57 protein-coding genes are annotated in these 57,317 nt (G+C 58.0%); 29 read left to right on the forward strand and 28 right to left on the reverse strand.

Annotated features, from left to right (window positions below; all coding sequences use genetic code 11):
• The 15 genes from DHN60_RS15325 to folD all read left to right on the forward strand — a co-directional run.
• On the forward strand, positions 1-343 hold a 343-nt coding region (locus DHN60_RS15325; RefSeq protein WP_159089234.1), incomplete at its 5' end, for an integrase core domain-containing protein.
• 168 nt (positions 344-511) lie between these two features.
• On the forward strand, positions 512-913 hold the full coding sequence (locus tag DHN60_RS15330) for a YbgC/FadM family acyl-CoA thioesterase (protein WP_255415575.1): 402 nt from the start codon (positions 512-514) through the stop codon (positions 911-913).
• Positions 914-1,012: 99 nt separating this feature from the next.
• Positions 1,013-1,708 (forward strand): protein TolQ, encoded by a 696-nt coding sequence (gene tolQ / locus DHN60_RS15335; protein ID WP_108838215.1) that lies wholly within the window; start codon positions 1,013-1,015, stop codon positions 1,706-1,708.
• 3 nt (positions 1,709-1,711) lie between these two features.
• Positions 1,712-2,182, forward strand: coding sequence for a protein TolR (tolR, locus tag DHN60_RS15340; RefSeq protein WP_108838216.1), 471 nt, complete (start codon positions 1,712-1,714; stop codon positions 2,180-2,182).
• Positions 2,183-2,185: 3 nt separating this feature from the next.
• Positions 2,186-3,268 (forward strand): energy transducer TonB, encoded by a 1,083-nt coding sequence (locus tag DHN60_RS15345; protein WP_108838217.1) that lies wholly within the window; start codon positions 2,186-2,188, stop codon positions 3,266-3,268.
• Entirely contained in the window at positions 3,268-4,593 is a 1,326-nt protein-coding gene (gene tolB, locus DHN60_RS15350) for a Tol-Pal system beta propeller repeat protein TolB (RefSeq protein ID WP_234423665.1), read from the forward strand. Before DHN60_RS15345 ends, tolB begins: the two co-directional genes overlap by 1 nt.
• Before the next feature lie 104 nt (positions 4,594-4,697).
• The gene (gene pal, locus DHN60_RS15355; protein ID WP_108838313.1) at positions 4,698-5,207 is read left to right on the forward strand and encodes a peptidoglycan-associated lipoprotein Pal; all 510 of its coding nucleotides are present in this window, start codon (positions 4,698-4,700) and stop codon (positions 5,205-5,207) included.
• Positions 5,208-5,241: 34 nt separating this feature from the next.
• Positions 5,242-6,060 (forward strand): tetratricopeptide repeat protein, encoded by an 819-nt coding sequence (locus DHN60_RS15360; protein WP_108838314.1) that lies wholly within the window; start codon positions 5,242-5,244, stop codon positions 6,058-6,060.
• Positions 6,061-6,063: 3 nt separating this feature from the next.
• On the forward strand, positions 6,064-7,311 hold the full coding sequence (gene tilS, locus DHN60_RS15365) for a tRNA lysidine(34) synthetase TilS (protein WP_108838219.1): 1,248 nt from the start codon (positions 6,064-6,066) through the stop codon (positions 7,309-7,311).
• A 78-nt stretch (positions 7,312-7,389) separates the two neighbouring features.
• Positions 7,390-9,309, forward strand: coding sequence for an ATP-dependent zinc metalloprotease FtsH (ftsH, locus tag DHN60_RS15370; protein WP_108838220.1), 1,920 nt, complete (start codon positions 7,390-7,392; stop codon positions 9,307-9,309).
• Between the two features lie 189 nt (positions 9,310-9,498).
• Positions 9,499-10,098, forward strand: a complete 600-nt coding sequence (locus tag DHN60_RS15375; protein ID WP_108838221.1) for a sulfurase — start codon at positions 9,499-9,501, stop codon at positions 10,096-10,098.
• A 167-nt stretch (positions 10,099-10,265) separates the two neighbouring features.
• Positions 10,266-10,979 carry a Crp/Fnr family transcriptional regulator gene (locus tag DHN60_RS22325; protein WP_159089235.1) on the forward strand — a complete coding sequence of 238 codons (714 nt, stop codon included), beginning with the start codon at positions 10,266-10,268 and terminating at the stop codon, positions 10,977-10,979.
• A 139-nt stretch (positions 10,980-11,118) separates the two neighbouring features.
• Entirely contained in the window at positions 11,119-12,795 is a 1,677-nt protein-coding gene (locus DHN60_RS15385; RefSeq protein ID WP_108838222.1) for a formate--tetrahydrofolate ligase, read from the forward strand.
• Between the two features lie 122 nt (positions 12,796-12,917).
• On the forward strand, positions 12,918-13,394 hold the full coding sequence (locus DHN60_RS15390) for a hypothetical protein (RefSeq protein WP_234423658.1): 477 nt from the start codon (positions 12,918-12,920) through the stop codon (positions 13,392-13,394).
• A gap of 12 nt (positions 13,395-13,406) precedes the next feature.
• Positions 13,407-14,309 carry a bifunctional methylenetetrahydrofolate dehydrogenase/methenyltetrahydrofolate cyclohydrolase FolD gene (folD, locus tag DHN60_RS15395; protein WP_108838316.1) on the forward strand — a complete coding sequence of 301 codons (903 nt, stop codon included), beginning with the start codon at positions 13,407-13,409 and terminating at the stop codon, positions 14,307-14,309.
• A gap of 8 nt (positions 14,310-14,317) precedes the next feature.
• Here the strand turns inward: folD and DHN60_RS15400 are convergent, their stop codons facing one another.
• From DHN60_RS15400 to DHN60_RS15480, 17 genes are all read right to left on the reverse strand, one after another.
• Complete coding sequence (locus tag DHN60_RS15400) at positions 14,318-14,725, reverse strand: PaaI family thioesterase (RefSeq protein ID WP_108838223.1); 408 nt, start codon at positions 14,723-14,725, stop codon at positions 14,318-14,320.
• The gene (pdeM, locus tag DHN60_RS15405) at positions 14,722-15,393 is read right to left on the reverse strand and encodes a ligase-associated DNA damage response endonuclease PdeM (RefSeq protein WP_108838224.1); all 672 of its coding nucleotides are present in this window, start codon (positions 15,391-15,393) and stop codon (positions 14,722-14,724) included. The genes DHN60_RS15400 and pdeM overlap by 4 nt, the downstream gene beginning before the upstream one ends.
• Positions 15,394-15,481: 88 nt before the next feature.
• Positions 15,482-17,920 (reverse strand): ligase-associated DNA damage response DEXH box helicase, encoded by a 2,439-nt coding sequence (locus DHN60_RS15410; RefSeq protein WP_108838225.1) that lies wholly within the window; start codon positions 17,918-17,920, stop codon positions 15,482-15,484.
• 218 nt (positions 17,921-18,138) lie between these two features.
• Entirely contained in the window at positions 18,139-18,927 is a 789-nt protein-coding gene (locus tag DHN60_RS15415) for an NAD(P)-dependent oxidoreductase (RefSeq protein ID WP_108838226.1), read from the reverse strand.
• Positions 18,924-20,231, reverse strand: a complete 1,308-nt coding sequence (locus tag DHN60_RS15420; protein ID WP_108838317.1) for an ATPase — start codon at positions 20,229-20,231, stop codon at positions 18,924-18,926. Before DHN60_RS15420 ends, DHN60_RS15415 begins: the two co-directional genes overlap by 4 nt.
• A gap of 73 nt (positions 20,232-20,304) precedes the next feature.
• Positions 20,305-20,802: a prepilin peptidase gene (locus DHN60_RS15425; protein WP_108838227.1), complete on the reverse strand. Its 498-nt coding sequence runs from the start codon at positions 20,800-20,802 to the stop codon at positions 20,305-20,307.
• A 4-nt stretch (positions 20,803-20,806) separates the two neighbouring features.
• On the reverse strand, positions 20,807-21,661 hold the full coding sequence (locus tag DHN60_RS15430; RefSeq protein ID WP_108838228.1) for a lipopolysaccharide assembly protein LapB: 855 nt from the start codon (positions 21,659-21,661) through the stop codon (positions 20,807-20,809).
• Positions 21,662-21,743: 82 nt separating this feature from the next.
• Entirely contained in the window at positions 21,744-22,310 is a 567-nt protein-coding gene (locus DHN60_RS15435; RefSeq protein ID WP_108838229.1) for a tetratricopeptide repeat protein, read from the reverse strand.
• 108 nt (positions 22,311-22,418) lie between these two features.
• Positions 22,419-23,387, reverse strand: coding sequence for a type II secretion system F family protein (locus DHN60_RS15440; protein WP_108838230.1), 969 nt, complete (start codon positions 23,385-23,387; stop codon positions 22,419-22,421).
• A gap of 12 nt (positions 23,388-23,399) precedes the next feature.
• Positions 23,400-24,365 (reverse strand): type II secretion system F family protein, encoded by a 966-nt coding sequence (locus DHN60_RS15445; RefSeq protein WP_108838231.1) that lies wholly within the window; start codon positions 24,363-24,365, stop codon positions 23,400-23,402.
• 14 nt (positions 24,366-24,379) lie between these two features.
• Positions 24,380-25,807 (reverse strand): CpaF family protein, encoded by a 1,428-nt coding sequence (locus tag DHN60_RS15450; RefSeq protein ID WP_108838232.1) that lies wholly within the window; start codon positions 25,805-25,807, stop codon positions 24,380-24,382.
• A 23-nt stretch (positions 25,808-25,830) separates the two neighbouring features.
• Complete coding sequence (locus DHN60_RS15455) at positions 25,831-27,069, reverse strand: AAA family ATPase (RefSeq protein WP_108838233.1); 1,239 nt, start codon at positions 27,067-27,069, stop codon at positions 25,831-25,833.
• Between the two features lie 238 nt (positions 27,070-27,307).
• A complete protein-coding gene (locus DHN60_RS15460; protein WP_108838234.1) occupies positions 27,308-27,973 on the reverse strand; it encodes an OmpA family protein in 666 nt (221 codons plus the stop codon).
• A 12-nt stretch (positions 27,974-27,985) separates the two neighbouring features.
• Positions 27,986-29,416, reverse strand: coding sequence for a type II and III secretion system protein family protein (locus DHN60_RS15465; RefSeq protein ID WP_108838318.1), 1,431 nt, complete (start codon positions 29,414-29,416; stop codon positions 27,986-27,988).
• A 222-nt stretch (positions 29,417-29,638) separates the two neighbouring features.
• On the reverse strand, positions 29,639-30,496 hold the full coding sequence (gene cpaB, locus DHN60_RS15470) for a Flp pilus assembly protein CpaB (RefSeq protein WP_108838235.1): 858 nt from the start codon (positions 30,494-30,496) through the stop codon (positions 29,639-29,641).
• 275 nt (positions 30,497-30,771) lie between these two features.
• On the reverse strand, positions 30,772-30,948 hold the full coding sequence (locus DHN60_RS22530; RefSeq protein WP_199913689.1) for a hypothetical protein: 177 nt from the start codon (positions 30,946-30,948) through the stop codon (positions 30,772-30,774).
• Between the two features lie 109 nt (positions 30,949-31,057).
• Entirely contained in the window at positions 31,058-31,237 is a 180-nt protein-coding gene (locus tag DHN60_RS15480) for a Flp family type IVb pilin (protein WP_108838237.1), read from the reverse strand.
• A gap of 365 nt (positions 31,238-31,602) precedes the next feature.
• Here DHN60_RS15480 and DHN60_RS15485 point away from each other — a divergent pair, with 365 nt between their 5' ends.
• Positions 31,603-32,412, forward strand: a complete 810-nt coding sequence (locus DHN60_RS15485; protein ID WP_108838238.1) for a lytic transglycosylase domain-containing protein — start codon at positions 31,603-31,605, stop codon at positions 32,410-32,412.
• 99 nt (positions 32,413-32,511) lie between these two features.
• Here DHN60_RS15485 and DHN60_RS22685 read toward each other — a convergent pair whose 3' ends face one another.
• The 6 genes from DHN60_RS22685 to tldD form a co-directional block, all read right to left on the reverse strand.
• Positions 32,512-32,700 carry a GNAT family N-acetyltransferase gene (locus DHN60_RS22685; protein ID WP_306416011.1) on the reverse strand — a complete coding sequence of 63 codons (189 nt, stop codon included), beginning with the start codon at positions 32,698-32,700 and terminating at the stop codon, positions 32,512-32,514.
• 63 nt (positions 32,701-32,763) lie between these two features.
• Complete coding sequence (locus DHN60_RS15495) at positions 32,764-33,390, reverse strand: 3-oxoacid CoA-transferase subunit B (protein WP_108838240.1); 627 nt, start codon at positions 33,388-33,390, stop codon at positions 32,764-32,766.
• Between the two features lie 129 nt (positions 33,391-33,519).
• Positions 33,520-34,233, reverse strand: coding sequence for a CoA transferase subunit A (locus DHN60_RS15500; RefSeq protein WP_108838241.1), 714 nt, complete (start codon positions 34,231-34,233; stop codon positions 33,520-33,522).
• A gap of 133 nt (positions 34,234-34,366) precedes the next feature.
• Positions 34,367-36,958: a type I DNA topoisomerase gene (gene topA, locus DHN60_RS15505; protein WP_108838242.1), complete on the reverse strand. Its 2,592-nt coding sequence runs from the start codon at positions 36,956-36,958 to the stop codon at positions 34,367-34,369.
• Between the two features lie 99 nt (positions 36,959-37,057).
• Positions 37,058-38,206 (reverse strand): DNA-processing protein DprA, encoded by a 1,149-nt coding sequence (gene dprA, locus DHN60_RS15510; RefSeq protein WP_108838243.1) that lies wholly within the window; start codon positions 38,204-38,206, stop codon positions 37,058-37,060.
• A 243-nt stretch (positions 38,207-38,449) separates the two neighbouring features.
• Complete coding sequence (gene tldD / locus DHN60_RS15515) at positions 38,450-39,871, reverse strand: metalloprotease TldD (RefSeq protein ID WP_108838244.1); 1,422 nt, start codon at positions 39,869-39,871, stop codon at positions 38,450-38,452.
• A 189-nt stretch (positions 39,872-40,060) separates the two neighbouring features.
• Between tldD and coxB the strand changes: the two genes are divergently transcribed.
• The 11 genes from coxB (at position 40,061) to DHN60_RS15570 (ending at position 49,874) form a co-directional block, all read left to right on the forward strand.
• Positions 40,061-40,942, forward strand: a complete 882-nt coding sequence (gene coxB, locus DHN60_RS15520) for a cytochrome c oxidase subunit II (RefSeq protein ID WP_108838319.1) — start codon at positions 40,061-40,063, stop codon at positions 40,940-40,942.
• Between the two features lie 57 nt (positions 40,943-40,999).
• Complete coding sequence (locus DHN60_RS15525; protein ID WP_108838245.1) at positions 41,000-41,938, forward strand: heme o synthase; 939 nt, start codon at positions 41,000-41,002, stop codon at positions 41,936-41,938.
• On the forward strand, positions 41,935-42,096 hold the full coding sequence (locus DHN60_RS15530) for a cytochrome C oxidase assembly protein (protein WP_108838320.1): 162 nt from the start codon (positions 41,935-41,937) through the stop codon (positions 42,094-42,096). Before DHN60_RS15525 ends, DHN60_RS15530 begins: the two co-directional genes overlap by 4 nt.
• Positions 42,096-42,671, forward strand: coding sequence for a cytochrome c oxidase assembly protein (locus DHN60_RS15535; RefSeq protein WP_108838246.1), 576 nt, complete (start codon positions 42,096-42,098; stop codon positions 42,669-42,671). The genes DHN60_RS15530 and DHN60_RS15535 overlap by 1 nt, the downstream gene beginning before the upstream one ends.
• A gap of 12 nt (positions 42,672-42,683) precedes the next feature.
• Positions 42,684-43,505 (forward strand): cytochrome c oxidase subunit 3, encoded by an 822-nt coding sequence (locus DHN60_RS15540; protein ID WP_108838247.1) that lies wholly within the window; start codon positions 42,684-42,686, stop codon positions 43,503-43,505.
• Between the two features lie 75 nt (positions 43,506-43,580).
• Positions 43,581-44,261: an SURF1 family protein gene (locus DHN60_RS15545; RefSeq protein ID WP_108838248.1), complete on the forward strand. Its 681-nt coding sequence runs from the start codon at positions 43,581-43,583 to the stop codon at positions 44,259-44,261.
• Positions 44,262-44,266: 5 nt separating this feature from the next.
• Complete coding sequence (gene thrC / locus DHN60_RS15550; RefSeq protein WP_108838249.1) at positions 44,267-45,655, forward strand: threonine synthase; 1,389 nt, start codon at positions 44,267-44,269, stop codon at positions 45,653-45,655.
• A 10-nt stretch (positions 45,656-45,665) separates the two neighbouring features.
• On the forward strand, positions 45,666-46,928 hold the full coding sequence (locus tag DHN60_RS15555; RefSeq protein WP_234423660.1) for a pitrilysin family protein: 1,263 nt from the start codon (positions 45,666-45,668) through the stop codon (positions 46,926-46,928).
• Complete coding sequence (locus DHN60_RS15560) at positions 46,928-47,512, forward strand: GNAT family N-acetyltransferase (protein WP_108838251.1); 585 nt, start codon at positions 46,928-46,930, stop codon at positions 47,510-47,512. Before DHN60_RS15555 ends, DHN60_RS15560 begins: the two co-directional genes overlap by 1 nt.
• A 63-nt stretch (positions 47,513-47,575) precedes the next feature.
• A complete protein-coding gene (locus DHN60_RS15565) occupies positions 47,576-48,406 on the forward strand; it encodes an MBL fold metallo-hydrolase (protein WP_199913690.1) in 831 nt (276 codons plus the stop codon).
• 55 nt (positions 48,407-48,461) lie between these two features.
• Positions 48,462-49,874: an FAD-binding oxidoreductase gene (locus tag DHN60_RS15570; RefSeq protein WP_108838252.1), complete on the forward strand. Its 1,413-nt coding sequence runs from the start codon at positions 48,462-48,464 to the stop codon at positions 49,872-49,874.
• A gap of 287 nt (positions 49,875-50,161) precedes the next feature.
• Here the strand turns inward: DHN60_RS15570 and DHN60_RS15575 are convergent, their stop codons facing one another.
• From DHN60_RS15575 to DHN60_RS15585, 3 genes are all read right to left on the reverse strand, one after another.
• The gene (locus DHN60_RS15575) at positions 50,162-51,070 is read right to left on the reverse strand and encodes a DUF2950 family protein (protein WP_108838253.1); all 909 of its coding nucleotides are present in this window, start codon (positions 51,068-51,070) and stop codon (positions 50,162-50,164) included.
• Positions 51,071-51,074: 4 nt separating this feature from the next.
• Positions 51,075-52,373 carry a DUF3300 domain-containing protein gene (locus tag DHN60_RS15580; RefSeq protein WP_108838254.1) on the reverse strand — a complete coding sequence of 433 codons (1,299 nt, stop codon included), beginning with the start codon at positions 52,371-52,373 and terminating at the stop codon, positions 51,075-51,077.
• A gap of 211 nt (positions 52,374-52,584) precedes the next feature.
• Positions 52,585-53,124, reverse strand: a complete 540-nt coding sequence (locus DHN60_RS15585; RefSeq protein ID WP_108838255.1) for an adenine phosphoribosyltransferase — start codon at positions 53,122-53,124, stop codon at positions 52,585-52,587.
• 71 nt (positions 53,125-53,195) lie between these two features.
• Here DHN60_RS15585 and DHN60_RS15590 point away from each other — a divergent pair, with 71 nt between their 5' ends.
• Entirely contained in the window at positions 53,196-53,900 is a 705-nt protein-coding gene (locus DHN60_RS15590) for a DsbA family protein (protein WP_159089236.1), read from the forward strand.
• A 1-nt stretch (position 53,901) separates the two neighbouring features.
• Here the strand turns inward: DHN60_RS15590 and DHN60_RS15595 are convergent, their stop codons facing one another.
• Positions 53,902-54,774: an S-methyl-5'-thioadenosine phosphorylase gene (locus tag DHN60_RS15595; RefSeq protein ID WP_108838257.1), complete on the reverse strand. Its 873-nt coding sequence runs from the start codon at positions 54,772-54,774 to the stop codon at positions 53,902-53,904.
• Positions 54,775-55,067: 293 nt separating this feature from the next.
• Between DHN60_RS15595 and DHN60_RS15600 the strand changes: the two genes are divergently transcribed.
• Positions 55,068-56,309 carry a dipeptidase gene (locus DHN60_RS15600; RefSeq protein WP_108838322.1) on the forward strand — a complete coding sequence of 414 codons (1,242 nt, stop codon included), beginning with the start codon at positions 55,068-55,070 and terminating at the stop codon, positions 56,307-56,309.
• Between the two features lie 179 nt (positions 56,310-56,488).
• On the opposite strand, the gene DHN60_RS15605 is transcribed toward DHN60_RS15600, so the two are convergent.
• Positions 56,489-57,172: an alpha/beta fold hydrolase gene (locus tag DHN60_RS15605; protein WP_108838258.1), complete on the reverse strand. Its 684-nt coding sequence runs from the start codon at positions 57,170-57,172 to the stop codon at positions 56,489-56,491.
• Positions 57,173-57,317: the final 145 nt, after the last annotated feature.

Here is a 57,317-nt window from a genome sequence, read left to right on the forward strand (position 1 = left end):
CTACGTCTCTGGAGAACTGGCTGAATGGTTGCAGGACAAAGGCATGAAGCACTCTCGCGGCGCTCCATATCATCCTCAAACCCAAGGCAAGATCGAAAGGTGGCATCAGACCCTGAAGAACCGCATCCTGCTAGAAAACTACTTCTTACCGGGTGATCTCGAAGCCCAGATCGAAACCTTCGTCGATCATTACAATCACCAACGCTACCATGAAAGCTTGAACAACGTCACGCCCGCCAACGTCTACTTCGGCAGGGACAAAGCCATTCTACAGGAAAGAGAAAGGATCAAACGAAAGACACTCGAAGCGCGGCGCTTGCATCACGGACAACGCGCCGCATAATGCAACCAACCAGATGAGCCAAACTCTCTCTTAGTTCAAGCCGCCATTGGTTCCAAAAACCCTGACGACGGACAAAGTGTCGCAGTCGGTCACGCAAGCGGACAAACGACCAAGAAATCGCCGGTAACATGTCGCAAACTGCTACCAAGCCAAAAAGAAAGCATATAAGTGACTGATAATCCTAAGCATTTCTTCCCCGTCACCGTCTACTACGAAGACACCGATATGGCTGGTGTGGTCTACTACGCCAACTATCTGCGCTACATCGAGCGGGCCCGTTCTGAGATCGTGGAGCAGATGGGGGTGGATCAGAATGCCATGCGGGCAAAGGATATTGTGTTTGTCGTGATCCGGGTGGAGGCAGACTATTTGTCCTCAGCACGCATGGGTGACCGCTTAGAGGTCATCACCACGCACCGTGCCGCGAGCCCCGTGCGCTGGACCTTTGATCAGGAAGTGCAGCGTGACGGCACGCCGATCTTTCGCGCACATGTCGTTGCCGTAAGCATGACAACAGGCGGAAAACCCGTCCGACTTCCTGCGGAAATCCGCGCAACTCTCAAGAAATAAGGCGCAAATGACGTCGAAGTGATAGCTTTCCCCTTTCTGCTGGGTTACGTTTGCGCGCAATAAGGTCAAAAAACCGACCGCACAAAAAAGAGCAGGCAGATGGAAGCAGAAACCTTGGCCCTGGCACAGGAGATTGATTTCTCACTGTGGGGCTTATTCGCACGTGCCACGATTGTCGTGAAGCTGGTGATGATCATGTTGATCGTCGCCTCGTTCTGGGCGTGGGGCATTATCATTCAAAAACTGATCCTGTATCGCCGCACGCGGGCAGAGGCGGCACACTTTGACCGCGCGTTCTGGTCGGGCGAGCCGCTGGATGGGCTGTTTGAACAGATAGGTCCTGACCCGAACGGGGCGGCAGAAAAGGTATTCGCCAGCGGTATGACCGAATGGCAGCGCTCTCACCGTGATGACGGCGGGCTGATTGCCGGGGCGACCTCGCGGATTGATCGCTCGATGGACGTGGCCATCGCCAAGGAAGCCGAGAGCCTTCAATCGGGTCTGACAGTCTTGGCGACCGTTGGATCATCGGCGCCCTTTATTGGCCTTTTTGGCACGGTGGTTGGGATCATGAACGCCTTTATCGAGATTGCAGAACAGCAAAACACTAACCTTGCTGTCGTCGCCCCCGGTATTGCCGAAGCGCTTCTGGCCACTGGTCTTGGCCTACTGGCCGCGATCCCGGCTGTGATCTTCTACAATAAACTGAGCGCCGACAGCGATCGGATCGTTTCGGGTTACGAGGCTTTTGCAGACGAGTTCGCGACCATTCTCAGCCGCCAGTTGGACAGTTAGGCTATGGGCGCGGGCACCATACAAAAAGACGGCGGATCGGGGCGGCGGCGGCGCGGCAAACGTTCGCTGCCTATGTCAGAGATCAACGTGACCCCCTTTGTGGACGTTATGCTGGTGTTGCTCATCATCTTCATGGTGGCAGCGCCGCTGTTGACAGTCGGCGTGCCGGTTGAATTACCCAAGACCGCCGCCGGTGCACTTCCCGCGGATCAGGAAGAACCGCTGACTGTGACCGTTACAGCAACGGGGGCTGTCCAGATCCAAACAACTGAGGTCGAACGCGAGGCCCTCGTACAGCGCCTGCGTGCCATTGCTGCGGAGCGCGACAGCGATCGCGTGTTCCTGCGCGCAGATGGCGCTGTGCCCTACGCACAGGTGATGGAAGTCATGGGCGCGCTCAATGCGGGCGGGTTTTCCAACATCGGCCTTGTGACGGATATCGGAGGGCCGGCGCTGGACGGCGAGGGGCAATAATCAGTGAACACCGGGCAGGTCATATCCGGGATCGGCCATGTGGGCCTGATCGGGTGGGTGTTGTTTGGCGGTACCTTTCAATCCGAACCCTTGCCCTTTGAAGTGACCGAGGTGTCTGTGATTTCGACGGACGCGTTCGAGGCCCTTCTGGCCTCAGGCCCAGAGCCTGACAGCGCAACTGAAGTGGCGCTGCCTGTGCAGCCGGATGTGGCGCCTGACCCAGTCGAAACACCTGCGCCCGAAGAGGCGGTGGTGACAGAGACACCAACCCCGACTGAACCACCAGAGCCAGAAGCCCTACCCGAACCACCTGCGCCTGATCCCGAACCCGAGATTACAGATGTCTCGCCCGAACAGCCTCAACCACAGGAACAGGCTGCGCTTGTGCCCGAGGTCGCACCCCGGCCCATCCCGCGCCCATCCGAGCGCATCGCGCCCGAGGCTGTAGCCCCGCCACCTGACGATGTAGCCCCCGATGAAGTCGAACAAGAGGCTGTCACCGAAGACGAAGGCGCCGATACGCAAGCCGAAGAACAAGAAGCGACAGCCCCCGAGGAAGCCGCAACCGAGATCGTGACTGAGGCCGAGGAACCATCGGGCGCGCCAGCGACTTCGATCCGTCCGCCTTCTAATCGTCCGAGCGCCCCTGTACGCAGCGCTGAACCCGCGCCCGAAACATCTGCACCCGCTGAGACCGAAGACGCAGTCAACGACGCCCTGCGCGAAGCTTTGGGCGGCGGAGAAGAGCAAATACCGACGGGGCCGCCGCTGACGTCTGGCGAGAAGGACTCGCTACGCGTCGCCGTTTCTAGCTGTTGGAACGTAGGTTCTCTGTCGACCGAGGCACTGGGGACCACTGTGGTGGTAACGGTGGATATGACACCTGACGGCAAGCCGGTGAACAGTTCGATCCGCCTTGCGTCCAGCTCAGGCGGGTCTGCCGGTGCGGCCAAACAGGCGTTTGAAGCTGCGCGGCGCGCGATTATCCGCTGCACCCGCGACGGTTATGGATTACCGGCCGAAAAATACGGTCAATGGAAAGAAATCGAGATGACGTTCAATCCCGAAAGGATGCGTATCAAATGATGTATCGTGTGCTCTGTGCGCTGGTCGGCGTGTGCCTGACCGCCCTTATCCCGACCTTGGCAATCGCCCAAAGCGGTCCCTTGCGGATCGAAATCACCGAAGGGGTGATCGAACCCTTGCCCGTCGCCGTACCCGACCTTGTGGCAGAAACCGCGGGCAGCGCCGAGATGGGCGCGCAACTTTCCCGTGTGATTGCCGCCGATCTGATCGGCACCGGACTGTTTCGCGAATTGCCAAGCAGTGCCTTCATCAGTCAGGTCACAGATTTTGGTGCACCCGTTCAGTATGCCGACTGGAAGGCGATCAATGCACAAGCGCTTGTGACGGGCGCGGTGAGCGTTCAAGGCAATCAGATCAACGTAAAATTCCGCCTCTATGATGTATTCTCCGGCGCAGAACTAGGCTCCGGGTTGCAATTCGCGGGCACGACGGATGGGTGGCGGCGCATCGCACACAAAGTGGCAGACGTCGTCTACTCGCGCATCACCGGCGAGAGCGGCTATTTTGACAGCCGTGTCGTCTATGTCAGCGAAACCGGTCCCAAAGATAACCGTCGCAAGCGGCTTGCAGTCATGGATTATGACGGTGCCAACGTGCAGTACTTGACCGGCAGCGACGACATCGTGCTGGCTCCACGTTTTTCCAAGGCTGGCGACCGGGTGCTTTATACCAGTTATGAAACCGGCTTCCCGCGTATCTATGTGCTCGACGTCGGATCGGTCCAACGACGTGTGCTTGAAAACAACCAAGGCACGATGAGCTTTGCCCCCCGCTTTGCGCCGGATGGTCAAACGGTAGTTTATTCGATCAGTCAGGGCAGCAACACAGATATTCATTCCATGAACATCAACTCGGGCGTGACACAGCGGCTGACCAATACGCCCGCCATTGAAACGGCGCCAAGCTTCAGCCCTGATGGCGCGCGCATTGTGTTTGAAAGCGACCGGTCCGGCTCGCAACAGCTTTATGTGATGTCCGCTAGCGGAGGGCAGGCCACCCGCATCTCCTTTGGCGAGGGGCGTTATGGGACGCCCGTATGGTCGCCGCGTGGCGACTTGATTGCCTTCACCAAGCAGTCCAAAGGCCGGTTCCATATCGGTGTGATGCGTGTTGACGGCAGCGAAGAACGCCTTTTGACAGCGTCCTTCTTGGATGAGGGGCCCACATGGTCGCCCAATGGCCGAGTGATTATGTTCGCCCGCGAAACCCAAGGTGCTGGTGGCCGTTCAACCTTGTACTCTGTGGACATAACGGGACGGAACCTCAGGCCCGTGCGCACCCCCGAAGGCGGTTCCGACCCGTCCTGGGGGCCATTGCAACCCTAAGGGAACACCCTTCATCCGCGCATTTTCATGTGCGCCCGTTCGTGATAAGACTGAACATAATGACCAAGAAATTTGGCGACATAACCCAAGAGAGGCCCGAGCCAATGAAACTGAAATCTTCCTTGCTGATGCTGTGTGCCGCGCTGAGCGTGGCAGCCTGTACAGACCCCAACCGCTTTGGCGGTGGTGATGATGCGCTTGCCACTGGTGCAAACGGCGCCGTCGCAGGCAGTGCGTCTGATCCATCCTCACCTGCTTATTTCAAGCAAGCGATCGGCGATCGGGTGCTGTTTGCCATCGATCAGTCCACGCTGACACCAGAAGGGCGCGCAACGCTCGATGGGCAGGCTGTCTGGTTGTTGCAAAACGCCGACTTCACCGCTGTGATTGAAGGGCATGCCGACGAACAGGGCACGCGGGAATACAACCTCGCCCTTGGTGCACGACGCGCAGATGCCGCCCGTGCCTATCTGGTGACCCAAGGGGTTCAGGCAAGCCGTCTGCAAGTCGTGAGCTACGGCAAAGAACGTCCGATTGAGATTTGCAGTGATGAGACTTGTTACGCCAAGAACCGCCGTGCGGTAACGGTGCTTGCCGGTGGGCTGAGCAGCTAAAACGGAAGCAATGACGAAAGAGGGGTGCGCGGTGATGCGGTGGATTTCAGGTCTGGTTCTGGCCGTGGGGATGTCTTTCCCGCACGGTGCAATGGCACAGGATGATGCCACGCTTGCTGACATTCGGCAGGAACTCACTGTTTTGTATGTCGAGGTACAGCGCCTCAAGCGCGAGCTTTCAACGACGGGCGGGACCGCGCCGAATGTCGGCTCAGGTGACACCTTTGACCGCATCGCAGCCATTGAAAGCGAATTGCAGCGACTGACCGGTAAAAGCGAGGAGCTGGAATTTCGCATTGGTCGCGTGATTGAGGATGGCACCAACCGGATTGGCGATCTGGAGTTTCGTCTGTGCGAGTTGGAAAGTGGCTGTGACATTGGAAGCCTTGGGGACACGCCCTCGCTAGGCGGGGGCGCTGGCGCACCTGTGACAGGGCCGGCACCGACACCGCAACCCGAAACACAACTGGCTGCAAACGAGCAAGCGGATTTCGAGCGGGCGCAAGAGGCGCTTGCTGCGCGTGACTTTCGCTCCGCCGCGGACCAGTTTGCGACCTTTAACGAGACCTACCCCGGCGGCCCCCTCGCAATAGAGGCTACGCTACGACGTGGCGAAGCGCTTGAAGGGTTGGGGGACGTGCGCGAGGGCGCGCGTGCTTATCTTGGCGCTTTTACGATGGACCAAACGGGGCCTATGGCAGCTGAGGCACTGTATCTGCTTGGCAATGCGCTTGGACGGCTTGGTCAGTCCGCTGAGGCGTGCGTGACACTGAGCGAGGTTGGCGTGCGTTTTCCCGGGGCCGCCGCGGTCTCGGAAGCTGAGGCCGCCATGCGCAACCTGAGCTGTTCCTAAAGAATGCTCGGCCCCCTGGTCGCTGGAATCGAGGCCCTTTTTTCAGGTCAGTTGCCAGAACGGATGGGGGTTGCAGTGTCCGGGGGAGGCGATTCTGTCGCACTTCTCGCGGCGCTGGTCGAGTTCACGAAGTCCAACGACATCGAACTACACGTCATCACCGTTGATCATGGCCTGCGCCCTGAAACAAAGCACGAGATTGCACTGGTCACTGACTTGTGTGCCCGATGGGACCTGCCGCACCACGTTGAATTCTGGACCGGTTGGCGGGGTGACGGAAACCTACAGGCTGCAGCGCGGAACGCGCGCTATGGTCTGATTGCAGATTGGGCCTACGGCAACCAGATCACCCATGTGGCGCTTGGGCACACGGCGGATGATCAGGCTGAAACATTTCTAATGCGTCTTGCCCGTGGGGCCGGGGTGGACGGTCTGAGCGCGATGTCTCCACGCCGTGTGCAGGATGGGATCACATGGGTGCGCCCCTTTCTGCGCCTCGAACGCTCTGCCCTGCGCACATTTTTGCGGGCCGCCCAGATCGACTGGTGCGAAGACCCCAGCAATGAGAACCGTGATTTCGAACGTATCCGGGTGCGTGATGCGTTGACGGTTTTGAGTAGCCTTGGGGTGCATGCCAATACTCTGGCGGATGTCGCTCAAAACATGTCGCGCGCGCGTGAGGCATTGGACTGGCAGACATTTTTGGCGGCGCAGGACGCTGCTACGCTTGCGTATGGGGCCATCGCCATCGAACGGGGCAAGTTTCGGATGCTGCCCGAAGAAATTGGTCGCCGCCTGATCGTGCACGCCATTACGTGGATTGCGCAAAGCGCCTACCCGCCGCGCCGCGACGCGGTCGCCCGAGTGTTGGAAGCGGTGTGTGCCGGCAGCGGCGCCACCCTTGAGGGGTGTCAGGTGTTGGTAGAACGCGATGTCATCTGGGTTTTTCGCGAACTGAACGTCTTGCAGGACGTGAGTTGCGAAGTGGGGGACATGTGGGATGATCGCTGGTTGGTCACCGGGCCAGAGGATGATCCCGATATCGAGGTGCGCGCCTTGGGGACCGAGCCGCTTTCTGACATTCCAAACTGGCGCGAATTGGGCCTTCCGCGCTCAGCCCTCGCCGTGACGCCGTCTGTGTGGTATGATGATCGCATGATTGCTGCGCCTGTCGTGCAACACGATCCAGAGTGGGTCGCGGAGCTTGACGGCGGGCAAGATGCCTTTTTTGCCGCACTATTATCGCATTGAACCTCGCGATATCCTCTCTATCTTAAGACCAACGCCGTAGGGAGCGCCCATACGGCAAGATGTATCAGGAGATTTTCCTTGGGAAACGCACGTAATATCGCCTTTTGGGTGGTTTTGTTTTTGCTGATCTTGGCTCTGTTCAACCTGTTTGGTGGGTCGGGCAACACACTTCAAAGCCGTGAAGTCAGCTATTCCGAGTTTGTAAGTGCGGTTGAGGACGGATCTGTCAGCAACGTCACATTGGACGGTGAGCAAGTACGGTTCCGCCGTGGCGCCGAAGACTTCGTCACGATCAAACCCGAAGATGCCGCCGTCACCGACCTGTTGATCGAAAACAGCATACCGGTACGTGCCGAACAGCAACAACAGTCTGGCTTTCAGACATTCCTTGTTTCGCTGTTGCCCTTCCTGCTGCTGATCGGTGTCTGGGTCTATTTCATGAACCGGATGCAGGGTGGCGGCAAAGGTGGCGCCATGGGCTTTGGGAAATCCAAGGCAAAGATGCTGACGGAAAAGCATGGGCGCGTGACGTTTGACGACGTTGCCGGCATTGACGAGGCCAAGGAAGAGCTTGAAGAAATCGTTGAGTTTCTGCGCAACCCGCAGAAATTCTCGCGCCTTGGCGGCAAGATCCCAAAAGGTGCTTTGCTTGTCGGCCCTCCGGGTACTGGTAAGACACTGCTTGCGCGCGCGATTGCGGGCGAGGCGGGCGTGCCTTTCTTCACTATCTCCGGCTCTGACTTTGTAGAAATGTTTGTCGGCGTGGGGGCATCCCGCGTGCGCGACATGTTCGAGCAAGCCAAGAAAAACGCGCCCTGCATCGTGTTCATCGACGAAATTGACGCTGTTGGTCGCCATCGTGGCGCGGGCTATGGCGGCGGCAATGACGAACGTGAGCAGACACTCAACCAATTGCTGGTGGAAATGGACGGTTTTGAGGCCAACGAAGGCGTGATCATCATCGCGGCCACCAACCGTAAGGATGTGTTGGACCCCGCGCTTTTGCGCCCGGGCCGCTTTGACCGTCAGGTGACCGTTGGCAATCCCGACATCAAGGGCCGCGAAAAGATCTTGGGCGTACATGCGCGCAAGACGCCACTCGGACCTGACGTTGATCTGCGCATTATCGCGCGCGGTACCCCCGGGTTCTCGGGGGCGGACCTTGCGAACTTGGTGAACGAAGCAGCATTGATGGCCGCGCGTATTGGGCGTCGTTTCGTAACAATGATCGATTTCGAGAGCGCGAAAGACAAAGTGATGATGGGCCCCGAACGGCGCTCCATGGTCATGACGGCCGCGCAAAAAGAGATGACGGCTTATCACGAGGCGGGTCACGCCTTGGTTGGTATGAAGCTGCCCAAGTGTGATCCGGTCTACAAGGCGACGATCATTCCGCGTGGGGGTGCCTTGGGCATGGTGATGAGCCTGCCCGAAATTGATCGCCTCAACATGTTCAAGGACGAATGCCACCAGCGTCTCGCTATGACGATGGCGGGCAAGGCAGCCGAGATTCACAAGTATGGACCCGACTCCGTTTCGAACGGCCCTGCCGGCGACATCATGCAAGCCAGTGGATTGGCGCGTGCGATGGTGTTGCAATGGGGCATGTCGGACAAGGTAGGTAACATCGACTATTCCGAAGCGGCCCAAGGCTATCAAGGCAACACAGCTGGCTTTTCGGTTTCGGCCAACACCAAGGAAACGGTCGAACAAGAAGTTCAGAAGTTCATTCAGGACGGCTATGACTGGGCGCTGAAGATCATCACTGAGAACGAGGAAGAATTTGAGCGTCTGGCCCAAGGCCTGCTCGAGTACGAAACCCTCACGGGCGAAGAGATCGAGCGTGTGATGCGCGGCGAACCACCCCATAGCCCGGACGATGAAGATGGTGGATCGAAGGTCGAAGAGGAAAAACCGAGCCTGACGGCAATCCCAAAGGCCAAAAAGAAATCTGGCCCCTCTGGTGATGGCGGGATGGAGCCTGAGCCAAGCACCTGAACCGATTGACCAAGACTGAAGAATAGCCCGCCGGTTCCGGCGGGCTTTTTTATTGGGCAATTGCTCAGGCCAAGGCGTAGAAGCACGGCTTTGATGCATCACGGGCTTTGAAGTACTGCTCACAATTTGTCATTGGTGTCTGGCGCACTGATCGACATAGAAATGCGCTCAACATGAAGGAGAGCCAGAATGCCTGCCCTCAAACCGACGTCCTTTTCAGCGCGCATTACGTGGCTTGGTCGCGTCACCGGCCAAGGGGACACGTTGCGCGCAACGCCGTTCGAGACTGTCGAGGCTACGCTAGACGGCTTTCCCGGAGAAACACATGGCGGGCCGACGCGTCCGGCGTGCACACGGGTCAAAACGCAGTACGCGCGCGGCACAGAGATCCGTAACGTCCGCCAGCTCACCATCCTGAGCGCAGAAGAAATGGCAGAAATCGCGGCCAAGATGGAGATGGAGACAATCGATCCGGCGTGGCTGGGTGCCTCGATGATCATTGAGGGCATCCCGGATTTTTCCCACGTCCCGCCGTCATCGCGGCTGATGGCACCCTCCGGTGCCGGCATCACCATCGATATGGAAAACCGCCCCTGTATCTTCCCCGGTCGCGAAATTGAAAAAGAGGCCGAGGGGTTCGGCAAACGCTTCAAACCCGCAGCGACTGGATTGCGCGGCGTAACCGCGTGGATGGAGTACGGAGGGCAGCTTTCGGTGGGCGACACTTTGGTGCTGCATGTCCCCGATCAGCCCCTATGGGCCCATCAGGCGGACATTCAGGCTGGATAGAGCGGTGCACACCACGGTTGCGCCCTTCGCTGGGGCCGACTGTACGGGATGCACAACTCTCGCGCCGCGATTTCCATCGCAGCGATTTACCTGATCAGAATGCTTGCTTTTGCGCGCAGACCTCTGGCAGGTTCCGCGCTATTGAATGTGTCTAAGGATTTCGCGGCATGCTCGATTACTACCAAATCGCCGGATATGGCGGTGTCGCCTTTTATTTGGGTTCCTACGGGCTGCTGCAATTGGGCTTGCTCAAGGGCTCCAGCTATACCTACGCAGCTCTAAACCTGATGGCCGCCGCCCTTGTGCTCGTTTCGCTGTTTCGCGATTGGAATATGTTTTCCGCTATCGTCCAGATCAGTTGGATTACGCTGTCCATCGCCGGGATCGCGCGCGTTTGGTTCCTGACGAACATGCTGCGTTTCAACGCCGAAGAACAAAAGCTCTTGACGAACCACTTTCCGACGTTGCGTCCGATCGAAGCAAAGAAACTGTTGGATACCGGTACCTGGCGGGACGGAGAAATTGGCGAACTGTTGACCCAGCAGGGTATGCCGGTCGACGCACTTACCTATCTGGTAAGCGGCGGAGTGGACGTGGATGTGGGTGGTCAAATCATCGCTCAGGTGGGACCGGGACAGTTTATCGGCGAAATGGCTTGCATGACCAGCGGCCCTGCCAGCGCGTCTGTCCGGCTCAACCAACCCACCCGCTACTTCAGTGCCTCGTCCGATGCATTGCGCCGTCTGGTCAAGCGTAACCCAGACATCTCGCCCCACCTTGATCTGGCTTTTTCGGGCAATATTCGCAGCAAACTGGTGGCGACAAATTCAGTTCTTGAAAAGACGATGAAGGCGCGCGAGTCGGTTCCTGCAGCGGACTGATCGTTTCCGAAACGAAACGATGATGCGCATGCTGGCCGCTCTGTCGCGCTGAAATGTCGGAATCGCACGCATCAGGTATGGGCATGCGCTTGTATGCAGTTCACGACAGACCTGCTCATTTGACTTGCCGAGGATCATCATGGCCTACAAATCTGACATCGAAATTGCGCGCGAAGCGCAAAAGAAACCGATCCAAGAGATCGGGGCCAAGATTGGCATCGAAAGCGCCGACCTGCTGCCCTACGGCCACGACAAGGCCAAGGTCAGCCAGTCCTTTATCAACTCAGTGCAGGACCGCGAAGACGGCAAGCTGATCCTCGTGACAGCCATCAACCCGACCCCGGCCGGCGAGGGTAAGACCACGACGACAGTGGGTCTGGGCGACGGTCTGAACCGCATCGGCAAGAAGGCGATGGTGTGTATCCGCGAAGCCTCGCTGGGCCCAAACTTCGGGATGAAAGGCGGCGCCGCCGGTGGTGGTTACGCCCAGATCGTGCCGATGGAAGAGATGAACCTGCATTTCACAGGCGACTTTCATGCGATCACTTCGGCACACTCCCTGCTGAGCGCGATGATCGACAACCACATCTATTGGGGCAACGAGCTTGAGATAGATGTGCGCCGCGTCGTGTGGCGTCGCGTTGTGGACATGAACGACCGCGCGCTGCGTCAGATTACTGCGTCTCTCGGCGGTGTGGCAAACGGCTTCCCACGTGAAGCTGGATTTGACATAACGGTGGCGTCCGAAGTCATGGCGATCCTGTGTCTGGCCAAGGACCTTTCGGATCTGCAAAAACGTTTGGGTGACATGATCGTGGCCTACCGCCGCGACCGCAGCCCGGTGTTCTGCCGCGACATTAAGGCGGACGGCGCGATGACTGTCTTGCTCAAGGACGCGATGCAGCCAAATATCGTGCAGACGCTGGAAAACAATCCTGCCTTTGTTCACGGTGGCCCATTCGCAAACATCGCGCACGGCTGTAATTCCGTGATCGCGACTACGACAGCGCTGAAACTGACGGACTACGTCGTGACCGAAGCAGGATTTGGTGCTGACCTCGGCGCTGAGAAATTCATGAACATCAAGTGTCGCAAGGCCGGATTGTCCCCGTCAGTTGTCGTCTGCGTCGCCACTGTGCGCGCAATGAAGATGAATGGCGGCGTGGCCAAGGCGGATCTCGGCGCTGAAAACGTCGACGCGGTAAAGGCAGGTTGCCCGAACCTTGGACGTCACATCGAAAACCTCAAATCCTTCGGTGTGCCGGTTGTCGTCGCCATCAACCACTTCGTCACAGACACAGACGCCGAAGTGCAGGCGGTTAAAAACTTCGTGGCTGAACAGGGGGCCGAAGCCATCCTGTCGCGCCATTGGGAATTAGGGTCCGAAGGGTCCGCAGACCTCGCGACCAAAGTGGCCGAACTCGCCGATGCGGGCACAGCCAACTTTGCGCCGATTTATCCGGATGACATGTCTCTGGCCGATAAAATCCAGACCATCGCAAAGCGGATCTACCGCGCAGACGAAGCCCTTATGGATCAAAAGATCCGCGATCAGCTGAAGCTGTGGGAACAGCAGGGTTATGGACACCTGCCTGTCTGTATGGCGAAAACGCAGTACTCGTTCTCGACCGACCCAACTTTGCGCGGTGCGCCCACAGGGTTCTCGGTTCCGGTGCGTGAAGTGCGTTTGTCCGCTGGGGCCGGGTTTATCGTTGCCGTGTGTGGAGAGATCATGACGATGCCGGGCCTGCCCCGTGTGCCGTCTGCCGAAAACATCCACCTCAACGACGCAGGCCAGATCGAAGGTCTGTTCTGAACCAGGGCGGGCGCAACGCCCGCCTCACGGCCCTGTCACGATTTGGGGACAGGGCACCAAGTGAATTGACCCGGTGTCCTGCTCGCTTCAGCCTGAGCGGGACCTAACCGGAGGAAAGACAGATGATGATCCGAACACTTGCTGCCATGGCACTGGCAATGGCTGCCACGATGGCAGGGGCCAATGAACGCTACGAGGGCTATTACTATCCCGAGATTACGTCGTCTGAAGTGTTCACACGTGTCATTCGTGAGGGCCCACCATCCAGCAAGGATGTGCGCGTCGGCTTTATTACCAATCTGACGGCATCGCAGTTGGCGGCGCCCGAAAGCCCCCGATTTGTGTTCTTTGCCAAGGGTTCGGATTCCAAACATCTCAATGTGGTCGCTCTGGACGACGATGTGTTTTCGACCATCTACCGGGCCCGTGCAGTGTTGGCGCAAATGACGTCCAACATGCGCAACAACGAATTTTTCCGCCAACAGGATCTTGAGACTGTGGCGACCTTTTATGACCTTTTGCAAATCATGGAATTCGAAACGCTGGTGATCAGCGATGGCGAAACATGGGCACATCAGGTCACCTTTGAACGAAACTAGAAAGGGATGCAGATGGACGCGACGATCATTGACGGAAAGGCCTTTGCCGCCACGGTGCGCGCAAAAGTGGCCGAACATGTCACTGCACTAAAAAGCGCACATGGGATCACACCCGGCCTTGCCGTAGTGCTGGTGGGTGAGGACCCAGCCAGTCAGGTCTATGTCCGCTCAAAAGGCAAGATGACCGTCGAAGTCGGCATGAACAGCATCGAACACAAGCTGGACGTCGACACGTCAGAGGCCGATTTGCTGGCCCTGATTGCTGATCTGAATGCTGATCCGTCCATTCACGGTATTCTGGTGCAACTACCTTTGCCCAAGCACCTGAACGAAGATCTCGTCATCAACTCCATCGACCCTGCCAAGGATGTGGATGGGTTCCATATCTCTAATGTGGGGCTGCTCGGGACGGGCCAGAAGTCGATGGTGCCCTGTACGCCTTTGGGCTGTTTGATGATGTTGCGCGACCATCATGGCAGCCTGTCTGGGTTGAACGCAGTCGTCGTTGGCCGGTCCAACATCGTGGGTAAACCGATGGCGCAACTTCTTTTGGGCGACAGCTGTACTGTCACCATTGCCCATTCGCGGACTAAGGACATTCAAGAGGTGACGCGCGGCGCAGATATTGTGGTGGCCGCAGTTGGCCGGCCTGAAATGGTCACCGGGGAATGGATTAAACCGGGCGCGACTGTCATCGACGTCGGCATCAACCGCATCGACGCACCTGAAAAGGGTGAGGGCAAGACCCGTTTGGTTGGCGATAGCCACTTTGAGAGTTGCTCTGCTGTGGCCGGTGCGATCACCCCCGTGCCGGGTGGCGTCGGCCCGATGACCATCGCCTGCCTGTTGGCCAACACCGTGACGGCGTGCTGTCGCGCCAATGGCTTGCCCGAGCCCGAAGGGCTGACGGCCTAGACAAGTTATCAGGCGCGGACAGGTACCATGGTGCCCTGTAGAACGGCGACTAGGGTTTCGACGCTATCGGTGACGGCGAACACCTCTGAACTGACAACAATCAGACGGCGGCCGGGTTTGATGACCCGGCCTTTTGCGATCAGGCGCTCTCCGGTTGCCGGGGCGGTCAGGTTGATCTTGATTTCGGCCGTGACGACCTCTTGATCCTCGGGGATTGTGGTGAGGGCCGCATAGCCTGCCGCACTGTCCCCAAGACCAAAGGTCAGGGCCGCGTGGGCAAATCCCTGCTGTTGGCGACTGCCGGGCAGGATTGGCGCGGACAGGGTTACATGGCCCTGCGTGACGGCATCCAGAGTCGCCCCAAAGGTTTGCATCATGGATTGGCGGGCAAAGCTGGCGGCAATCCGATCATTCATATCGCACCTCTTGGCATTGGTATTTGCACGGGGCGTGGTCCGGTCAGGATGGCCGTCGCATCACAGCGCATCAAGTTGGTTAAAGCATTGTCATGGCTGCGCAAACCGCCAGTGTAGGTGCCATATGCGGGCATTATGATGCGGTCCGCGTCAATCAGAAAAGCGGGCCTTGTGATCGCCCGCCCACGGGTGGGCAGTGTCGCCTTGGGATGGTAATGGCCCGAGATTTCGCCGCGCGCGCCTGCTTGAGCGATATGGCGAAAGACGAGTGGCTCTTCGGTCAGTTCGCCCAAATGGGTGCCGCCAAATTCGATGGGTCCGGGATCGTGGTTGCCTTCGATCCAAACCCAGTGCCGACCTGCCTGAAGGCGGGTGATCCACAGCCTGTCTTCCTCGGACAGGGCGCGGGCTGCGCTCAGATCATCAAAGCTGTCGCCAAGACAGATGACAGTGCGTGCCTGTGTGTGATCAAGGTCGGCGGCCAGCCGGGTCAGCGTATCGCGTGTCTCGTAAGGTGGCAGTTGCGCACCGCCACGACGCGCGATGCGCTCAGATTTGCCGAAGTGCAGGTCTGAAACGCAAAGCAAGGATTGCGCTGGCCAGAACAGCGCGCCGGACCCCAAGGCCTTGAGCGCGGTTCCCGCAAAGGCGACATCATGCATGTTCATACTTTGTTCATAAACATGCGGCAGTGGCGCATCAAGATGCGACTTACGACTTGGAGCGTTCCGGAAAAGGGGTTGAGTCTCAGGCCAATCAGAAGGGAGCGCGCCACGCCCGTTTGGGTGGATCTGGCACAAGGCCTGCGCTGTTCATCAAGCGCTCTGCTTCTTCAGCCAGCAGTTTTTCCTCTGCCAGCCCCTTGATGGGCACTCGGCCAACCTCGAGGAACAGGGGCGCAGCCAGCGGCGTGACGCGGTCATGCTCGATCAGATCAATTCGATCCCCGATACGGGCGCACATTTCCTCGATCCGGCCAAAATCGACGAGACCCCGCAAGGCTTCTTGTCGCGTGATGTCCAGCATCAGGTGATCGGGGTCGTACTTTGCCAGCGTATCGTAAAGGATGTCTGAACTGAACGTTGCCTGCCGTCCGGTCTTGCGCGCAGACGGAAGGTTACGCTCGATCAACCCGGCGATTGTGGCCGAGGCGCGAAAGGTGCGTTTCATGACCGCGTTGCCCGCCAGCCAGCGTTCCAGCCCGTCACGCAGGCCTTCGATTTCGAAAAGGGGTGCAGGGTCTGTGATCGGATCAAGCCCCCAAATCAACGTCGCGTAATCCGTGGCCAGAAAGCCGAGCGGATTGAGGCCTGTTTCCTCCATCCGTTTGGTCAGCAAAAGGCCCAGCGTTTGCATGGCGTTACGCCCAGCAAAGCCATAGACGGCCGTATGCGCGCGCCCATCATGCGGAAAACTCTCGATCAAAAGGCGGCCCGGTTCAGGCAGGCGCGAAACTTTGCGCTGAAGCGCAAGCCATTCGGATGTGTGCGGGGGCAGGTCTGGCCATGCATCGCGTTGAAACATCTCGATGATGCGGTGGCTGAGTTGCGTTGAGGTGGCGAACTTTGTGCCCATAAAGGTCGCGATCTTGGGTTTTTTGGCCGCATCGCGCGTCACTTGCACCGTCATTTCGCGCAAGGAGTCATAGCGCACAATCTGACCGCCAATCAGGAAGGTGTCGCCGGGTGTGAGGGTGGCGGCAAACCCTTCCTCTATCTCGCCCAAAGGCTTGCCGCCCCGTCCTTTGAACCGGACTTTGAGCGTGTCGGTGTCCTGAATGGTACCGATATTCATACGAATCCGTTGGCCAGCGCGCGGGTCGCGCAGTTGCCACAGACCATCGGCGCGCTGTTGCAGTCGCTTCCACTGATCATAGGCGCGCAGTGCGTAGCCTCCCGTGGCGCAGAAATCGAGGCAGGCGTCAAATTCTTCTTTGGTCAGAGTGCTATAGGCGCCGGTTGTCGCCACTTCACCATAAAGAGCGTCGGCGTCAAAGGGGCCTGCCGCTGCAACAATCAGGATGTGCTGGCAGAGCACGTCACGTGGGCCGGGGCCGCGAGGGTCGCCGTCAAGTGCGCCTTCCTTGACCGCTTCGAGGGCGGCGACGCATTCGACCACCTCGAACCGGTTTGCAGGGACCAGTAGCGCCTTGGAGGGGGCATTGTAGCGGTGATTGGCGCGCCCGATCCGCTGCACCAGCCGTTTGACGTTTTTGGGGGCGCCGATCTGGATGATCAGATCCACGTCGCCCCAGTCAATGCCCAAATCAAGCGTGCCGGTGCACACAATGGCCTTAAGGTCGCCTGCGACCATGGCCTGTTCGACCTTTTCGCGCTGCCCACGATCAAGGCTGCCGTGGTGGATGCCGATGGGTAGCCCTTCGTCATTGGCGAGCCAGATGTTGTGAAAGTAAAGTTCGGCCTGTGCTCGTGTGTTGTGAAAAATTAGTGTAGTTTTATGAGCCTTTACCTGCTCCAACACAGCAGGGATGGCGTATTTTGCGCCGCCTCCAGCCCAAGGGGGGGCTTCCTCAGTCACAAGCATTTGGATGTCCGGAGCCGGGCCGGGGTCAGCATTGATGATCTGACAAGGATCCGGGTGGCGCGCCAGCAAGTGGGCGATGGCGTCAGGGTTTTCTACTGTGGCCGACAGACCAACACGGCGCAGGTCGGGACACATCGCTTGCAGGCGCGACAGGGCGAGGAACATCTGATCACCCCGCTTGCTTTCCGCGAGGGCGTGGATTTCGTCGACGATCACGCGTTTGAGGCCAGCGAACATGCGTGGTGCGTCTTCGTAGCTGGTTAAAAGAGCAAGGCTTTCCGGAGTTGTCAGAAGGATGTGGGGTGGATCGGCGCGTTGCCGTTTCTTTTGGGTTTGGCTGGTATCGCCGGTACGGTCTTCGATGCGAATGGGCAGGTCCATCTCGGCCACGGGCGTGCGCAGGTTGCGTTTGATGTCTGCGGCCAAGGCCTTAAGCGGCGAGATGTAGAGCGTGTGCAAACCCTCGTGCGTGCCGTCGCTGAGTTCTGCCAGTGTCGGCAGGAAACCGGCCAGTGTTTTGCCCCCGCCCGTCGGGGCAATTAGCAGCAGGGCTGGGTCTTGCGCGCGCGACAGCATCTGTTGCTGGTGTGGGTGGATGGACCACCCTTTGGAGGCGAACCAGCTTGAGAAGATGTCGGGCAATGTGGTCATGTAGTGACATCTAGCAGGTGGTAGATTGGGGGCCAGCCCCCCGTCGCCTTACGGCGCCGTCCCCCGGGATTTTTTTAAATCAGAGAATTTGGACAAGGATGAGCGGTTTACCCTTTGTTCACAGGAGGGTTTGTTGAAAGTGGGCGATGCATAGTGCGTGCAAAACTTGCGCACCGAAAACTGACATATTGCTGGGGTAGAAGCCGTGCGCGTTTTATTTAACGGCGCGGGGTGAGGGCGCGGACCGTAGCCTGAACGAGTTGGGGTAACGCTGTGTCTGCGCCATCTGGTGCGGCATCCAAAGCAGCGGCGACGTCCTTGACCAGAATGCCAATGGAATTGTCGGCAGCGTGTCCTTCTTTGGCAAACTCGATTGTCTCAAATCCGGAGGCCAGCCAATTTTGCCCCGAGGACGTTTCGATCAGCGCCAGAAGTTTGTCTGTGTCGAGCCCGGCCGCATCCGCCCAATCCAAAACCAGCCGAGTCATCGCTGTGTGCGATGCGGCCAGCAGATTGTTGAGCACTTTGGCCTGCATGCCGGAGCCGTAGGGGCCCATGTGGTGGAAGTGTCGACCCATAAGCGAAAGCAGCGGAATGGCGTCGTCGATGTCGTCTTGCGCACCTCCCAGCATGAAACTGAGGCTGCGGTCTTGGGCACCGGCTTGTGCCCCTGACATGGGGGCGTCAATCAAGGTGATGTGGTCAGGTACGCGGGCGCGCAAAGTGTCTACATAGCGCGGCGACAGCGTGGAGCAGATAAAGATCCGGCGCAAATTAGGGGCCACCGCTATTAGATTTTGGGTGTCAAAGAGAAGCGCATCGGTTTCGCCCGCATCACGCACCACGCTGAATAGGGTCTCGAGTTGTGGGGCAAATGCATCCAAATCGGTCGTTATATGATCTGGACCTTTTCCCACCACGTCAAAGCCCATCGCATGGGACGTGCCGTCTCGCAAAGCATCGAGCATCGGCGCACCCATGCGCCCGCAGCCTGCAACCCCGATCATTTGACGATATGTTCGTCCTTGACGAACATGTTGGCCCAAGCCCGGTCGATGAGTTCGGGCGTCATCTGTTTCTCAATACCTTCGAAATTGCAGGTCGCCACCATTTGGTCGACGAGGAAGTTCGGCTGGTAGTTGGCATAGATGTTCTGGATCGTCGGGTATTTGACCTTGAGCAGGTAGACGAGCGCCTCTTCGTTCAGGGCCATCCCTTTTTTCTTGGCGACCATGGCAAAGATCTTCAGGAAGTTAGCTTGGCTTGGCCCGTCGATTTTGATTTTGAAGAAAATCCGGCGCAGGGCGGCTTGGTCAAAGATTTCGTTGGGGTGGAAGTTGGTGGAGAAGACCACCAGCGTGTCGAACGGCACCTCGAATTTCTCACCCGATTGCAGGGCGAGGATGTCCTTGCTTTCTTCCAGTGGAACAATCCAGCGGTTGACCAGCGCCTGCGGGCTTTCAGCCTGACGACCAAGGTCGTCCACGATAAAGATGCCACCTGTGGATTTCAGCTGTAGCGGCGCCTGATAGGTTTTGGCTGTCGGGTTATAGACGAGGTCCAGCATATTCAGGCTGAGTTCACCGCCCGTGACCACGGTGGGCCGCTCGCATTTGACATAGCGCATGTCATGGGGCGTGCGCTTGCGCAGGCCGGTGCCCATGTCGCCTTGATCCTTGGACAGCACGTGAACGATGGGATCGTAAACCGTGATCACCTGACCCGCATATTCGATGGCGCGCGGCACATAGACCTGATCGCCAAGGGCGTCGCGGATCCCGTTTGAAATCGAGGATTTACCGTTGCCGGGCGGGCCATACATCAGGATCGAGCGGCCCGCTGACACGGCGGGGCCAAGCTGGTCCAGAAGGTCAGGGGGCAAGACCAGATGGCCCATGGCTCCGGTCAATTGTGTGCGGGTAACCATGATGTTGCGGATCGACTGTCGCTGGACCTGTTCGCGATACATATCAAGCGGTACGGGCATCGCGCCAAAATACTCCGACTGTGCCAATGCATCGAGTGCGCGCGCCTTGCCCGCATCCGTCAACTGGTAGCCCATTTCGTTGCCGTTGTTGGCGTTGAGCGTGCCGGTCGCCTCCATCAGCCGTTGGTCGCGGCACATGTCGATGATCTCTTGCACAACCGGGATCGGCAGGCACAGCGCCGGGGACAGGTCCGACACCATGTCGAGGTTCTTGCGAAACATGGTTTTCAGCAGGATGTCCCGCATCATCACGATAGGCAATTTCATCTCACCCAGCCGTTTGGGGGCGGGGGGGGCGATCACGTCTGCGACTTGCATATTCATCGGGCGGGCCTGTGGGCTGTTTGTTTCGCCAAAGATTAGCCCGCGTTTCAGACCAAATTGTGGCGATATACCGTCAAGACCCGTGCACTGCCGCAAGACACAGATAAAGCGCAAGGGTGGGGCCAAGGGCAAAACCCATGGGAAACTTGCGTCCTGTTGTGTGCCAACTGTCCCATGTGGGGGCCATTTTGTGCAAAGGCGTGACCTTGGCGATCCGGTGCACGGCGTAGGCCGCAAGCAGAACAGCAGCAAAGAGCGCCATCAGCAGGCGAAGATCAGGCAACGCAACATAGGGCGCGGCGGCGGCAAGAAATTTTGCGTCCCCAGCGCCCATGACGCCAGCAGCGTTCAGCACGATACCGACCAGCAGCACGATCGCAAGCTGTGCCAGTTGACACAGATAGGCGTCAAAGGGGTAGAGGAACGGGCCTAACACCACAAAGACCGACGCAATGGCAATCACCGTGGGGTTGGTGATCTTCATCCGCGAAAGGTCAGTGTAGGCCACGTAGAGGCACAGCGGCAGCACAAAGGGCAGGACCCACCACGCCACCAGCGCGGGCAGTGACATCAGATCACCCGTTGTTTTCGAGCGCGCTCAGGGACCTGACAGCGGCTTCGAAGTGTTGGGGATGCGTTTCGATGGCATCACGTAGCAGTGATTTTCCGGTCTGCACATCACCTTGTTTCACAGCCGTCAAACCCATGGTGTGCAGCAATTGCGCACGTTCTTTCTGGTCCATCGGGATAACAGGCAGAGCATAGTTACGTTGCGCGCCACGCGCGAGGACGAGGTTGTTCTTGGCCGTAAACAGCTTGGGGTCCTGGCGAACCGCATCGGTGAACAGGCGTTCTGCATCCGCATAATCGCCACGCGTCAGTTTGGAATAGCCCCAGTTGTTCAAAACGCCGGAGGGCCGAGTGGTGAGGCCTGTGGCAATTTCGTAAAAGCTGTCGGCCTTTTTCCATTCCTCGTTACTATCGGCGATCAGCGCCTCCAGGCGGTAACGTTTGAAGGTCTCGAACGTAGGTGGCACCTTGTCGAGCTCCTGTTCCGCCCGTGCCCAATCGCCTGCGCGCAAGAGCGTGTCCGCATAGTCGACGCGGTCTTCATTGGTCGCACCTTCCAGATCGACCACACGGGCATAAACCGGCACCGCTTCGTTGTAGCGTTTGGCGCGCACGAGGCTAGAGGCCAGGCCACGTTGGATTTCGATCCGGTCAGGGGTTTGCGATGCTGTGCGTTGGAAGTACGTCACCGCCTCATTCGGGTCGGCGACCGTCAACATCACATCGTTCAAACCGTTTTCGTCGACGACATTCACGTCCTGAAAGGCGCGTTCAACGGTCTCGTCAGCGGTTTTCTGTTCACACGCGGACAGGGCCAATGCCCCTGCCACGGAGACAGCCAAAAATACGGGGTGGCGCATGGTTGCGTCCTTTTTCCTGCTCGTTCACGCCGTGCTTTTTTGCCCGGTCGCATCCCACGCGCCTTAGTGGCGCACCTCAAACTCAATCGGCAGATTGTATTAGAAAGTCACTTCTGCCGCGTCGGACCAGATTATACTGGCTCTCATTGGCTTCCAGACTATCAGGATTTTCTGTTTTTGCGAGTGCTGTGCGTAAATTATCCCTGATGAGTGTGCTTTCTCCGTCATCCAGTGCAAACGCCTTTTTCAGAACCAGCACCGCTTCGGCGTTTTTGCCCTGTTCCATCAGTACAACGCCAAGGTTGTTCAGGTCCTCAGGGAAGGGATCGAATTCGGTGGTGGCGCGCCGTAGCAGGGTTTCGGCCTGTCCCAGCCGCCCAAGCCCAAGGTTTGCGGTGCCCAGTCCGGAGAGGATTTCACCATCAAATCCGCCCTTGTCCAGCGCGGCCCGATTGAAGGCTTTGATGGCCAGCTCGAACTCTCCAGCGGCAATGAGACGGTGGCCGACCTCAACCCCGCTGACGGCTTCTGCCTTGCGATCAACGCCCGGAGCGAAGGGGCCGGATTGAGACACGTCGATGCTTGCCGGCTCACAGGCGGCAAGAATAAGAGCGATCAAGAGGGCGGGCAGAGCCCGGATGCCTGACATTTTGTGGCCTTTGCGACCTTTTTATACGACTGCATCGCCCGGGGGCTGACCCCGCGCGATGCGATCCTTTTATCATGAATTGGCGCTCTGCCTAGTGGCGCGGTGGGATCAGTTGCTCATATTCCCAAGTTGTGTGATGCCGTGCACGGATGGGCCCACAAGGATGATCAGAAGCGGCGGAACCGTCAGCATCATCGTAGCGAGCGTCATCTTGGTTGGCAGCTTGTTGGCCGCCTCTTCGGCGCGCATTACGCGCTTGTCGCGCATTTCACTGGCAAAGACGCGCAAGGCTTCGGCGATGGAGGTACCAAAGCTGGCCGATTGCACGAGAACGGTCACGAAGGAGGCCACATCCTGCACCCCGCAGCGTTCGCCCATGTCATTGAGAACATTAACCTTGTCCTTGCCCGCTTTCATTTCGTAGCTGACGACCTGAAATTCGTCCGCCAAAGCCGGGAACGAGGCTTGCAATTCTCCGGCAATCCGCGTGATCGCCTGATCAAGCGACTGACCGGCCTCAACACAGACCAACATCATGTCGAGCGCATCCGGGAAACCTTGAGTGATCTGTTCTTTGCGGGCTTCGACCCGACGGGTGATCCAGTATTGCGGCAGGTAATATCCAGCGCCGCCGGGGCCGACTGTCCACATGATGATTTTTTGAGTGGTCATGTTGTCTGTACCGACCACAAAGTTGGTGTAGATCACCCCGGCGATCAGACCGAGCACACCCAGGATAAACTGGGCCGCGTGGAACATGCGGACCGAGTCACGAGACTGGTACCCCGCCTGACGCAGCATCAACTGGCGCTTGGAAAGTTCTGCCACGTCCTCGGGTTCGAGGAATTTGGAGAAGCGTTCAAGCTGTTCGTTGCGCGCACCCTGGCGCAGGCGTTCTTTTTGACTGCCAGTATTCTTGGCATGGGTGTTTTTCTTGAGTTTGGCCAGCGGGTCCTCGGGTTGACGCATCATCATCACGAGGACGATCACTATCATCATCACACCAAGCACACCGACGATGATGATCGGCCCGAGGGGCCCGAGAATGTCGTTAATGGGTTGCAGCACTGCGTCCATGATACTGGTTCCTTAAACTTTGATGTTGGTCAGGACGCGCATCACCACAAGGTTGATGCACAAGAAGATGCCGACGACGAAACAGGCCGGGATAAACCATGGGTGGTCGCGTACTTCGTCATAGTAATGCGGGTCGCCGATGTTGATCACGACCAGTGCCACAAGCGGGAAGGCGGACAGGAATTTGCCGGACCACTTGGCCTCGGCGGTGATCGCCTTGACCCGGCGGAACAGTCGAAAGCGGGCGCGGATCACCTTGGCCAGACCCATCAAGATCTCAGCAAGGTTACCACCCGATTGCTGCTGGATCGTCACGGCAACGGCGAGAAAGCGCAAATCCTGCATGTCGAGCCGTTCCGCCATCGCCTTGAGCGCTTCGCCAACGTCACGCCCAAATGCGGATTCGTCTGCGATCACGCCAAATTCCGAGGCCAGAGGGTCTTGCACCTCTTTGGCAACGATCTGAATGGCAGAACTGAACGGGTGGCCGACGCGCAGGGAGCGCACCATAAGTTCCACCGCGTCCGGCAGTTGTTCCTCGATCATGGACATCCGCTTGTTTGCTTTGGAGGACACCCAAAAGAACACGGCCCCGATGCCGATGCCCACGGACATCAGAATGCGTACGGGTGGTTCGGTTTCGGTGCCCACAGAGAGGCCGATAAAGGCCACAGCACTGAGGCCACCCATGATCATGATCAGCTGTTTTGGGGTAAAGGCGATTGCCGCCTTTTGCGCCTTGTCCGCCAGCAGGGAATAAAGCGGGATGGAACGTGCACCCATGTGCTGCTGCATTTCCTTGCGCAGCTGATCCAGCACTTCTTCGCGCCGCCCGCCTGACTTGTTCAGCATTTCGAGGCGGCGGTTGACCCGGTTGTTCAGGCTGATGGATTTGCCAAAAGCAACAAGATAGATTCCTTCGACGAGCACCAGCACGCCGATAAAGATTAACCCGTAGATAATTGGTTCTGCGCTCATTTTGCTCGGGTCCCTTATTCTGCCGCGATGGGTTCGTAGATGCTGGCGGGCAGGTCATATCCCCACATACGGAAGCGTTCGGAGTAGTGCGAACGCACGCCGGTGGCGGTGAAATGACCAATGATTTTGTTGTCGGGTGTGAGGCCGACACGTTGGAAGCGGAACACTTCCTGCATGGAGATCACGTCGCCTTCCATGCCCGTAATCTCGGTGATGGATGTCATGCGCCGCGAGCCGTCTTGCAGACGCGAGGCCTGCACGATCAGGTTCACAGCGGACGAGATTTGCGAGCGAACCGCTTTGAGCGGCATTTCGATGCCTGCCATCGCGATCATATTCTCCAAACGGGACACACCATCGCGCGCCGAGTTGGCGTGGATTGTGGTCATAGAACCGTCGTGACCCGTGTTCATGGCCTGGAGCATGTCAATGACTTCTTCGCCACGCGTCTCACCCACGATAATGCGGTCGGGACGCATCCGTAGCGCGTTTTTCAAACAGTCGCGCGGGGAAACCTCGCCTTTGCCTTCGACGTTTGGCGGGCGGCTTTCCATTCGGCCCACATGGGTCTGTTGCAGCTGGAGTTCGGCCGTATCCTCGATTGTCAGGATGCGTTCGTTGTTGTCGATGAACGAAGACAGCGCGTTGAGCGTTGTCGTTTTACCTGAACCGGTACCGCCCGAGACGATGACATTGAGGCGCGTGGCCACAGCCGCCTGAAGATAGGCGGCCATTTCTTCGGTAAAGGCGCCAAAGTTGACCAGATCGTCGATCCCCAGCTTGTCCTTTTTGAACTTACGAATGGAGACGAGTGAGCCATCCACCGCGATGGGGGGCACCATCGCGTTAAAACGTGAACCGTCTTGCAAACGGGCGTCAACATAAGGGTTGGATTCATCAACACGGCGCCCCACGGCGGACACGATCTTGTCGATGATGCGCAGCAGGTGGCGTTCGTCTTTGAACGTAATGTCGGTCAGTTCCAGCTTGCCCGCGCGTTCCACAAAAATCTGCTGGGGGCCGTTGACCAGAATATCGTTGACCGTCTCGTCCTTGAGCAGAGTTTCGAGGGGGCCAAGGCCCATCACTTCGTCAAACAGTTCCTGGTTAAGAACCTGCCGGTCCTCACGGTTCAGGATAATGTTCTTTTCCTGAAGAAATTCGCTGGAGATCGCCTGAATTTCCTGACGCAGGTCGTTCTCGGTCGCTGATTCAAGCGCCGAGAGATTGAGGTTGTCCAGCAGGACGCGGTGCAGTTCGAGTTTGATCTCGCCCATCCGCTCTTTTTTCTTGCGCTCTTTGTCCATGGGAACAACGGCGGCAACACTCGCATTGGCTTTGCGCGCAATCTTACTAGATGTGTCGGCCTTTGGCACTTCTTCCACTTTTGGGGCGGGTGCAGCGGCCTTGGCTGGTGCGTCTTTTTTGTATTTCGAAAACATCGAGAAACCCCCGGTTTAGCTGATCACGCCGCCTGGACGTGATCATCACTCAATTCATGGATGGACGCGGCCAGCTTGGCGATCTCGCGGCGCAGTGGATTCTTGGCGGCTGAAGAGGCCAAAGGCAGGCCGTGATCCGCGCTTTGCGTGATCGGCTTGCCGCCCTCCGGCAGTTGCACTTCGACAGCGATGTCGAGGCTTTCGGACAGACGCTTGACCCGCGCCTTGCCACCCAAATCGGTGAACTTGGGCGCGCGGTTGAGCACATAGCGCAGCTTTTCGATTGGCAGTTCTTCGGACTGCAGCGCGCGTTTGAAACGCAGCGTGTTCTGAGCCGAGCGCAAATCAAGTTCGAGCGTAACGAAATAGAGGTGCGCCGAGGACAGAACCGTTTCGGTCCATTGCACAAGAGTCGATGGCATGTCGATCACGACATAATCAAAGTGTGCACGCGCCATGTCGATCACGCGGGTAATGTCGTCGGGCGTGATCAGATCCAAAGGAATCATGTCTGCGGGTGCTGTGAGAACTTGCAGCTTTTCCTCAAAAGTCAGAAGCGACTGGCCAAAGATTTCTTCGTCCATGGCTTCGGTGTCCGACAGCATTTCGAACACAGCCTCGCGGCGGGGCAGGTCCAGAAAGGTTGATGCAGAGCCAAACTGGAGATCAAAGTCCAACAGACACACATTGGGTGTCTCATTTGGATTGAGCAGGGCCAGTTCCCACGCAAGGTTCACCGCAAGCGTGGTTGATCCTGTGCCACCGGCGACGCCGTGGGCGACAAAGACAGCGCCCTCTTTGTTGACACCGGTTTTTAGTTGCGCTGTGCGATCCGTTTCGACGGGAATTTGTGCAAGAGGCGCGCGCAAACGTTCGATTGCCATGTGCAATTCCCCCTCGGGCAGGGGATAGGGGACAAACTCGTCCGCGCCGTTGCGCAACAACTGGTGCAGCGAGGCGGGTGTGACGTCCTCTGCAATCAGGATGACTTTTATGTCGCGGGCTTTTGCGTGGCTGATGATCTCGCCCATCAGGACAAGGTTGTCTTCATCTGCATCATCGAGGGCCAGCGCGACGAACTCCATCGCTTCGGCTTCGGGCTGGTTGAAAAAGGCCAGCGCCTCGGCAAATCCCAGATCGCCCCACGCTTCGCCTAGAGCCTGTTCCATATCTTCGATCAGCAGATCGAAGTTCTGTACATCTCGGCTGATGGTACAGGCCACAATTGGCGCTGTCTCTGGTTGCGGCATAACACTGCTCATTGCCCACGTGTCCTTCAATTACGAAACAAAAGTCTGGGTCAAGCGGTGTTGCGCCCGACTGACTGATGCTCCTGAGCCCAATTTTCATTGGACATAGGTGTTCTTAGGAGGCTGTTGTCGCAGTCAATTCAGGCGAGATTTGGGCTAAAAAACTCCAATTGTTTGGTTTCTTGGAACGATAAGGCGCGCAGACAAGGATTGTCTGCGCGCCTAAGTTGAATACAAAAGGGTAGAGGTCTTACTGTTCGGTGCGCAAATCGGCTCCAGTGATACCGCTCAGCTGGCTCGGTGCCTCGGCCGACTTGATATAATCGCGATAGATGATCTGGGCGTACTTGCCGTCCAAAACAGAAGGATTGGATTTCACGAAACCCGACACTTCGGTCACTGTACGGCGATTGCGCCGTTCGCGCCCTTGCGTCACGATCAGTGGCTGCGTTTCACCGAAGGAGGCGACAGCCTCGAGCCGCGAACGATCAATGCCCTGAGTGGTGAGAAAACGAACGACTGCGTTTGCCCGAGCAAGGCCTAACCGCTTGTTATAGCCTGCAGAACCGACTGAGTCTGTGTGGCCGAAGACCTTGAAGCGAACCTCAGGGAACTGACGGATCCAGTTGGCCTGTTGGCGCAGCGCGTCTTGCGCCCCGCTGTCCAACTGAGATGAGTTGAACGAAAAGTTCACCGTTGTGATCACTTCGGATGCGAAACGATTGGCCAGATCGAATGTATAGCCCTCTTCGCCAGTCATGATCAGTGTGTTGCTGGCAGTGGCGTTCCCAAATTGGCCGGTGTCGACCAATGATCCGGCTTCACGATAGAACTGTGTGTAGACCGGGTCTTGAGACGCGCCGCATGCCGATAACGCCAGACTGCTTGTCAATGCGACAGTGATGATCGGTTTCATAGCGCCCTGTCCTTAATCTAACACGTAGCCATATGAGCCAGAGAAGTCCTGTTTGGCAACCTCGCCTGCGGCACCTGTTTTGGGGACGCGTGATCCGGCGGCCGTGCGGCCATAAAGGAACAAGTCAGCTTCGCTGGGGGGTTTGATGCGATCGGTGGGCAGCGCCAGAATGTCGCCCCGGACAGGGGACACCAGATGCGCCGTGATGATAATCACAAGTTCAGTCTGGTTGCGCTGGTAATCTGCAGAGCGGAACAGTGTGCCAAGGATCGGAACATCGCCAATCCAGGGCAGCTGAGTGGAGTTGTCGACAAAGTTGTCTTCCAAAAGTCCAGCAATTGCAAAGCTTTCGCCGTCACGCATCTCGACCGTGGTCGATGTTTCGCGGCGTGAGAAGGCGTCGATTTCAAACCCGTCAACCTCAAACCCGTTTGTGGGATCGATGGCTGATACCGCCGCTTCAAGTTCGAGGTTGATCAGATCGCCGTCCACAACCCGAGGGATAAAGTTCAATTCGATCCCGAAAGGTTTGAATTCGATGGTGATCACACCGTTATCTTGGCTGACGGGGACGGGATATTCGCCACCCGCAAGGAATTTGGCCTCTTGCCCGGACAAAGCCACCAGATTGGGCTCTGCGAGAGTGCGCACAACACCTTTTGCTTCGAGCGCTTCGATCAGAAGCCCGATTTGAGTGCTGCCCCAATTCCAGCCAAACAGGATGGCACCCGCGTTATCATTTGAGAGTGGGGTATTGCCACCAAGAGCGTTGGCCGTTCCAAGAGCACCGACATTGGTGCCGCTGCCGCCAGAAATGCCGACATCACCACCAGATGCTGTACCACCTATGGCCCAAGAGGAGCTGAGCGACTTGGAAACAGAGCGGTTCATCTCTGCAAAGCGCACTTTGAGCATCACCTGCTGTACGCCACCGACGCTCATCAGGTTGGAAACGCGGCCTTCGGCGTAACGTTCGGCCAGATCAAGCGCGCGTTGAAGGCGTGCAGTGGACGATACCACTCCGGACAACACGATGCCGTCATTTGCGGTGCGTACTTCGATCTTTTCACCAGGAAGGATCTGGCGCAGCCGTTCTTTGAATTCTGAAATGTCCGCTGCGACCCGAACGTTCACGTTCGTGATCAGACGGCCGTTCGCATCAAGAAGGGTTAGCGTGGTCAGACCCGGCGTTTTCCCCAACACATATATAGTGCGGTCGCTGAGCGAGGAGATATCCGCAATGGCCGGGTTGGCAATGCTGAGTTCGGCGAAAGGTTCTTCGCTTTCGACGACAACGGCCCGGTTCATCGGGACATTCAGCGTTGCTTCGGTTTCTGTGCGCAAAACGCGAAGGTTTTCTGCTTGTGCTGCAGAAATCGCCATCGGGCTGATCGCAAGAGACAACCCAAGAAGGGTCGCTTTGAAAATTCCGTCAATGTACATGTGACCTGCCTTTTTGATCACGCCTCGGTGTCGGGTCTTATTGCCCGCGTGTATAACGGGTCGTTTGCCCGCTTATTGGAGGCACCATGCGGCAGTTTGCTTTTTATTGCAAGAATCAATGGGTTCAAGCCGGGCGTTTATGTGGATAACTGGCAACAGGCCACACAAACAAAAGGGGCGCCTCCAGTGGAGGCACCCCTTTAAGTTGTTGATTTTTAGAGATCAGTTTGTACAGGGGATCGGGATTTCGACCACATCAGCGCCGCGCCGCGTGCGGATTGTGCAGCTCTTTTCCTTGGCCACCTCTGCCTTTACTTCCTGCGTAGCGATGCCCAGAAGCGAGCGCTGGTCGACTTCGATCGCGCCTGCAACTGTGTCATCTTCGGCACCCACAAGCGACAGAGACAGGCGGCCGCTCGACTGAGCCTGCGCCAGTTTGGCTACCTGAGCGGGCGCAATAGCAACAGTAACAGTTTGTGCAATGATGGCCCCATCTAGATCACCAGCTGCGTTTTGGTCGATTGCGATCAGCTTGACGCCCGGTTCGATCAACTTGGTCACTTCACCGCGGTCCGCGCTGAGCGCCTGATCAACCCGGCCGGTCCAGTAAACATCGACTCGGTCACCAGGACGCAAAAAGCCGGATACACCGGAAGCCACGTCCACTTTGATCGCAAACGCGCGCATGCCGCGTTCCAGTCGGGACGTCAGCCCAGCCTCTTCGCCCGGCTGCGTGACTTTGACTTCGAGGACAGCTTCGTCTTTTTCCATTGTGCGCAGCACCACGCGGGCTGCTGTCACACCTTCGGCAAAGATCGGGTTGTCTTCGGTAAAGGCGCCTTCGGGAATTGCATTTTCGGGCCAATCCACGGTGCGCACGTCTTCCATCGTGAGCGCTTCACCATATTTCAGGGGGCGGTCCGCGACATAAACGGGAATCGTTGGGACAATTTTCTCGCGTTGGGCCCGTTCTTTGGCCAGTGCGGTCTGATATTGTCCGATGTAATTTTTGGCCATGTATACAGCACCACCCGCAAGGGCGATCCCGGCCAACAAGACCAATCCGAAAACCATTCGCATTTTTGCTACCTCATGATTGGGTCCACGATCTCCGGAACGGAGAGAACCTCTTAGAAGAAACAGTGGCGCCAGAATGTGGCATTTTTCGGGAAAGGGCAGGGTGTCGATGTGGCGTTTTGCAATGTCCCTTCGCAAAGGACAAAAAACCCCGAGCTGTGCACGGGGGAATTCGCAAAAAATGTATGCTGCAGCGGGGTGGCAAAGTGCGACGCCCCAAGGTTGTCTTCAATGAACTGCATGAGGCTCGTCGGCGTCCGGCAGTCTTTGCGACGATTTTAGAATTCAAAGTCGGTCATAAAGGCTTCTGTACCAGCTGATACTCCGGCGGAGCCATCAATGAGTACCGCCACAATACCTGCCGCCAACGCGACAACTGCTGCAGTCAGTACAACCCAGTCGACGGTGACTGCGCCAGCTTCTTCGCGGGAAAATTTCTTCATAAATCGGGTCATAACTGGACACCTTTCAAACGCATAACACTAGTGGCAGAGTGCACAAAGGGGCCGCGTCCGGAAACGGTCGCGGCCCCCCGTGTAAGAATAACCGTCAGGTCAGACCAACTTAGTTAGGGTCTTGAGCCTGCAGGAATGTGTCGGTGTCAGCTGTCAGCTCAGCCGCGCCAGTTTCGATCGACGTGTAAGCTGCAACGGCCAGGCCAACAACAGCGGCTGTCAGAACAACCCAGTCAACTGTTACGGCGCCGTCTTCGTCTTTACGGAAGTTTTTGATAAAGTTCATCATTGTAGTGTCCCTCCAAAGGATCAGTAGATTTACATTAACCTCGCCGTCCTTTGTGAGCCGCTCTCTCTCATTGGCTCTGTCCGACTTGGTATGCCGTTATATAGACGTTGGATTGGGGCACGAATTTGGCGGCATATTGAGCATTTCACGTCTGCTAGAATAAAGTTGTAAGATTTTTGTTAGTGCGCTGAATTGTATGAGTTTTTTTCTAACAAAAGAGTTTGTTGATGTTTGATTTACCAAATGGGCGTGGCAAATAAGGCAAACTGGCCATATTTGACGTGGACAAAGCTGGTTTGAGTGCGGGTTTTTTGCGATATTGGCGTCAATACGGTCGAAGAACCGAACCCTTGAGGCGAACCAGTATGATAAGATCTGTGATTTGCGCGGCCTTTTTGGCTGCAAGCCTTTGCGTTTACCCTGTTGGCGCTGACGAACCCCCTGCATTCAAGCAATTCTCAGCCAAACGGGTCAAACCCCCCAGCGCCGGGACGAAAAAGCGGATTACGATTCAGATTGATCCGGCCGAAGTGGCCGCAGCGGCTGTCCCGAAACCGGAACCCAAGCAACCTGACGCAAAGCCACGCTTGTCCCGCTTTGACTGGTTCTGGGAGGATATATCCCCTGATATGGCGGACTCCGGTCCAGGGCGTCTGGATTTGGCGATGCGTGCCCTTGCACGCGCAGAGGCCCCTGTGCCGGTGCCACGTTTGCAACAGATACAGGCGCTGGCACAGGCGCAGGGCATAGACATCCTTAAGGCAACCATAGGAACAGAAGTGTCCCCAGCGCTTGTTCTGGCCGTGATGATGGTGGAATCAGGCGGCAAACCGGATGCCAAGAGCGGGGCAGGGGCAGAAGGGTTGATGCAGTTGATGCCAGCCACTGCCGATCGTTTTGGAGTGGGTGACAGTTTTGAGCCAGCCCAGAACATTGAGGGCGGTGTCAAATATCTGGATTGGCTCATGGGGCATTTTGATCGCGACCCGGTGCTGGTACTGGCCGGATATAATGCAGGTGAGGGCGCTGTGCGCAAACATCAAGGCGTGCCCCCGTATTCCGAGACGCGCGATTATGTACCTAAGGTGCTGGCAACGTTTCAATTGGCACGCGGCTTGTGCATCACGCCCCCTGTTCTTGTCACGGATGGTTGCGTGTTTGCCGCGATGAACTGACGAGGGCGGAAAACCTAAGGGTATTGCGATCTGGACTTCGAATTCCGAAAACGTCCCAAGCCAGACGTTAAACAGGTCTCTCCATTCGAGATGCTTGCGTCACTGGCTGTTCACAAACGAACAAAGCGGCACGATTGTCCATTCTTCAGCCCGCGCAACTGAAACCATCCGTTCCACCAGAGCAAGCTCAGCGCCAGTGGCGCGCAGCGCATCTTGCACACCCGTGTGATCGGATATTCGGCGCTGCGGCGACAATATAGAGTATGGGAATTCCGGCTCTGACCCCAAGTGGATCAGGAAAGGACGGCCATTTGCATCGCCGCCTTCGCGCTGAATGTCGAACGTTGGTACTCAGACCAGTGTGGCTTGGGTCGCTGCTCGCAGTTCTTCTTCACTCACGCCTTCGGCGGTTTCAACGATGCGCAAGCCTCCCTCGACAACGTCAAGGACGCCGAGATTGGTGATGATGCGATCCACCACGGCCTTGCCCGTCAGCGGCAGGGTGCATTCGCGCAGCACTTTGCTGTCGCCATGCTTGTTGGTGTGGTCCATTACAACCACCACACGACCCACGCCTGCGACGAGGTCCATTGCACCACCCATGCCTTTGACCAGCTTGCCGGGGATCATCCAGTTGGCAAGATCGCCGTTCTCAGCCACTTCCATGGCGCCAAGGATCGCCATCGCGATTTTGCCACCGCGGATCATGCCAAAGCTTTGCGCGCTGTCGAAATAGGCGGTCTGGGGCAGTTCAGTGATGGTCTGCTTGCCCGCGTTGATCAGGTCTGCGTCCTCATCTCCTTCGATCGGAAAGGGGCCCATGCCCAGCATACCGTTTTCAGATTGCAGTGTGACCTCAATCCCTTCGGGAATGTAGTTGGACACCAGCGTCGGAATGCCGATCCCCAGATTGACGTACCAGCCGTCTTCGAGTTCCTGCGCCGCACGCGCCGCCATTTGGTTGCGATCCCAAGGCATGTGTTTTCCTTTATCCGTCGAGAAGTGTCGCGCCCGAGGGCACGTCTATTGTGATGAAATTGCCTGCAACACCGGAGCTCTGATGGAGAAGGTGATTTGTGATATCTGGCATGGCCCCGCTCTTCTAACTTAGGCTGCGCGAGTGGTGCGTTGTTCAATGCGTTTTTCGTGTTCGCCTTGGATCACGCGGTGCACATAGATACCGGGCAGGTGGATCGTATCTGGATCAAGTGATCCTGTCGGTACAATCTCTTCCACCTCTGCCACGCATATTTTGCCGCACATTGCGGCAGGCGGGTTAAAGTTGCGCGCTGTCTTGCGGAACACGAGGTTGCCGGTTGCATCCGCTTTCCATGCCTTGACGATGGCAAGATCGGCAAACAGACCGGTTTCCATAATATAAGTTTCCGGAGCGCCGTCGGGGCCAGTCGGGAAGTCCTTGTGTTCTTTGCCATCCGCGATGACGGTGCCGACGCCCGTCTTGGTATAGAACCCCGGGATTCCGCAGCCTGCTGCACGCATCCGCTCGGCCAGTGTGCCTTGGGGGTTAAATTCCAGTTCCAACTCGCCTGACAGGTACTGGCGCATGAATTCGGCATTCTCGCCCACATAGGACGAGATCATCTTTTTGACCTGGCGGGTCTGAAGCAGGATGCCGATCCCAAAATCATCGACCCCCGCATTGTTCGACGCAAAGGTCAGGTCTTTGGTGCCAGCATCCTTGATCGCATCCAGCAGCAGTTCGGGTATGCCGCACAGGCCAAACCCGCCGGCAGCAATAAACATGCCGTCAAACAGCACACCTTCGAGGGCATCCGCCGCCGAACCATAAATCTTTTTCATCTGTGTCCCCTCAAAGCCCTCTTGTCAGAGCATGACGTTCGCGCCGCAAAAGATTGCCGCCGCCCCTATGCAAAGTCAACGCAATCTGCGTGTGTGCTGTTCCATACCGCAGCGTCGCAAGAAGGGCCATAATTCAAGACGCTTTTTTGGCCACCCGTTTCTTACTGGGTGCCTTTTTTTTGGCCGCTGGCTTCTTTTTTGTGGTCTTTTTCTTGGCAGGCGCTTTTTCGGAAATCAGCTGCACAGCCATGTCCATTGTGACGTCTTCGGGCTCGGTTCCCTTGGGAATGGTGGCGTTCACCTTACCCCATTTGACGTAGGGCCCGTACTTGCCCTTCATCACAGATACCGGTCCCCCTTCGTCGGGGTGTTCGCCAAGTTCGTGCAGAGGTTTGGCGGCCGCGCCGCGCCCGCCACGGCTGGCCAGTTTTTCGGCCAGCAGTTGCACTGCTCGGTTCATACCCACGGTCCAGACCTCGTCGATGCCTTCGAGGTTGGCATTGGTGCCCCCGCGATCTGACGTGCTTTCGGCGTGTTTGATGTAAGGCCCATAGCGCCCGATATTGGCCCAGACCATCACACCATCCTCTGGGTGGGGCCCGATTTCACGGGGCAGGGACAGGAGCATCACGGCCCGCTCCAACTCCAGCTCTTCTGGTGCCCAGTCTTTGGGAATGGACTGGCGAGGAGGTTTTTTGTTCTCTTCAGTCACAGGCCCACGCTGGACGTAGGGTCCAAAGCGGCCCTTGAACACGCGGATTTCGTCGCCGGCGTCTTCGCCCAGCAACTTGCCCTCTGGGGGAATGGCGCTGGCTTCTGCTTCGGGGTCTGGTGGACCAAACGGGCGGGTATAACGGCATTCTGGATAGTTGGAGCAACCGATGAAGGCCCCGCCAGAACGTGCGGTGCGCATGCTAAGCCGTCCAGCGCCGCAATTGGGGCAAAGGCGCGGATCGCTGCCGTCTTCCATGGGCGGGAACAGGTGAGGTTCCAGCACGTCGTTAATCTTTTCGAGCACCTCGGTGATGCGCAATTCGGACGTTTCAGCAATCGCCGCACTGAAATCGGTCCAGAAGCGGCCCAACACATCTTTATAGTCGCGATCGCCTGCGCTGACGTCGTCCAGCTGTTCTTCTAGGTCAGCGGTAAAGTCGTAGCCCACGTAGCGGCGGAAGTAGTTTTCGAGGAAGGCGATCACCAAACGCCCCTTGTCCTCGGGGATCAGGCGATTGCGGTCTTTGCGCACATAGCCGCGGTCCTGAATGGTGGTCACGATGCTGGCATAGGTGGATGGGCGGCCGATGCCCAACTCTTCCATGCGTTTCACCAAGGTCGCCTCGGTATAGCGGGGCGGGGGCTGGGTGAAATGCTGTTCGGGGGTGACGCCACGCTTGTCTGCAGCTTCGCCTTGACTCAGTTGCGGCAAGCGCTTGTCGTCATCATCTACGACCTCGTCATCGCGCCCCTCTTCGTAGACGCGCAGAAAGCCATCAAAGAGAATAACCTGACCCGTGGCACGCAGGCCAACCTGGCCGTCGTCGCTGCCGATTTCGACCGTGGTGCGTTCAAGACGCGCCCCTTCCATTTGACAGGCGAGGGTGCGCTTCCAGATCAGATCATAGAGTTTGCGTTGGTCCGCATCCATGATGTTCAGCGCGTCGGCATCCTTGGCCATGTCGGTGGGGCGGATGCATTCGTGGGCTTCCTGAGCGTTCTTGGCCTTGTTTTTGTAGATGCGGGGTTTGTCTGGAACATAGTCGGCACCGTAACGATCCTTGATCGCATCGCGCGCCATCGTCACGGCCTCTGGCGCCATGTCGATACCGTCGGTTCGCATATAAGTAATGTAGCCCGCCTCATACAGCCGCTGGGCTGTGCTCATCGCGGCCCGTGCACCCATGCCGAACTTGCGGCTGGCCTCTTGTTGCAGGGTCGAGGTCATGAAGGGGGCGGAGGGGTTGCGGGAGGCCGGTTTGGCCTCGACTGATTGGATTTTAAGCGCGCGGGAGGTGATGGCTTGCACCGCCATCTCAGCCTGTGTTTGGTTTTCGAGATCAAAGCGGTCGAGCTTTTTGCCTGCAAGGCTTGTGAGCCGCGCTTCGTATTCCTGTCCACGTGAACTCGCCAGCACAGCCTTGACCGACCAATATTCGCGGTTGCGGAACGCTTCGATTTCCATCTCACGCTCGGTGAGGATGCGCAGACAGACAGACTGGACACGGCCCGCAGATTTGGCGCCGGGCAACTTGCGCCACAACACGGGGCTCAGGTTAAAGCCTACAAGGTAGTCGAGCGCGCGGCGAGCAAGGTAGGCTTCAACCAGCGGCATGTCGACTTGGCGCGCATTGGCCATGGCTTCGGTCACTGCGGCCTTCGTGATGGCGTTGAACGTTACGCGGCTGACCGGCGTGTCTTTCTTGATCGACTTGCGCTTGGTTAGCGCCTCTTGGAGGTGCCAGCTGATCGCTTCACCTTCGCGGTCGGGGTCGGTTGCGAGGATCAGGGCGTTGTCGTCTTTGAGGGCGTCGGCAATTGCCTTCATGTGCTTTTTGGAGTCGCTGGCGACCTCCCACAACATCTCGAATCCGTTGTCAGGATCAACTGATCCGTCCTTGGGAGGCAGGTCACGCACGTGGCCATAACTGGCGAGAACCGTATAGTCGTCCCCCAGATACTTGTTGATTGTCTTGGCTTTAGCTGGGGATTCGACAACGACGACGGGCATTAAACGGATCTACCTCGGACGGGAAAAACTGCGTGCTCTATGGCCGCGCAAGATGTGGGGTGCAAGTGTGGAATGTCAATCGATGAGCGTTTCGTTCATCTAAATGGCGCGAGACAGAAGGCCACCGGGGGCGCGATTGATGCTGCCATCCAGCTCCAATTCGACCAGTGCCGGGGTAACACTGGAGGGGGGTGCACCAATGTCCCGGATCAGCTGATCTTCGGCCAGAGGAGAGGGGCCGAGGCGCGACAGGATCTGACTGTGGAGTGTGGCGGTTTCCTGCAATGTGCGGGTATCTTGGGGGCGTTCGGCGGGTGGTTGCAATGGCAACTGGGGCGTGAGCGGGGCGATGGGGGCTAGAGCCTCAAGAACATCGGCGGCGTCCCGCACCAAAGTGGCCCCGTCCCGGATCAGCATGTTGCAACCGGATGCGCGTGCATCCAGCGGGTTGCCCGGTACGGCCAGCACGTCACGCCCCAGATCAAGAGCGTCGCGCGCCGTGATCAGGCTGCCGGATTTTGCCGCCGCCTCGACCACAACAGTGGCTTGGGCAAGCCCAGATATCAGGCGATTGCGCGCCGGAAAATGACGCGCCATGGGTTGCAGGCCCATCGGCTGTTCGCTGATCCGCGCTCCCTTCAAGGCGATGTTGTGCGCCAGTTCGGCGTTTTCAGCGGGGTAAATCGTATCCACTCCACCGGCTTGCACGGCGACGGTACCGGTGGCGAGTGTCGCCAGATGCGCGGCCGCATCAATGCCGCGGGCAAGTCCGGACACAACGACATATCCCGCAGCCCCCAGATCACCGGCCAAACCGCGTGCCATCCGAGTGCCCAAAGACGAGGCGTTGCGCGCGCCCACCATTGCGATGGTGGGTTTGTTAAGTGAGCGGACATCGCCGATGACCCATAGAAAGGGTGGGGCATCTCGTAAATCGTTCAACATCTCGGGATAGTCTGGGCTGCCTTGCGCGATCAGATGCGCGCCTGCGGCACGGCCTGCTTTCAGCTCGGCATGTATCACACCTTCGGGACAAACGGTGTATTTCGCAACGCCCGCGGCGCGCGCCACCTCAGGCAGCGCGGCCAGCGCGTTTTGCGCGGTGCCGTGTTCAATCAGCAAACGTTGATACGTCGATATGCCAACCCGGCGAGAGCGCAACAGACGAAGACACGAGAACTGGTCATCTTCCGAGGTAGGTGGGAGTGGGGGGTGAGTGGAAGAAGGATGGGTATCCTTTTCAGTCATCCTTGGCTCCGTCCGTTGCTGTAAGTCTTATAGGTTCTGCAAGGTTAACAAGGGGTGAAGGGAACCCGTTCAATGAATGAAAAACATGTAGCGTATTGACTTTGTTAAATTATTTCGCGCCAAGACAGCGCTTGGCGGAGCAGGGAAAGAACGGGGTCCGCCCTTTGTCTTCCCCCAAAATGGCGAGGCGAACAGGCAGGATGTGGTGACCTGCGCCGCAAGGCCCGCGAGTTACGGCGAATCTCAGGCGGCCGAACCACCCACCGTCAGTCCACCAATCATCAAAGTCGGCTGGCCGACCCCAACAGGCACCCACTGTCCGGCCTTGCCGCAATTGCCCATGCCGGGATCAAGCGCCATGTCGTTCCCGATCGCGCGGATCTGTTTCAGCGCGGTTGCCCCGTCCCCGATCAGCGTGGCCCCTTTGACAGGCGCACCCACCACTCCGTTTTCAACGCGGTAGGCTTCGGTGCAGGAAAAGACGAACTTGCCGTTCGTGATGTCCACCTGTCCGCCGCCAAACCCGACAGCGTAAATGCCGTCCTTCAGGTCGGCCACGATGTCACCGGGGGCGACATCACCGCCCAGCATATAGGTATTGGTCATGCGCGGCATGGGCGCGTGGGCATAACTTTGGCGGCGCCCGTTGCCTGTGGCAGGCACGCCCATCAGGCGCGCGTTCTGTCGATCCTGCATATAGCCGACCAGTGCACCATCTTCGATCAACACGTTCTTGGCCGAAGGTGTGCCTTCGTCATCCACAGTGATCGACCCGCGTCGGTCGGGAATCGTGCCGTCGTCAAGAACGGTCACGCCGGGCGCTGCAATCTGCTGACCCATCAATCCTGCAAAGGCCGAGGTGCCCTTGCGGTTAAAATCCCCCTCAAGCCCATGCCCGATGGCCTCGTGCAACAGGATACCGGGCCAGCCGGGGCCCAAGACCACATCCATCACACCAGCAGGGGCAGGGACCGCATCGAGGTTGACCAAGGCGACGCGCAGCGCTTCGCGTGCTTTGGCCTGCCAGTCGGCGCGATCGATCAGACCGTCAAGGCCGACCCGCCCGCCGCCACCCGCACTGCCACTTTCGCGGCGGCCGTTGGTCTCAACAATGACCGAGATGTTGAGACGGCTCATCGGGCGCGCATCGCGCACAGTGTGGCCATCTGCACGCAAGATTTCGATCTCTTGCAGCGACGCAGCCAGCGATGCGGACACCTGAACAACACGCGAATCAAGGTCGCGCAGGTAGGCATCGACCTCCTTCAGGGTTTCAAGCTTGACTGGAAAGGTCGCCCCGGCGATGGGATCGTCTGCGGTATAGAGATGACGATTGGTCGCCTGCGGGGCATCTGCCATCGTACCGCCACCGTCACCAACAGCCAGACGCGCCGTATCTGCAGCACGGCGCAAAGCAGATTCGCTGATCTCAGTCGAATGGGCGTAGCCCGCGACCTCACCCCGGACGGCCCGCAGGCCAAACCCCTTGGCGGCATCATAGCTGGCCGTTTTCAAGCGTCCGTCGTCATAAACCAGTGCTTCGGAGCGGCGTTGTTCAAAGAACAACTCGCCATCATCGGCCCCTTTTGTGGCGGCGCGCAGCACATCCAGAGCTGTGTCACGGTCCACTTCTGTGTCCAGAGGGGCGAATGGGGCGTCTGTCATGGCATGCTCCTGCGCAGTTTGGGGTGGGAAAGAAACCCTGCAAGCGTCCGTTTGACGCGCCCCTTAAGTCTTTATCTTGTGACACAGATATGATTGTAAGTGTCATCAATACAACGGGGGGAAGGTGCGGTGCGCGTATTCGCCCTCTCGGCATCCCAAAGATCGCTCCAAAAAGATCAGGACGACGACATGAAAAAGCTTTTCTCGATATCGGGCTTGTGTGCCGCTATGGCCGCTGCCCCCGCTTGGGCCCAGGACGGGCTCGAAGTGATTGGCCGCCCAGTGGACGGCGCCATGGGCTTTCAGCCTGCTGCCACCGAAGTGGCGCGCCGCCTGCAATGGCTGGATGGTATGATCCTGGTCATTATTACGGCGATTACACTTTTCGTCACGGCTTTGTTGGCTTGGGTGGTTATCCGCTACAGCCGCAAGCGCAACCCTGAGGCTGCGACCTTTACCCACCACACACCCATTGAGATTGCATGGACCACTATTCCAATTGTGATTCTTGTGTTCATCGGCGCGTTTTCCTTGCCCACGCTGTTCCATCAGCAAGAGATTCCTGAGGCGGACATCACAATCAAGGCGACCGGATACCAGTGGTTCTGGGGCTATGAGTATGTAGACGAAGGCTTTGGCTTTGACGCCTACATGATCGGTGCACCGGCCACAGGCGGGGACAACTCCCTGACGCCCGAAACCGAAGCTGCACTGGTTGAAGCTGGCTATGCCCGCGAGGATTTCCTGCTCGCCACGGACAACGCTATGGTCATCCCAGTCGGAAAAACCATCGTTGTACAAGTGACCGGAGCAGACGTGATCCACGCCTGGACCATCCCGGCCTTTGGTGTGAAGCAGGACGCCGTGCCTGGCCGTCTCGCCGAGCTGTGGTTTGAGGCGGAAAAGGAAGGCATCTATTTCGGGCAGTGTTCCGAGCTGTGCGGTATCGCCCACGCCTACATGCCAATCACCGTCAAAGTGGTGAGCGAAGAGGCCTACGCCGCATGGCTGGCCGACGCAAAGGCAGAATTTGCAGGCACCCCAAAGGCGTTGACTGTCGCTTCCAACTAAACGCGTAAGGCGGGGGTTTTCTCCGCCCTACATCGCTGCTGAACCGCAAGGGTGCCGATGACCGACATAAGCTACCAATCCCAGCCGCAAGAGGTCGAGGCATCTTTGGGTGACTATTTCGCCCTGTTGAAGCCCCGCGTGATGCAGTTGGTGGTCTTTACGGCCGTTGTCGGTCTGTTGGCGGCACCCGTGCAGGTGCATCCTGTCATTGCAGTCGCTTCTATTTTGTTCGTGGCCATCGGGGCAGGGGCATCCGGTGCGCTGAACATGTGGTGGGATGCGGACATTGACGGCGTGATGCGCCGCACGTCTAAACGTCCAATTCCGGCGGGCAAAGTCACTCCGGATGAAGCAAAGGTTTTTGGCTTTGCCCTCTCCGGCATGTCGGTAATGATGCTGGCGCTCAGTGCGAACCTGCTGGCCGCTGCGCTGTTGGCCTTCACCATCTTTTTCTACGTCGTGATCTATTCGATGTGGCTCAAACGCCTGACGCCGCAAAACATCGTGATTGGTGGCGCGGCGGGCGCGTTCCCACCCGTGATCGGTTGGGTGATCGCAACAGGGTCCATGTCGCTTGAGCCATGGCTGATGTTTGCTCTGATCTTTATGTGGACTCCGCCCCATTTCTGGGCGCTGGCATTGTTCATGAAGTCTGACTACGACGACGCTGGCGTGCCGATGCTGACGGTGACCCACGGGCGCAAATCAACCCGCAAACATATCCTCGCTTACACCATTCCGCTGGTTGTTCTGGCGGTCGGCACCGCGTTTACGTCCATCGGTGGCCCCGTTTACCTGGTTGTGGCCCTTGTACTGAACGCGCTGTTCCTCAAAGGGGCCTACGACATCTGGCGCCGGGACGAGGCGCAAGCAGAGGCGGACGATTACAAGGTCGAGAAATCCGTGTTCCGCCTGTCTCTTTGGTACCTGTTCCTGCATTTCGGTGCGATCCTGGTTGAGGCATTGCTGCCCGCCGCATGGGGGATCTGGGCATGAGCATCCGAGCCGAGCACGAAATCCACCAGCGCCGCAAGGGTCGCAATATCGGCGTTGGGCTGATGTTGGCCGCCTTCGTGGTGCTGATACTTGCGCTGACCTTTGTGAAGATCACTGGCGGCGATTTCGAGATGCCCCGGATCGAGGAAGGGCAGTGATGCGTTTGTCTGGTCCTGCAAAGACGGTTGTCCAAACCCTCAGCCTTGTTGTGTTCATGGGCGGCCTTGCTTGGGCATCCGTGCCGTTTTACGACTGGTTCTGCCGGGTTACTGGATTTGGCGGCACCACGGGTGTTAGTGAAGTTGCCACCGATGAGATTCTTGAGCAAACCATAAAGGTGCGATTTGACGCGTCGCTTGAGCGTAGCATGCCGTGGGAGTTCAAACCTGTCGTGCGCGAGATGGAGTTGCGGATTGGCGAGACCGGGCTGGCCTTTTATGAGGCTTACAACCCCACGGACCGCCCCATTGCCGGTTCAGCCAGCTACAACGTGGCCCCGTATGAGGCTGGCGGGTTCTTTTCAAAAATCGACTGTTTCTGCTTTGAAGAGCAGGTTCTGGCGCCGGGCGAACGCGTCCAGATGCCTGTTACTTTTTACGTCGATCCAGAAATTGTCACCGATCGGGACGCAAAATACGTGCACTCGATCACACTCAGCTATACGTTTTACCAAATCGACCTGCCCGAAGGCTATGCAGCTGTGGAACAGGCCAACGATACAAATCTGAACTAAGGGACGGGACACATGGCCCACGCAAAAGATCACGACTATCACATCCTATCGCCATCAACGTGGCCTTTGCTTGGCGCAATGGCCGGTTTTGCAATGTTGTTTGGTGCCGTCCTTTGGATGCACGATGTCACACCGTTCCTGTTTCTGGCCGGGTTCGTCGCGGTGCTCTATGTCATGTTCGGCTGGTGGACTGACGTCGTAGCAGAAAGCCGGATCGGAGATCACACGCCTGTCGTGCGTATCGGTCTGCGCTACGGATTTATCCTGTTCATCATGTCCGAGGTCATGTTCTTTGCCGCTTGGTTCTGGGCCTTTTTCAAAGACGCTATCTATCCGATGAGCGAATATGTGGGCACCACATATGTCCGCCCCGAAATCTACCATGTGGATGCGTTCCACCTCCCGCTGATCAACACGTTGATCCTGCTGCTTTCGGGTTGTGCTGTCACCTGGGCGCACCACGCGCTTGTGCACGGCGGTCAACGCAAAGATGTGATCAACGGTTTGGCCATTTCGGTTGTACTGGGTGTCGCATTCACCTGCCTGCAGGCCTACGAATATTCCTACCTGCTTTATAAAGGCTGGGAATTCGGCAACGACACGTTCTTCTCTGCTTTCTTCATGGCGACTGGGTTTCACGGGGCGCACGTGATCATCGGCACGATTTTCTTGTTCGTGTGCTTGTTGCGCGCGATGAAGGGTCACTTCACCGCTGAAAAGCACATCGGTTTTGAAGCTGCCGCATGGTATTGGCACTTCGTGGATGTTGTTTGGCTGTTCCTGTTTCTGGCCGTCTACATCTGGGGCGTGGCGCAGATGCCGGGCACCCATTAAGCCGCAATCACACTTGGCACAGATAAAGCGCGCGGGTTCCGCGCGCTTTTCACGTTGAACGGGGACACGCAGCCAATGGGGCGCCTCTGGTTTCTTTTGACAATCGGGTTGATCGGAACGGTCATTCTGGTCAGCCTTGGCGTTTGGCAAGTCCAGCGTCTGGCGTGGAAACAGGGCATGCTGGCCCGCATTGAGGCGCAGATCAGTGCGGACCCTGTGCCACTGGCTGAGGCGCTTGATCCGGAATTCCGTCGCTATGCCCCGGTCGAGATCACCGGCCGGTTCGGGCAGTCGCATATCCGCATGCTCGCTTCGCGCAAGACGACAGGCGCCGTTTACCGCATTATTCGCCCGTTCCGTACAGATGACGGGGCATCCATTCTGATTGATACAGGCTGGCAAGTGCAGGCGCGTGACGTGGTGGATGCACCGCAGACGCGCCTCACGCTCACTGGGAATCTGGACGCTCCGCAAGAGGCGGACGGGTTTACGCCGGACCCGGACACCAAAGGCAACATCTGGTTTGCCCGTGATGTGCCTGCCATGGCCGCGGCGCTTGGCACCGATCCGGTGCTGGTTGTCCTGCGTGATGCGCCGGAAACAGACCTTGGCGTGACGCCCTGGCCTGTAGACAGTGCTGGCATTCCCAACGATCACCTGCAATACGCCATCACCTGGTTTTCGCTGGCCGTCATCTGGGTGGGCATGACCTTGTATTTCCTGCGGCGCACCCGCCGCCCCGTCGCGAAAGGCTAAGTGCGATGCAATACATCTCGACCCGGGGACAAGCCCCAAGCTTGACCTTTGAGGACACTATGCTGACTGGCCTTGCCCGCGATGGTGGCCTTTATGTGCCAGAGACAATTCCCCAGATGGACGCCCACACCATCGCCGCCATGGCTGGGCAAAGCTACGAAGAGATTGCCTATACCGTGATGCGTCCCTTCGTCGGCGACACCTTCACCGATGCCGAGTTCCGGGGCTGCATCAACCGTGCCTATGCGGGTTTTGGACACGCCGCGCGCGCGCCGCTTGTGCAACTGGATCAGGGACATTTCTTGCTCGAACTTTTCCACGGGCCGACTTTGGCGTTCAAAGACTTTGCAATGCAGCTGATCGGCCAACTGTTCCAGACGGCCCTTGCCCGTCGCGGCGAACGGGTGACGATTGTGGGCGCGACCTCGGGCGACACCGGGTCGGCCGCGATTGAGGCCTTCCGGGGCCTCGACAATGTAGATGTGTTCATCCTTTACCCGCACAATCGCGTGAGTGAAGTGCAGCGCCGCCAAATGACGACACCTGTTGAGGCGAATGTTCATGCGTTGGCGCTGGACGGGGACTTTGACGATTGTCAGGCCCGCCTCAAGGACATGTTCAACGATTTTGAATTCCGCGATGGTGTGAAGCTGGCCGGGGTCAATTCGATCAATTGGGCGCGGGTGCTTGCGCAGGTGGTATATTACTTCTCGGCCGCTGCATCGCTTGGCGCGCCAACACGCAAGGTCAGCTTTACAGTTCCAACGGGCAATTTCGGCGACATCTTTGCCGGATACATTGCCAAGCGCATGGGCCTGCCTATCGATCGGCTGGTCGTTGCGACCAACCAGAACGACATCCTGCACCGTGCCTTGTCAGGGCAGGGGTATCACAAAGGCGATACGATCCCCTCAATCAGCCCGTCCATGGACATTCAGGTCAGCTCCAACTTTGAGCGTGCGCTGTTTGACGCCTATGGGCGCGATGGCGGGGCAGTGGCGCAGTTGATGGATGAGCTTAAGGCAGGTGGGTTCGAGGTAAGCCAAGGAGCGATGCAGGCCTTGCAGGATCATTTTGAGTCCGGGCGTGCATCCGAGGGCGAGACAAGCCAAGCGATCACCCGCACGCTGGCGGACACGGGCGAGTTATTGTGCCCGCATTCCGCAGTAGGGGGCCACGTGGCCGCTAATCACATCGAGCCTGGCACACCAATGGTCACGCTTGCCACCGCGCATCCAGCCAAGTTCCCGGATGCGGTCGAGGCGGCGACGGGCATACGCCCCCCTCTTCCCCCCCGCATGGCAGACCTGTATGAGCGTCCAGAACGGCTGACCCGGGTGCCCAATGACCTTGAGGCACTCAAGGCCCATATCAAGGAACACCGCGCGAAATGAGATCACTGAATTGAGCACGCAGACACATACCCTGTCCAACGGGTTCCGCATCGTTACTGAGAATATGCCCGGCCTCGCCTCGGCCTCTATCGGCATCTGGGTGGGTGCAGGTGCACGGCATGAAGCGCCCGATCAGAACGGCATCGCGCATTTTCTGGAGCATATGGCGTTTAAGGGCACGCAAAAGCGGACGGCTCTGCAAATCGCCGAAGCCATTGAGGACGTTGGGGGTTATATCAACGCCTATACCAGCCGCGAAGTGACGGCCTATTACGTCCGCGTTCTGGAAAACGATGTACCATTGGCGCTGGACGTGCTGTCGGATATTCTGCTCAACCCCGTCTTTGACGAAGGTGAGATTGAGGTCGAGCGTGGCGTGATCCTGCAAGAAATCGGGCAGGCACTCGATACGCCTGACGATGTGATCTTTGACTGGCTGCAAGAGCAGGCCTATCCCGAACAACCCCTTGGTCGCACGATCCTTGGACCAAGCGAACGTGTTTCGGCCTTTGATCGCTCTGATCTGTCCCGCTTTGTTGGTCAGCACTATGGGCCCGAACAGATGATCCTGTCCGCAGCAGGAGCCGTCGATCACGACGCCCTTGTGCGTATGGCCGAAGAGGCCTTTGGCCACCTACCGCGTTGCCCATTGCTGATCGCGGATACGGCGCGCTTTGCGGGTGGTGAGGTTCGTCAGGGAAAATCGCTGGAACAAGCCCATTTCGCTCTGGCCTTTGAGTCTCCGGGCTATAGGGATGACGCGATTTACACGGCTCAAGTCTATGCCAGTGCGCTCGGGGGCGGCATGTCTTCGCGGCTGTTTCAGGAAATCCGCGAGAACCGGGGGCTGTGCTACACGATCTTCGCTCAGGCCGGGGCCTACGCGGACACCGGCATGACCACGATCTATGCAGGAACGTCGGCTGATCAGATTGCCGACCTTGCGACGATAACTGTGGACGAGATGAAGCGGGCGGCAGGTGATATCAGTCAGGCTGAGGTGGACCGTGCGCGTACACAAATGAAGGCGGGGCTGCTGATGGGGCTTGAAAGCCCATCCAATCGCGCCGAACGTCTCGCCCGCCTTGTGCAGATATGGGACCGGGTACCGCCCCTGAGTGAAAGCGTGGCGTTGATTGATGCGATCACCGTGCGGGATGTGCGCGACTTTGCCGAACAAATGGCATGTAAGGCACCGATGGCTATGGCGCTTTATGGCCCGGTGGACGCAGCCCCGAGCCGCGAAGCCCTAGAGGAGCGCCGCGCCGCCTGATGCTGCTAACTAAACGGAAATTGCAGATCGAGACCGAGCGCATGTCGCTGCGCCCGCCGTCTCATTCCGATTTCCGCGCTTGGACGTCGCTCAGGGTGGCAAGCGCCGATCATCTGATCCCTTGGGAGCCAAGTTGGGCCAACGATCACTTGACCCGCAAGGCCTTTACCAACCGCGTCTATTGGGCTCAGCGATCCGTGTCAGCGGGGACGGCCTTGCCGCTGTTTTTGTTCCGACGCAAGGATGACGCGCTGATGGGCGCGATCACGCTTGATAACATCCGTCGCGGCCCGGCACAGGCGGGCACCTTGGGGTATTGGACGGGGGTGAACTATGCCCGGCAAGGGTACATGCGCGAGGCGATTTTGGCCGTCGTGCACCATGCGTTCACGCGCCTTGACCTCAGCCGGATCGAAGCCGCCTGTCTGCCGGAAAACGCTGCCTCAAGGGCATTGCTGGAAACCTGCGGGTTCAAATATGAGGGCGTCGCCCAAAGCTATCTTCAGATTGATGGGCGCTGGCGGACGCATGTTCTTTACGCAAGTCTGCGTATGGATCGACGCGGACGGACCGAAGCGGGATAAATTCTGACACAGAATGTTACCAAGACTTTTTGAAAAAGTCTTTTTGCGCTCTAACGTTATTTTATGCGCTTCTTTGTGATCCTTCTTGCCCTTACGCTTGTGCCCGCAGCCATCGCCGCTCAGGACACACGCACACCTAGTCACTGCATCGCTCTGGCCAATGACATCGACGGGGCACAGTACGTCCACAAGGCCAGCTACAATGTCGATGTGGCCTCTGAAACGGTGCGCATTCACTACATCGCCCACGCCTCTTTCCTGATCCGGACGGCCGGAGGGCTTAACATGGTGACGGACTACACGGGCTTTACCGGGTCGGCTCCGATGATCCCGGATGTCGTGACCATGAACCACGCACACGAGACGCACTGGACCGCCTTTCCAGACCCGGCCATTCCGCATGTTTTGCCCGGATGGGGAGAGTTTAGACAGGGCATCGATCACCGTGTTGATCTGGGTGAGGTGCTGGTGCGTAATGTCTCGACGGACATCCGGTCGGAGTGGTCGGGCATTGAAGACAACGGAAATTCGATCTTTGTCTTTGAGGTGGCAGGCCTGTGCATCGGGCATCTGGGGCACTTGCATCACGAACCCAACGACGAACAATATGCGGCTATCGGGCGCCTCGACGTGGTCATGGCGGCGGTGGACGGGGGCAACACTGTGAGCCTACCCACCATGATGCGCATTATTGATCGCCTGCGCTCCTCCATCGTGATCCCGATGCATTGGTTCGGGGATTTCACGCTGAACCATTTCCTTGATGGGATGCGCGACACGTTTCAGGTGGTCGACGTGGGTGGTCCTGCACTGGACGTGTCGCTTGATCGGCTGCCAAGCAGGCCCACGATTATGGTGTTGCGCCCGGCATGGCTGACAGTACAACCTGAGTAGCCTTAGGTACTACGCCAAGGCAGGTGCCTCCACAGTCTCCAAAAGGGTACGGGTCATGCTGAATTCATTGACACCTGAACGCGCGGCGGATCTGCGCAACACCTTGCCTGCGGACAGGTTCGCTGAACCGGATGCGGGACATCTGCAAGAACCGCGGGGGCGTTATCACGGCACGGCGGGGTTGCTGGCACGCCCGCGCAGCGTCGAAGAAGTTGCTACATTGGTCCGCGCAGCGGCGGCGGCCTACGTGCCCGTCATTCCCTACGGTGGCGGCACCGGGTTGGTTGGCGGGCAGTTGGCGCCAGACGGACCTTTGCCGCTGATCCTGAGCCTTGATCGGATGACGGCCATCCGGGATGTGTTTCCAGACGAGAATGTCTTGGTGGCGGAAGCGGGTGCGGTACTGGCAGATGTGCAAACTGCGGCAAGCGATGCGGGCCGGCTTTTCCCTCTGTCGACGGCAGCCGAAGGATCTGCGCGCATTGGTGGCGTTCTGTCTACCAATGCCGGGGGGACGGCGGTTTTGCGCTATGGCAATGCACGCGATCTGTGCCTGGGGATCGAGGCCGTGCTGCCTTCGGGCGAAATCTATCGCGGGCTCAGTCGGCTGCGCAAAGACAACACCGGCTATGATCTGCGCAATCTTTTGGTCGGAGCCGAAGGAACGCTGGGCATCATCACTGCCGCGTCATTGAAATTGTTCGCCCAACCTCAGCATCGGGGTACGGCCCTTTTGCAAGTGACTTCGCCGCGTGCGGCGCTGTCCTTGCTGGCTATGGCGCGTGATCAGGTCGGGGAAAGTGTGACCGCCTTTGAACTGATCAACGGCCAAGGTTTTGCATTTCTGGCTGAGACGATGCCGCAGGTCCGAAATCCGTGGGAAGAGACGCCCGAGTGGAGCGTGCTGATCGAATTGGGGCTGTCAGGGGGGCTTTCGGCCGAGGCTGCACTTGAGCACCTGTTTGAAACGGCGCTTGAGGCGGGGTTGGTGGCTGATGGGATGATCGCCCAAAACGAGGGCCAGCGCACCGACTTCTGGACCATCCGCGAAAGCATCCCCGAGGCCAACCGGCGCATCGGGGCGATATCTTCGCATGATATGTCGCTGCCTCTTGGGGTGCTGGCGGATTTTATCGAAGAGGGTGGGGCGCGGCTCGCGGCTTTGGGTGATTTCCGGATCAATTGTTTTGGCCATGTTGGGGATGGAAACCTGCACTACAATGTCTTCCCACTGCTGGGGAAAAGCCGGGCGGACTATGGAAACAAAAAGGAACAGGTCTACAGGGTGCTGCATGATCTGGTCCATGAGATGGGTGGGTCGGTCAGCGCCGAGCATGGGATCGGGCGGCTGAAGGTCGACGATCTGGAGCGGTATGGAGACCCAACAAAACTGGCGACGATGCGTAGCATCAAGGGGGCTTTGGATCCGCTGGGTATCATGAACCCGGGAGCGGTTTTGCGCGCCTAGAGTGACGCTCTCTCAGCGCGTGTCCCACGCTGGGACAGGATGTCGCCTGTGCAAAATCAATGGGTTGCAGAGACAAGTTAAGAATCTGTTAGGAAATGGACGTGGACACGACCCGATGAAATGGCGCGCGTGCGCGGTTGATGGCACCGGGCAGTTGAGCCGTTGGTGGGATATACCGCGCGCCCGCGCTATTGCACGTTTCAGGGCTGCCACAAGAGAACTTACAGCAGCCCCGACGCAGTATTAGACGCGTTCAGACTTCAAGACGGCGCGCGGTCCCAGTGGTCTTAGTTCGATACAGGTGTCCACTCTTCAGTGGGATCGTACGCAGTCATCTCAGAGGCCAGTTCGAGGGTTTCTTCGCCCAGTATCGACTCGAGGATCACGCCGTTTTCCGACACCATGAAACTGTGCAGACCTGTTTCGCCATAGACTGCGGGAACGGCCAGCATGGCGTGCCCGCCCACCATGTTGCCATTGACGATGTAGCTCATGACGCCGCCCGGCGCGGCATCGGACTGTTCGGTCAGAACGCGGAAATAGTATCCAAAGAACGGCTCCGGTGGTTGATCGGATGTGCCGTCGTTATATCCCGTTGCTGACGCGCGGGCGAAGAGCTCACCCAGCAGCGTGTCTTCTTCGGGCCAAAACAAACCGTCTCTTGCTTCGGGCGAAGAAGAGATCACTTGTTGCGCGAATTCCATGACCCCGTCGCCATCCATGTCCGTCTGCCGGAAGTTGCGTTGGACATCGACATATGCGTCCAGAAGTTCAATGATTTCGAGCTCGTTTCCGCCAATTTCGCGCAAACGCACTTCTTCGCGCCCTGCTTCATTGTCGAAAGACCACTGCCCCTCTGCACCCTTGGCAATCGGGATGGGAAAGAGCCAGCCCTCAACACCGAGGGCGATCATCACTGAATTGTCCTCTTGGGGTTCGAACCGATACCCTTCTTGATAAAGGCCAATCAGGGCCAACCGATTAATCTGATCCTCTACCGGATCACCTTCGGACAGATAATCTGCCGCGTCTTCACCGAAAACGGTCAGTACGGCGGATTTGTCGGCCGCGCGCAACCCGGTCATCAGGGCGTCAAGCGCATCTTGTGGCGTGGCATAGCGCGCAGGTTCGGCAACGCCCGCCCCCGCGACAAAGCTGATCAACGTAACTGTTGCTGCAATTTTGATGGCATTCATGTCTTCAGCCCCTTCTTCTCGCTTTGCCGCCACTCGCCTTGCCGCGACTGGACGCTTTGCGTGCTTTGTTTCCACCTGATTTTTTGTTGATCGCCTTGGGCTTTTGAACCGATTTGGGTCTCGACACGTTCTTGGCCGGGGCCTTCTTGGCGGCAGGTTTTTTAACTGCTGCTTTCTTGGCGGCGGCTGGTTTGCTTGCTTTGCTTGCCTTTGGTGCGTTCGCTTTGAGGTTATCACGCGAGATATTGCCATCCCTGGATTTTGGCATCGTCTTGCGGACGGCATCCGGTTTCACCGCAGCGCCGGGACGGGAAATGTCAGGCGCGCCAGTGGCCCCGGACAGTTTGCTGCGCAGGGCATCTGAATTGCTTTCAGATTTCTTGACGGGCAGTTTGGATTTTCCTTCGCCATCCCGTTTTGTCGAGATTTTGTCGCGCGCTTCTTTGGTGCGGTTGTCATTGGGTTTCCAGCCGCCATCCGGACGGCGGTCGCCGATGTTGCCGGACCCGATGTTGTTGCCGATGTTCACATTCCCATCGACATCAATGTCGATGTCCGGGTTGCGATAGATCGGGCCACCGCCCCATCCGCCGCAGTTCCGGCACCCCCAATAGTCATTCCAGTCGTCGTCATCGTCAAAGATGGCGTCAATGACGGTGTAGGTTCCAAAGGCAATCAATCCTGCGGTCAGGGCGTCCCCGACGACATTGCTGTTGTCCTGCGCATAGACGACTTCGGAATCATACTGAGGGACGTAGACGACCTCTGGGTCGGCTGGCTGAATGACGATGTCTTCTTCTTCGGTCACTTCAACGACCTGTTCCTCGCCCGAGATCAGTGCGCCTGAATTGATCGCTTGGGTCCGCATGGTTTGGACGGCTGCCATGACGTCGTCCGTCTGGGCGAGCATCGCGTCCCCCATGGTTTCAGTCCATTCGATGTGGAGAGCCATGTCTTCGATGACTTCGGGAAATGCGACGGCAAGAACCTCGACACTTTCATCCCAGCCTTCTGCTTCGACTGCCGCTTTGATGGTTTCGGGGTCTTCACCTTCGTTTACGGCCAGCAAGCGATCACCCTTGATTACCTGCATTGGATTGGTCGAGGCAACGAGGACTTGAATCAGCAGGGTATCGGGATAGAGCGCCACGGGCGCCACCAAGTTTTCCAGTTCAACCTGCGTTAAAAGCGCGTCTTCTGATACGGCATCGGTTTCCGCATCCTCAGTTTCAGTGGACTGCGCAAAGGCTGTCGACGATAGCAAAGCCAAAAAGGCTGTTAAGCACCCAAAACGTTTCCACATAGACTAAACCCCCCATATCCGAAGACGTAATAGCTGTATCTAACACCATAATTTTCCGGCTGGTAAGCCAATTCGACGCCGAAAGTTGCCGAGATGTGGGGCGTTCAAGCCCTGAGGTCGGCGGATCGTTTGAATTGGAAACTCTGCTCCGCCATCAAAATTGTGACCAAGCGTGCCGTGCCTCACAGGCACCCCGCACGCCAGTTAACCGTCAATCCCCTTCGAATTCACACAGCGCGTGCACGTCCATCCCCATCGCTTCGAGCCGTGCCCGCCCACCGATGTCAGGCAGGTCGATCACGAAGGCGCAGGAGATGATCTCTCCGCCCAGCCGTTCGATCAGTTTGATCCCGGCCTCTGCGGTGCCCCCGGTGGCCAGAAGGTCGTCCACCAACAGGATCTTTTCGCCCGCTTGAATGGCGTCGTCGTGCAGTTCCACGATCGCTTCGCCGTATTCCAGTGTGTAGGCCTGTGAGATCGTCGCGCCGGGCAGCTTGCCCTTTTTGCGGATCGGGACGAACCCCACGGACAATTGGTGCGCGATGGCCCCGCCCAAGATAAAGCCACGTGCCTCAAGCCCCACCACTTTGTCGATTTGCATCCCCGCATAAGGGTGCAGCATCTGGTCTATCGCCATTCGGAACCCGCGCGGGTCTGCAAACAGCGTGGTCACGTCGCGGAACATGATCCCTTCGTGTGGGAAATCGACAATGGTGCGGATGTAGTCGCGCACGGTTTTGTTGGTTGGCATGCTTGGGCTCCGTATCATATCTGGTTGCCATGTGATGGGACGCTGTGCCCGAAGGCAAGGAGATTGGCCCGGTGAAGCGACGCGATCTTTTGGCGGTGGGTGGTTTGGTTGCGTTGGCGGCCGGCTGGCAGGTGTTTGGTGTGCGCCGCCCCGGTCTGGAGTTTCGCGATGTCGCGGCCGCACCCGGTTGGCGCTTTGCCGCGCTGGGTGGCGTTTCGGGGGCTTCGGGTGCAGATTTGATGACCATTGGGTTGGACGCCGGGCCGCGTGCTTTGCCGGGTGCTGATCTGGACGCTGTCGTGCACCGCGACCGGGTGGACGGGGCGGTGCCTGTTGCTGTTTTTTCGGATTTCTTTTGTCCGTATTGTCGTGGCTTGATTGGGCGCCTTGTTGCCCGTGCTTCTGCGCCTGACATTGCCATCAGCTGGCATGAATTGCCGCTATTGGGCCCGCAGTCTGTGCTGGTGGCCCGCGCGGCGGAGGCGGCGGGGTTGCAAGGGGGGTATGCTGCGTTTTACGCGCAGATGTTGTCGGATGGGTTTCGCCCGTCCCCTGCGTGGATGGCCACGGTGGCCGAAGCGGCGGGTTTGGACGGCGCGCGGTTGCGCCGTGACATGGGGGGCGATGTGGTCGCGGGCCGGTTGTTGACCTCGGCCCGCGCGGCCAAAACGTTGGGCTTTATCGGGACGCCGGGTCTGGCCGTGGGCCGCTATGCCGTTCTGGGGGCGTTGCGCACGGATCAGATGGAAGATCTGATCGGTCGGGTTGGTGTCTGAGCTACAGTATCCGTCCTGCCACCGCATCAAGCTTGGCCATGAGCGCTGCATCGCGCGCTTCGGGTCGTGTGAGGATGGCGTATTCCAGCGCCCGGTCGCAGCCGTGGGGGCAGGGGGCGCGGTCCTTGCCAAGCAGACCCGGTAGTTTCGCTACCATGCTGCGCGCTTTGTCTGCGTTTCCCATGAGTGTGGCGATGATTTGCGTGACGTCCACTTCGCCGTGATCGGGGTGCCAGCTGTCATAGTCGGTGATCATGGCGACAGAAGCATAGCACAACTCGGCCTCGCGGGCGAGTTTTGCCTCGGGCATGTTGGTCATGCCGATCACGTCCGCGCCCCAGCTTTCCCTGTACATTTTGGACTCGGCGAGGGTGGAGAATTGCGGCCCCTCCATCGCAAGGTAAGTCCCTGAAGAATGGACGTTAATGCCAGTTTCCGTGGCCGCCGTGATGCAGGCCTGTGACAGGCGCGGGCAGGTGGGGTGGGCGACGCTGACGTGCGTGACGCAGCCGGTGCCAAAGAACGACTTTTCTCGCGCAAAGGTCCGGTCAATGAACTGATCCACAACGACGAAATCGCCCGGTGCCATTTCCTCGCGAAACGATCCGCAGGCAGAGACGGAGATCACATCCGTCACTCCGATCCGCTTGAGCGCGTCTATGTTGGCGCGGTAGGGGACGGTGGTGGGAGAGTGCACATGCCCGCGCCCATGCCGGGGTAAAAAGGCCATGGCGACTCCGTCCAGAGAGCCGGTCAAAATCTGATCAGAAGGCGCGCCCCATGGGGTTTCGACACTGACCCATTCCGCGCCTTCGAGCCCGTCGATGTCATAAATGCCGGAGCCGCCAATTACGGCGATTTTGGTTTGGGTCATGGGGGCCTCTTGCGCGGATTTCGGACCGACTAAAACAGGCAAAATCACGATTCACAACCCGTGCACCCCGTGCAGACAGAGTGTGCACAGGATTGTGTGACACGGTGGCGTTGTTCGCTAGTGCGGCCCTGGGCGCTATGTTTTTTTCTGACAAAGCGGGCATTCGTCGTGGCTGGCGTCAATGACCGGTTTGCAGGACTTTGCCGCCGTTCGTGGCAAAGTATTTTCTTGGCACAGGCTCAAGTTTGAGTTCATTTGGTTCGCAACGACAATTTTCCATGGGGACTGAGCAGATGAAACATTTGATTGCAGCCAGCATACTGGCTCTTACGTATCTTGGACCGCTACACGCCAGTGAAGAAAGCAAAACATGGGACGCATCAGATGATGCCAAGCAGTTTGTTCAGGACACTATCGTGATCGGAATGCTCGCCAGCCCCTATGGCACCGGATGGACGGAATACGAACAGCTTCACACCTATTTCCAACGCGCCCGAGACAACGGGATTACTGGCCATGAAATGACTTTGGCCGCTGCCAGTATGACATGGGAGACGTTCCGGCAACAGCATTACCACATCCGCGCTGCGATGGCCCAGCAGCCCGACAATTACATCATCGTGAATGAAACACGTGACATTGAAGCGGCGCATGCTCAGGGCAAAACGGCCGTAATCTACAATAGCCAGACCGCCGAAATTCTGAATGGCGATACCTCGCGCATGGCCATTCTGAAGGACATCGGGGTCAAGTCTATGATCCTAGCTTACAACGACACTTTTCGCACCGGCTCAGGGCAACTGTCGGCCTACAATGGTCTCGACATTGGGCTGAGCCCGTGGGGCAAGGAAGTCATTGACGAGTTGGTGCGCTTCGGCATTTTGTTGGACCTTAGCCACACCGGGTCGAAAACTGCGAACGACGCCATGGACTATATGGACGAGAAATATCCCGGCGTGCCGTACGTCTATACGCATTCGGTCCCCGCTGGCCTTTACAAAAGCGAACCGAACCGGACAGCGCGCGGGTGCTACCGTGCTATCCCGGACGACGAGGCCCTGCGCGCCGCCCAATCCGGTGGCTATGTTTCACCCACGTTCACCGAATGGATGATGGACGGCATCTGGCCGGAGGATATTTCGCCAAAACAGGCCGCTGACATGATCGACTATTACGTTCAGCTTGTCGGAGCCGACCATGTTGGTATCGCCACTGACGACATGTTTTCGACCGAGTTGGTCGTGGACTTCGCAAAAGCAAATGCGAGTATGTATGACGATGGCGGCTACATGATCGATGCGTTCAACAAGGGCGCGACCGGCAATGGCGAGCTTGCAAAGATCCTTGCTGCTATCACCGACGACCTCTGGGCGCGGGGCTATACAAACGAAGACCTCGCCAAGATTTATGGTGGCAACAAGATGCGGGTCTTCGCGCAAGTATGGGAAGGCAAACCACCAGAGCTATTCTTGGAGGAATACCCCGAGCGACTGCGGATGCGGCGCGAGATGCGAGAGTTCTTCTTCTCACGCTAAACTCCTCTGCGGGCCCTAGTAAGGTGCGACGGAATTGATTTGGCCGCGGTCCGCTTTGGGCTCAGAACCGCCGTTCAACGCGTTCTGCTGCAACGTCTGCTCTGGGCTCAAAGCAGCCATTCGCTGCAGCCTGGGTGAACGACCGCTCTGCGGGACGCAGCAGCCGTCGGGCCTTGCCCTTAGTTTCTGGCGATTGCTAGCAAAATTTCAGCCACGGTTTCTTTTGCCGGGCTTACCTCCATCAACTGATGCGGGCCTTCGACCGTGATCAGGTTCCAGCCGCGTTTTTCGACACGGGCCGGTGCCTTGACTGCGCGCATGTATTGAAAGAAAGGGTTGCTGTCGCTGGCCACGATGATTGTGCCCGGAAAGTCCGGCGTGCCGTCTGGCAGCGCCAACCGATCAGTGTAGGACTTGAATGGATGCGGTCTCATCGTTGGCAATGCTTCGCGCAACCCGTCTTTCGGAATAAGCCATCCGTCCCCGTCTTTCTCGACCATCGCATACACTTCGTCTCTGGTCGCCTCGTCGAAAAAGCTGGTCATCAGGCTTTCGCCGTCATCGGCAGGCACAGTATCCAGGTACACCAGATGTTTGATACGGTCTGGCTGTTCCGCAGCGGCCCCAGTGATCACAGTTCCCCCATAGCTGTGGCCGACGAGGATTACGTTGTCGAGATCACGCCAGCTCAGCGCGTTTGAGACATCAAACACGTGCGTAGACAGCCCCGTTTCCTTTGACAGAAGGTGCTCTTTCTCGCCAAGACCCGTCAGAGTCAGTTCGACCACTTCAAAGCCCTCATCCCTCAGCAATATGCTTAGGGGTTCATACTGACCGGCCCACTGAAACGTGCCATGAACCATGAAAAAAACGGTTTGCTTACAGACCCTTGCTGTGTTGCGGTCTGGGCGACGGTGAAATTGCCCAAGGAAAGCAAAGCGGTGAACGCCAACAAAACAGTTGCAATTGCCTTTCTGAAATTCAGCATAATTTTCGCCCCATCTGAAC

The sequence above is a fragment of the Tateyamaria sp. Alg231-49 genome (assembly GCF_900143535.1).
GTDB lineage: Bacteria > Pseudomonadota > Alphaproteobacteria > Rhodobacterales > Rhodobacteraceae > Tateyamaria.

Excerpts from the sequence above, each read along its gene's own strand:
- tolR (WP_108838216.1), top strand. The coding sequence starts at position 1,712 with ATGGGCGCGGGCACCATACAAAAAGACGGCGGATCGGGGCGGCGGCGG.
- coxB (WP_108838319.1), top strand. The coding sequence starts at position 40,061 with ATGAAAAAGCTTTTCTCGATATCGGGCTTGTGTGCCGCTATGGCCGCT.
- DHN60_RS15390 (WP_234423658.1), top strand. The coding sequence starts at position 12,918 with ATGATGATCCGAACACTTGCTGCCATGGCACTGGCAATGGCTGCCACG.
- DHN60_RS15535 (WP_108838246.1), top strand. The coding sequence starts at position 42,096 with ATGCGTTTGTCTGGTCCTGCAAAGACGGTTGTCCAAACCCTCAGCCTT.
- DHN60_RS15425 (WP_108838227.1), bottom strand. The coding sequence starts at position 20,802 with ATGTCACTGCCCGCGCTGGTGGCGTGGTGGGTCCTGCCCTTTGTGCTG.
- DHN60_RS15455 (WP_108838233.1), bottom strand. The coding sequence starts at position 27,069 with ATGAGCAGTGTTATGCCGCAACCAGAGACAGCGCCAATTGTGGCCTGT.
- tolQ (WP_108838215.1), top strand. The coding sequence starts at position 1,013 with ATGGAAGCAGAAACCTTGGCCCTGGCACAGGAGATTGATTTCTCACTG.
- pdeM (WP_108838224.1), bottom strand. The coding sequence starts at position 15,393 with ATGAACATGCATGATGTCGCCTTTGCGGGAACCGCGCTCAAGGCCTTG.
- DHN60_RS15545 (WP_108838248.1), top strand. The coding sequence starts at position 43,581 with ATGGGGCGCCTCTGGTTTCTTTTGACAATCGGGTTGATCGGAACGGTC.
- DHN60_RS15445 (WP_108838231.1), bottom strand. The coding sequence starts at position 24,365 with ATGAGCGCAGAACCAATTATCTACGGGTTAATCTTTATCGGCGTGCTG.
- dprA (WP_108838243.1), bottom strand. The coding sequence starts at position 38,206 with ATGACTGAAAAGGATACCCATCCTTCTTCCACTCACCCCCCACTCCCA.
- tilS (WP_108838219.1), top strand. The coding sequence starts at position 6,064 with ATGCTCGGCCCCCTGGTCGCTGGAATCGAGGCCCTTTTTTCAGGTCAG.
- DHN60_RS15385 (WP_108838222.1), top strand. The coding sequence starts at position 11,119 with ATGGCCTACAAATCTGACATCGAAATTGCGCGCGAAGCGCAAAAGAAA.
- DHN60_RS15525 (WP_108838245.1), top strand. The coding sequence starts at position 41,000 with ATGACCGACATAAGCTACCAATCCCAGCCGCAAGAGGTCGAGGCATCT.
- DHN60_RS15465 (WP_108838318.1), bottom strand. The coding sequence starts at position 29,416 with ATGTACATTGACGGAATTTTCAAAGCGACCCTTCTTGGGTTGTCTCTT.
- DHN60_RS15570 (WP_108838252.1), top strand. The coding sequence starts at position 48,462 with ATGCTGAATTCATTGACACCTGAACGCGCGGCGGATCTGCGCAACACC.
- DHN60_RS15500 (WP_108838241.1), bottom strand. The coding sequence starts at position 34,233 with ATGAAAAAGATTTATGGTTCGGCGGCGGATGCCCTCGAAGGTGTGCTG.
- DHN60_RS15495 (WP_108838240.1), bottom strand. The coding sequence starts at position 33,390 with ATGCCTTGGGATCGCAACCAAATGGCGGCGCGTGCGGCGCAGGAACTC.
- DHN60_RS15450 (WP_108838232.1), bottom strand. The coding sequence starts at position 25,807 with ATGTTTTCGAAATACAAAAAAGACGCACCAGCCAAGGCCGCTGCACCC.
- DHN60_RS15460 (WP_108838234.1), bottom strand. The coding sequence starts at position 27,973 with ATGAAACCGATCATCACTGTCGCATTGACAAGCAGTCTGGCGTTATCG.
- DHN60_RS15420 (WP_108838317.1), bottom strand. The coding sequence starts at position 20,231 with ATGAATATGCAAGTCGCAGACGTGATCGCCCCCCCCGCCCCCAAACGG.
- DHN60_RS15580 (WP_108838254.1), bottom strand. The coding sequence starts at position 52,373 with ATGTGGAAACGTTTTGGGTGCTTAACAGCCTTTTTGGCTTTGCTATCG.
- topA (WP_108838242.1), bottom strand. The coding sequence starts at position 36,958 with ATGCCCGTCGTCGTTGTCGAATCCCCAGCTAAAGCCAAGACAATCAAC.
- DHN60_RS15605 (WP_108838258.1), bottom strand. The coding sequence starts at position 57,172 with ATGGTTCATGGCACGTTTCAGTGGGCCGGTCAGTATGAACCCCTAAGC.
- pal (WP_108838313.1), top strand. The coding sequence starts at position 4,698 with ATGAAACTGAAATCTTCCTTGCTGATGCTGTGTGCCGCGCTGAGCGTG.
- DHN60_RS15430 (WP_108838228.1), bottom strand. The coding sequence starts at position 21,661 with ATGCGCCACCCCGTATTTTTGGCTGTCTCCGTGGCAGGGGCATTGGCC.
- DHN60_RS22325 (WP_159089235.1), top strand. The coding sequence starts at position 10,266 with ATGCTCGATTACTACCAAATCGCCGGATATGGCGGTGTCGCCTTTTAT.
- DHN60_RS15530 (WP_108838320.1), top strand. The coding sequence starts at position 41,935 with ATGAGCATCCGAGCCGAGCACGAAATCCACCAGCGCCGCAAGGGTCGC.
- DHN60_RS15540 (WP_108838247.1), top strand. The coding sequence starts at position 42,684 with ATGGCCCACGCAAAAGATCACGACTATCACATCCTATCGCCATCAACG.
- tolB (WP_234423665.1), top strand. The coding sequence starts at position 3,268 with ATGTATCGTGTGCTCTGTGCGCTGGTCGGCGTGTGCCTGACCGCCCTT.
- DHN60_RS15565 (WP_199913690.1), top strand. The coding sequence starts at position 47,576 with ATGCGCTTCTTTGTGATCCTTCTTGCCCTTACGCTTGTGCCCGCAGCC.
- DHN60_RS15485 (WP_108838238.1), top strand. The coding sequence starts at position 31,603 with ATGATAAGATCTGTGATTTGCGCGGCCTTTTTGGCTGCAAGCCTTTGC.
- DHN60_RS15575 (WP_108838253.1), bottom strand. The coding sequence starts at position 51,070 with ATGAATGCCATCAAAATTGCAGCAACAGTTACGTTGATCAGCTTTGTC.
- tldD (WP_108838244.1), bottom strand. The coding sequence starts at position 39,871 with ATGACAGACGCCCCATTCGCCCCTCTGGACACAGAAGTGGACCGTGAC.
- DHN60_RS15375 (WP_108838221.1), top strand. The coding sequence starts at position 9,499 with ATGCCTGCCCTCAAACCGACGTCCTTTTCAGCGCGCATTACGTGGCTT.
- DHN60_RS15595 (WP_108838257.1), bottom strand. The coding sequence starts at position 54,774 with ATGACCCAAACCAAAATCGCCGTAATTGGCGGCTCCGGCATTTATGAC.
- DHN60_RS15400 (WP_108838223.1), bottom strand. The coding sequence starts at position 14,725 with ATGAATGATCGGATTGCCGCCAGCTTTGCCCGCCAATCCATGATGCAA.
- DHN60_RS22530 (WP_199913689.1), bottom strand. The coding sequence starts at position 30,948 with ATGACCCGATTTATGAAGAAATTTTCCCGCGAAGAAGCTGGCGCAGTC.
- DHN60_RS15435 (WP_108838229.1), bottom strand. The coding sequence starts at position 22,310 with ATGTCAGGCATCCGGGCTCTGCCCGCCCTCTTGATCGCTCTTATTCTT.
- DHN60_RS15415 (WP_108838226.1), bottom strand. The coding sequence starts at position 18,927 with ATGATCGGGGTTGCAGGCTGCGGGCGCATGGGTGCGCCGATGCTCGAT.
- folD (WP_108838316.1), top strand. The coding sequence starts at position 13,407 with ATGGACGCGACGATCATTGACGGAAAGGCCTTTGCCGCCACGGTGCGC.
- DHN60_RS15440 (WP_108838230.1), bottom strand. The coding sequence starts at position 23,387 with ATGGACGCAGTGCTGCAACCCATTAACGACATTCTCGGGCCCCTCGGG.
- DHN60_RS15360 (WP_108838314.1), top strand. The coding sequence starts at position 5,242 with ATGCGGTGGATTTCAGGTCTGGTTCTGGCCGTGGGGATGTCTTTCCCG.
- DHN60_RS15600 (WP_108838322.1), top strand. The coding sequence starts at position 55,068 with ATGAAACATTTGATTGCAGCCAGCATACTGGCTCTTACGTATCTTGGA.
- thrC (WP_108838249.1), top strand. The coding sequence starts at position 44,267 with ATGCAATACATCTCGACCCGGGGACAAGCCCCAAGCTTGACCTTTGAG.
- DHN60_RS15410 (WP_108838225.1), bottom strand. The coding sequence starts at position 17,920 with ATGACCACATTGCCCGACATCTTCTCAAGCTGGTTCGCCTCCAAAGGG.
- DHN60_RS15585 (WP_108838255.1), bottom strand. The coding sequence starts at position 53,124 with ATGCCAACCAACAAAACCGTGCGCGACTACATCCGCACCATTGTCGAT.
- cpaB (WP_108838235.1), bottom strand. The coding sequence starts at position 30,496 with ATGCGAATGGTTTTCGGATTGGTCTTGTTGGCCGGGATCGCCCTTGCG.
- DHN60_RS15560 (WP_108838251.1), top strand. The coding sequence starts at position 46,928 with ATGCTGCTAACTAAACGGAAATTGCAGATCGAGACCGAGCGCATGTCG.
- DHN60_RS15480 (WP_108838237.1), bottom strand. The coding sequence starts at position 31,237 with ATGATGAACTTTATCAAAAACTTCCGTAAAGACGAAGACGGCGCCGTA.